The organism is uncultured Parvimonas sp., assembly GCF_963524015.1.
Taxonomy (GTDB): domain Bacteria; phylum Bacillota; class Clostridia; order Tissierellales; family Peptoniphilaceae; genus Parvimonas.
Window position 1 is genome coordinate 1 of sequence record NZ_CAURDT010000010.1, and the last position, 42,436, is coordinate 42,436.

43 protein-coding genes, 1 tRNA gene, 1 other RNA gene and 1 pseudogene are annotated in these 42,436 nt (G+C 26.5%); 38 read left to right on the forward strand and 8 right to left on the reverse strand.

The features are described from left to right. Nucleotides 1-203: 203 nt before the first annotated feature. The 10 genes from RWJ08_RS07100 to RWJ08_RS07145 all read left to right on the forward strand — a co-directional run bounded on the left by RWJ08_RS07100 (nt 204) and on the right by RWJ08_RS07145 (nt 8,125). Complete coding sequence (locus RWJ08_RS07100) at nt 204-845, forward strand: epoxyqueuosine reductase QueH (RefSeq protein WP_313961588.1); 642 nt, start codon at nt 204-206, stop codon at nt 843-845. A gap of 14 nt (nt 846-859) precedes the next feature. Continuing rightward, a tRNA-Arg gene (locus tag RWJ08_RS07105) sits at nt 860-934 on the forward strand. A 113-nt stretch (nt 935-1,047) separates the two neighbouring features. Continuing rightward, nucleotides 1,048-2,592 (forward strand): cardiolipin synthase, encoded by a 1,545-nt coding sequence (gene cls, locus RWJ08_RS07110; RefSeq protein WP_313961589.1) that lies wholly within the window; start codon nt 1,048-1,050, stop codon nt 2,590-2,592. A gap of 147 nt (nt 2,593-2,739) precedes the next feature. Continuing rightward, nucleotides 2,740-3,483, forward strand: coding sequence for a tRNA pseudouridine(38-40) synthase TruA (truA, locus tag RWJ08_RS07115; RefSeq protein WP_313961590.1), 744 nt, complete (start codon nt 2,740-2,742; stop codon nt 3,481-3,483). Continuing rightward, a complete protein-coding gene (locus RWJ08_RS07120; protein ID WP_313961591.1) occupies nt 3,470-3,979 on the forward strand; it encodes a nucleoside-triphosphatase in 510 nt (169 codons plus the stop codon). The genes truA and RWJ08_RS07120 overlap by 14 nt, the downstream gene beginning before the upstream one ends. Then, nucleotides 3,972-4,439 carry a tRNA adenosine(34) deaminase TadA gene (tadA, locus tag RWJ08_RS07125; protein ID WP_313961592.1) on the forward strand — a complete coding sequence of 156 codons (468 nt, stop codon included), beginning with the start codon at nt 3,972-3,974 and terminating at the stop codon, nt 4,437-4,439. Before RWJ08_RS07120 ends, tadA begins: the two co-directional genes overlap by 8 nt. Further along, on the forward strand, nt 4,436-4,855 hold the full coding sequence (locus RWJ08_RS07130; protein WP_313961593.1) for a hypothetical protein: 420 nt from the start codon (nt 4,436-4,438) through the stop codon (nt 4,853-4,855). Before tadA ends, RWJ08_RS07130 begins: the two co-directional genes overlap by 4 nt. After that, the gene (locus RWJ08_RS07135) at nt 4,848-5,576 is read left to right on the forward strand and encodes a DNA/RNA non-specific endonuclease (protein ID WP_313961594.1); all 729 of its coding nucleotides are present in this window, start codon (nt 4,848-4,850) and stop codon (nt 5,574-5,576) included. The genes RWJ08_RS07130 and RWJ08_RS07135 overlap by 8 nt, the downstream gene beginning before the upstream one ends. A gap of 130 nt (nt 5,577-5,706) precedes the next feature. Beyond that, nucleotides 5,707-6,438 carry an ABC transporter ATP-binding protein gene (locus tag RWJ08_RS07140; protein WP_313961595.1) on the forward strand — a complete coding sequence of 244 codons (732 nt, stop codon included), beginning with the start codon at nt 5,707-5,709 and terminating at the stop codon, nt 6,436-6,438. Further along, nucleotides 6,425-8,125, forward strand: a complete 1,701-nt coding sequence (locus RWJ08_RS07145) for a hypothetical protein (protein ID WP_313961596.1) — start codon at nt 6,425-6,427, stop codon at nt 8,123-8,125. Before RWJ08_RS07140 ends, RWJ08_RS07145 begins: the two co-directional genes overlap by 14 nt. A gap of 66 nt (nt 8,126-8,191) precedes the next feature. Here the strand turns inward: RWJ08_RS07145 and RWJ08_RS07150 are convergent, their stop codons facing one another. Together RWJ08_RS07150 and RWJ08_RS07155 are read right to left on the reverse strand one after the other, a co-directional pair. Then, the gene (locus tag RWJ08_RS07150) at nt 8,192-9,673 is read right to left on the reverse strand and encodes a nicotinate phosphoribosyltransferase (RefSeq protein ID WP_313961597.1); all 1,482 of its coding nucleotides are present in this window, start codon (nt 9,671-9,673) and stop codon (nt 8,192-8,194) included. 19 nt (nt 9,674-9,692) lie between these two features. Beyond that, nucleotides 9,693-10,472 carry a hypothetical protein gene (locus RWJ08_RS07155; RefSeq protein WP_313961598.1) on the reverse strand — a complete coding sequence of 260 codons (780 nt, stop codon included), beginning with the start codon at nt 10,470-10,472 and terminating at the stop codon, nt 9,693-9,695. Nucleotides 10,473-10,721: 249 nt separating this feature from the next. On the opposite strand from RWJ08_RS07155, the gene RWJ08_RS07160 reads away from it, so the two are divergent. From RWJ08_RS07160 to RWJ08_RS07240, 17 genes are all read left to right on the forward strand, one after another. Then, a complete protein-coding gene (locus RWJ08_RS07160; protein WP_313961599.1) occupies nt 10,722-11,834 on the forward strand; it encodes a metal ABC transporter substrate-binding protein in 1,113 nt (370 codons plus the stop codon). Continuing rightward, nucleotides 11,834-12,505 carry a metal ABC transporter ATP-binding protein gene (locus tag RWJ08_RS07165; protein WP_293440153.1) on the forward strand — a complete coding sequence of 224 codons (672 nt, stop codon included), beginning with the start codon at nt 11,834-11,836 and terminating at the stop codon, nt 12,503-12,505. The genes RWJ08_RS07160 and RWJ08_RS07165 overlap by 1 nt, the downstream gene beginning before the upstream one ends. Further along, nucleotides 12,498-13,316 (forward strand): metal ABC transporter permease, encoded by an 819-nt coding sequence (locus RWJ08_RS07170; RefSeq protein WP_293440155.1) that lies wholly within the window; start codon nt 12,498-12,500, stop codon nt 13,314-13,316. Before RWJ08_RS07165 ends, RWJ08_RS07170 begins: the two co-directional genes overlap by 8 nt. Further along, nucleotides 13,309-13,989 (forward strand): DUF1980 domain-containing protein, encoded by a 681-nt coding sequence (locus tag RWJ08_RS07175; RefSeq protein ID WP_293440157.1) that lies wholly within the window; start codon nt 13,309-13,311, stop codon nt 13,987-13,989. Before RWJ08_RS07170 ends, RWJ08_RS07175 begins: the two co-directional genes overlap by 8 nt. Nucleotides 13,990-14,169: 180 nt before the next feature. Then, nucleotides 14,170-14,670: a dihydrofolate reductase gene (locus RWJ08_RS07180; protein WP_293440159.1), complete on the forward strand. Its 501-nt coding sequence runs from the start codon at nt 14,170-14,172 to the stop codon at nt 14,668-14,670. A gap of 3 nt (nt 14,671-14,673) precedes the next feature. After that, nucleotides 14,674-15,450, forward strand: a complete 777-nt coding sequence (srtB, locus tag RWJ08_RS07185) for a class B sortase (RefSeq protein WP_313961600.1) — start codon at nt 14,674-14,676, stop codon at nt 15,448-15,450. 101 nt (nt 15,451-15,551) lie between these two features. Further along, a complete protein-coding gene (locus RWJ08_RS07190; protein WP_313961601.1) occupies nt 15,552-16,529 on the forward strand; it encodes a glycosyltransferase family 2 protein in 978 nt (325 codons plus the stop codon). A 5-nt stretch (nt 16,530-16,534) separates the two neighbouring features. After that, entirely contained in the window at nt 16,535-17,338 is an 804-nt protein-coding gene (locus RWJ08_RS07195; protein ID WP_399533644.1) for a phosphorylcholine transferase LicD, read from the forward strand. 9 nt (nt 17,339-17,347) lie between these two features. After that, nucleotides 17,348-18,160, forward strand: coding sequence for a LicD family protein (locus RWJ08_RS07200; protein WP_313961603.1), 813 nt, complete (start codon nt 17,348-17,350; stop codon nt 18,158-18,160). Between the two features lie 17 nt (nt 18,161-18,177). Then, nucleotides 18,178-19,677, forward strand: coding sequence for an oligosaccharide flippase family protein (locus RWJ08_RS07205; protein ID WP_293440169.1), 1,500 nt, complete (start codon nt 18,178-18,180; stop codon nt 19,675-19,677). Nucleotides 19,678-19,788: 111 nt separating this feature from the next. Further along, nucleotides 19,789-21,579 (forward strand): NTP transferase domain-containing protein, encoded by a 1,791-nt coding sequence (locus RWJ08_RS07210; RefSeq protein ID WP_313961604.1) that lies wholly within the window; start codon nt 19,789-19,791, stop codon nt 21,577-21,579. Beyond that, nucleotides 21,572-21,754 (forward strand): hypothetical protein, encoded by a 183-nt coding sequence (locus RWJ08_RS07215; protein WP_313961605.1) that lies wholly within the window; start codon nt 21,572-21,574, stop codon nt 21,752-21,754. The genes RWJ08_RS07210 and RWJ08_RS07215 overlap by 8 nt, the downstream gene beginning before the upstream one ends. Continuing rightward, nucleotides 21,754-23,184, forward strand: coding sequence for a cytosine permease (locus RWJ08_RS07220; protein WP_313961606.1), 1,431 nt, complete (start codon nt 21,754-21,756; stop codon nt 23,182-23,184). Before RWJ08_RS07215 ends, RWJ08_RS07220 begins: the two co-directional genes overlap by 1 nt. A 123-nt stretch (nt 23,185-23,307) precedes the next feature. After that, entirely contained in the window at nt 23,308-24,153 is an 846-nt protein-coding gene (locus tag RWJ08_RS07225) for an energy-coupling factor transporter ATPase (protein ID WP_313961607.1), read from the forward strand. Beyond that, nucleotides 24,153-25,007, forward strand: coding sequence for an energy-coupling factor transporter ATPase (locus RWJ08_RS07230; RefSeq protein WP_269753558.1), 855 nt, complete (start codon nt 24,153-24,155; stop codon nt 25,005-25,007). The genes RWJ08_RS07225 and RWJ08_RS07230 overlap by 1 nt, the downstream gene beginning before the upstream one ends. Further along, entirely contained in the window at nt 25,007-25,825 is an 819-nt protein-coding gene (locus tag RWJ08_RS07235) for an energy-coupling factor transporter transmembrane protein EcfT (RefSeq protein WP_269722505.1), read from the forward strand. Before RWJ08_RS07230 ends, RWJ08_RS07235 begins: the two co-directional genes overlap by 1 nt. Before the next feature lie 17 nt (nt 25,826-25,842). Further along, entirely contained in the window at nt 25,843-27,576 is a 1,734-nt protein-coding gene (locus tag RWJ08_RS07240; protein ID WP_313961608.1) for an NFACT RNA binding domain-containing protein, read from the forward strand. Nucleotides 27,577-27,608: 32 nt separating this feature from the next. Here the strand turns inward: RWJ08_RS07240 and RWJ08_RS07245 are convergent, their stop codons facing one another. The 4 genes and pseudogenes from RWJ08_RS07245 to RWJ08_RS07260 form a co-directional block, all read right to left on the reverse strand. Continuing rightward, on the reverse strand, nt 27,609-27,782 hold the full coding sequence (locus tag RWJ08_RS07245; protein WP_313961621.1) for a sulfurtransferase TusA family protein: 174 nt from the start codon (nt 27,780-27,782) through the stop codon (nt 27,609-27,611). A 52-nt stretch (nt 27,783-27,834) separates the two neighbouring features. Next, a pseudogene (locus tag RWJ08_RS07250) lies at nt 27,835-28,887 on the reverse strand (YeeE/YedE family protein). Between the two features lie 452 nt (nt 28,888-29,339). Continuing rightward, the gene (locus RWJ08_RS07255; protein ID WP_313961609.1) at nt 29,340-29,681 is read right to left on the reverse strand and encodes a hypothetical protein; all 342 of its coding nucleotides are present in this window, start codon (nt 29,679-29,681) and stop codon (nt 29,340-29,342) included. A gap of 25 nt (nt 29,682-29,706) precedes the next feature. Beyond that, nucleotides 29,707-30,348, reverse strand: coding sequence for a DUF4352 domain-containing protein (locus RWJ08_RS07260; protein WP_313961610.1), 642 nt, complete (start codon nt 30,346-30,348; stop codon nt 29,707-29,709). A gap of 172 nt (nt 30,349-30,520) precedes the next feature. On the opposite strand from RWJ08_RS07260, the gene RWJ08_RS07265 reads away from it, so the two are divergent. Next, nucleotides 30,521-31,729 carry a hypothetical protein gene (locus RWJ08_RS07265; protein ID WP_313961611.1) on the forward strand — a complete coding sequence of 403 codons (1,209 nt, stop codon included), beginning with the start codon at nt 30,521-30,523 and terminating at the stop codon, nt 31,727-31,729. Between the two features lie 475 nt (nt 31,730-32,204). Here RWJ08_RS07265 and ssrA read toward each other — a convergent pair. Continuing rightward, nucleotides 32,205-32,552, reverse strand: a transfer-messenger RNA (tmRNA) gene (ssrA, locus tag RWJ08_RS07270). Nucleotides 32,553-32,611: 59 nt separating this feature from the next. After that, a complete protein-coding gene (locus RWJ08_RS07275) occupies nt 32,612-32,998 on the reverse strand; it encodes a hypothetical protein (protein WP_313961612.1) in 387 nt (128 codons plus the stop codon). Between the two features lie 197 nt (nt 32,999-33,195). Between RWJ08_RS07275 and RWJ08_RS07280 the strand changes: the two genes are divergently transcribed. The 10 genes from RWJ08_RS07280 to RWJ08_RS07325 form a co-directional block, all read left to right on the forward strand. After that, a complete protein-coding gene (locus RWJ08_RS07280) occupies nt 33,196-34,080 on the forward strand; it encodes a YicC/YloC family endoribonuclease (protein WP_313961613.1) in 885 nt (294 codons plus the stop codon). A gap of 13 nt (nt 34,081-34,093) precedes the next feature. Further along, nucleotides 34,094-34,666 (forward strand): guanylate kinase, encoded by a 573-nt coding sequence (gene gmk, locus RWJ08_RS07285; protein ID WP_041954472.1) that lies wholly within the window; start codon nt 34,094-34,096, stop codon nt 34,664-34,666. 12 nt (nt 34,667-34,678) lie between these two features. Beyond that, nucleotides 34,679-34,876, forward strand: coding sequence for a DNA-directed RNA polymerase subunit omega (rpoZ, locus tag RWJ08_RS07290; RefSeq protein WP_004832943.1), 198 nt, complete (start codon nt 34,679-34,681; stop codon nt 34,874-34,876). Between the two features lies 1 nt (nt 34,877). Next, nucleotides 34,878-36,059, forward strand: coding sequence for a bifunctional phosphopantothenoylcysteine decarboxylase/phosphopantothenate--cysteine ligase CoaBC (coaBC, locus tag RWJ08_RS07295; protein WP_313961614.1), 1,182 nt, complete (start codon nt 34,878-34,880; stop codon nt 36,057-36,059). Next, nucleotides 36,053-38,449: a primosomal protein N' gene (gene priA / locus RWJ08_RS07300; protein ID WP_313961615.1), complete on the forward strand. Its 2,397-nt coding sequence runs from the start codon at nt 36,053-36,055 to the stop codon at nt 38,447-38,449. Before coaBC ends, priA begins: the two co-directional genes overlap by 7 nt. Before the next feature lie 9 nt (nt 38,450-38,458). After that, nucleotides 38,459-38,953: a peptide deformylase gene (gene def / locus RWJ08_RS07305; protein ID WP_313961616.1), complete on the forward strand. Its 495-nt coding sequence runs from the start codon at nt 38,459-38,461 to the stop codon at nt 38,951-38,953. Then, nucleotides 38,953-39,876: a methionyl-tRNA formyltransferase gene (fmt, locus tag RWJ08_RS07310; RefSeq protein WP_313961617.1), complete on the forward strand. Its 924-nt coding sequence runs from the start codon at nt 38,953-38,955 to the stop codon at nt 39,874-39,876. The genes def and fmt overlap by 1 nt, the downstream gene beginning before the upstream one ends. After that, nucleotides 39,876-41,180, forward strand: coding sequence for a 16S rRNA (cytosine(967)-C(5))-methyltransferase RsmB (rsmB, locus tag RWJ08_RS07315; RefSeq protein ID WP_313961618.1), 1,305 nt, complete (start codon nt 39,876-39,878; stop codon nt 41,178-41,180). Before fmt ends, rsmB begins: the two co-directional genes overlap by 1 nt. Before the next feature lie 263 nt (nt 41,181-41,443). Next, a complete protein-coding gene (locus tag RWJ08_RS07320; protein WP_313961619.1) occupies nt 41,444-41,833 on the forward strand; it encodes a VOC family protein in 390 nt (129 codons plus the stop codon). A gap of 128 nt (nt 41,834-41,961) precedes the next feature. Next, nucleotides 41,962-42,436, forward strand: a 475-nt coding sequence (locus tag RWJ08_RS07325; protein WP_313961620.1) for a class I SAM-dependent methyltransferase, incomplete at its 3' end; no start/stop codon positions are given.

Genomic DNA, 42,436 nt, shown 5'->3' on the forward strand with positions numbered 1-42,436 from the left:
GCTCGTCGGGCTCATAACCCGAAGGTCGTAGGTTCAAATCCTGCTCCCGCAACCATAAGAATAATCGAAAGATTATTCTTTTTTTGTGCAAAAGTTGGCTTAAATTGAATAAAAAATTTATATTATATTATTATATTATATAATTACTCAAGATTTGATTTTAAAGCATATTTGTGTTAAAATTATATGATAAGGAGGCAAATATGAAAGAGAATTATCAATTATTATTAGACAATATAATAAAAGAAAATGAAAAAAATAATATTGTTCCAACTCTTCTACTACATTCATGTTGTGGACCTTGTAGTAGTTATTGTCTTGAATATTTGTCTAATTATTTTAGAATTACAATTTTTTACTATAATCCAAATATTTACCCTAAAGAAGAATATTTTTTTAGAGTTGAAGAGCAAAGAAAATTGATTAAAAAAATTAATGGAAAATATCCTATAAATATGGTTGTTGGTAAGTATGATGTTGATAGATTTTATAAAATTGTAAAGGGAATGGAAAAAATGAAAGAGGGTTCTGTTCGTTGCCATAATTGTTATGAATTACGATTAAGAGAAGCTGCATTATTAGCAAAATCTGAAAATTTTGACTATTTTACAACAACGCTCACAATTAGTCCTCATAAAAATTCACAAATTTTAAATCAGATAGGACAGAAAATTTCTGAAGAAGTTGGAGTAAAGCATCTTCCGTCTGATTTTAAAAAGAGAAATGGATATAAAAGGAGTGTTGAACTTTCTTTGATGTTTGGAATGTATAGGCAAGATTATTGTGGTTGTATCTTTTCTAAGATGGAGAGAGAAGAATTTAAAAAATTAAAAGAAAGCTCATAGCCTTCTTTTCTTATGTTCTTGTAGTTAAACGGATATAACAGTCCCCTCCTAAGGGACCGTTGTGGGTTCGATTCCCGCCAAGAACGCCAAGAAAGTACATTATTAAATGTACTTTTTATTTATAGTGAATAAACAAACACCCATATGACATAAAGAGTTATGTGGAAATAGAAATTTCACTGTTTTTGCATAGGAGAAAATAATGAAAAGTTTTTTTAATTTTATTTTTAGTAGGATTTTTTTCATATTTTGTATGGTTTTAATTCAACTAGCTCTTTTAACATTGTTTATAATCTATTTTAATAGATATTTTATTTACTTGTATGGAACAAATTTGATTTTTGGTATAATTTTCACATTTATTATTATAAATGATAATATTAATCCAGCATTTAAAATAACTTGGATACTAATTGTAGTTGTACTTCCATTTTTAGGCGGATTAATTTATTTAACTTTTGGAGAAAAAAGACTTTTGAAGTCTGTTAAAAAAAGACTTTTTAATTTTTCCATAAAGTTTAAAGATTCAATGGATCTTTCAAAGGATTATGATATTGAAAATTTGAATGCGGCTGATATGAATGTTTATAGACAAGCTAAGTATATAAATAGTGTGACTGGGAGCCCAATTTTTTTTAATACTAAAACAAAGTATTTTTCTTCAGGAGAAGAGAGTTTTGATGAGTATTTAAATGATTTAAAATCAGCAGAAAAGTTTATTTTTATGGAATATTTTATTATTTCAGAAGGTTTTTTCTTGGATTCTGTTTTAAGAATACTAAAACAAAAAGTAAAAAATGGAGTAGAAGTTAAAATTATTGTAGATGATTTAGGTAGCATTTTTACAATTTCAAATAAAAAACTTGCTGATATTAGAAATTCTGGAATAAAAGTTGTAGAATTTAATCAAGTTAAAGGTATTATTTTACCAAAACATAATAATAGGACTCATAGAAAAATGACTATTATTGATGGAAAAATTGCTTATACTGGTGGAATTAATATAGCTGATGAGTATATAAATTTATACGAAAAATATGGTTATTGGAAAGATTCAGTTTTAAAGCTTGAAGGTCATGCTGTAGCCTCTTTCATAAATATGTTTATTTCTCTTTGGGACTATTCAACTGGAGAAAATACTGATATTTTGAGTTTGTATGATAAAAGTGACCTTGAAAAAAAATCCAGTATTAAGGACGATCTTGGCGTAGTAATTCCTTTTTCTGAAACACCAGTTATGGAATCTACAAGTGAAAATATGTATCTTAATATGATTAGACGAGCAAATAGATATATTTATATAACAACACCCTATTTAATAATAACTTGGGAAATGGAAAAAGCTTTAATAAGTGCTGCAAAAACAGGAGTTGATGTTAGAATTATAACACCACATATACCAGATAAAAAATATGTTCACTTACTTACCAGGTCTTTTTATAAAAATCTTGTAGAAAACGGAGTGAAAATATATGAATTTGAAAAGGGATTTATCCATGCGAAGAATTTCCTTTGTGATGATGGATTTGTTGTAATAGGGAGTATTAATTTAGATTACAGGAGTCTTTATCTTCACTTTGAATGTGCAGTTTGGACATTTGGAACTCCTATAGTAAAGGATGTTAAGGAAGATTTCGAAAATACTTTAAAAGAATCTATAGAGATTACTCCAGAGTGGATAAAATCAAGAAAATTAATAGCAAGAATATTGCAATCGCTGTTAAGGCTGTTTGCACCATTAATGTAAGGAGAACTTTTACTCATAGTAAAAGTTCTTTTTTAATAGTATTAATTAGAGCGATTTAATGTTGACAAGATTTACTTTCAAAATTGTACATATTATAAATATTATGATAGAATAATAGTCTAGAATATTATAAAAATGGAGATATTTATGAGAAATATTATGCTCACAATTAGCTACGATGGAAGCTTGTTTTTTGGATTTCAAAAGCAAGAAAATGTTGTAACTGTTCAGGGAGAGATAGAGAATGCCCTAAAGAAAATTACCGGAGAAAATATTAATATTATTTCAGCAGGAAGAACTGATAGAGGTGTCCATTCTTTAAGACATATAATTAATTTTCATACTGAAAGTAATGTAGGAAATTTAAATTTTAAAACCGCTTTAAATCATTTTTTGCCTATTGGAGTTAGAGTTTTAGATTCTAAGGAGGTTTCTGAAAATTTTCATTCAAGATTTGATGCAAAGATGAAAACATATAAATATATTTTAAATTTAGATGAAGTTATGGATCCTATTTACTATAATTATAAGGCAAATTTTCCGTACCCTTTAGATATCGAGAAAATGCAAAGAGCAAAAGAATATTTTATTGGGAAAAAGAGCTTTAAGTCATTTATGGGCCCAAGAACAGGTAATACTAATCCTATTAGGGAGATTAATTCTTTTGAAATATATAAAGAAAATAATGACTTAATTTTTTTGATTAAGGGTCAAAGTTTTATTAGAAATCAAGTTAGAATAATGGTAGGAACTCTGGTAGACATTGGTAGAGGATTAATTGAAGAAGATGAACTTGAAAAAATTTTAGATAGTGAAGATAGAACTAAGGCTGGAGTAACTTTAAGTCCAAATGGTCTTTATTTAATGGAGATTTTATATGACAAATTTTAAAGATTTAGATTTTTTAGTTGAGAGTTTACGAGAAGTTGATAATGGTAGAAATCATATTTTGATAACTGGTAATATTAAAGTTGGGAAAAGTACACTTTTAAATGCTTTTATAGAAAAATATTACAAAAATTCTAAAATTGATGGAATTATGACTGAGCTTGTTATTACTGATAAATTTCGAATTGAACTTTTTAGATATGGAACAGAAGAAAGATTTGTTATTGGAGAAAGAGAAAAAGAAATGAAATTCTTTGACGAGATCTTCTTGAAAAAAAGTTATGAATTTATTGAAAGTTTTAAAGATAATGATATTTTAGTCTTTGATGAGATTGGAAATAAGGAATTACATTTAAAAGAATACTGTAAAAAATTAATTTCTCTTTTTGAAAATAATAGAATTTTTGCAGTACTTAAGAAAGGCGGAAGTCCAGTAATTGAAAATTTGGATAAATTAGAAAATTTTGTAATTTTTGATTTGGATAAGTTTTATGAATAGAGATGAATATTTCATGAGTCTTGCTTTGAAAGAGGCAAAAAAAGCTTATGATAAGGGAGAAGTACCAGTTGGTTGTGTAATTGTTAAAGATGATAAGGTAATAGCTAGAGGACATAATCAAGTTTTGAGTAGAAAAAGTGGAGTTTATCATGCAGAAATTATTGCTATCAATAAAGCGGGACAAAAACTGGGCGATTTTAGACTTGAAGATACTGAACTTTTTGTAACTCTTGAACCTTGTTGCATGTGTGCAGGAGCTATTGTAAATAGTAGGATAAATAGAGTAATTATTGGAGTAATGGATGTGAAAAGGGGTTTTTGTGGTTCAATCGAAAATGTATTAGATAGGCAGGAACTTAATCATAGATCAATTATAAAGCTAGGAGTATTGGAACAAGAATGTTTAGAAATTTTGCAAGATTTTTTTAAAAATTTAAGGAGTGAAAAGAAAAATAAATGAAATTAGTAGTTTGTTTAGATGAAAATAATGGTATTAGGTTTTTTGGTAAAAGACAAAGTCAAGATGAGTTGCAAAGAAAAAATCTCTTTGAATTGATTGGAAATTCAAAAATTTTTTTAACAGGTTATAGCTACGATTTATATAAGGAAATAGAATTTAATTTTGAAATTATTGACGAAGATACAGATATTCTTGAAGACTCAGTATTTTTATATGAAGGAGAATTTTTAGATAAATTTTTACCTTTTGTTGATGAAATAATAGTCTATTTTTGGAATAGAGATTATCCTTTTGATGAAACATTTGATGAGTTTGAACAAGATTGTTGGAAGGAAAAAGAAGTTTTAGAATTTAAAGGAAAAAGCCATGAAAAAATTACTAGAAAAATATTTGTAAAGGAGAATAAAGATGAATAATAAGATTAGAATTGATAAGAAAAATATTAAGATTTTTGGAACTTTATTACTTATTATTATTGCATTATTTATTGCTTTTTTTACATATAGGTATGTTGAAAATAAAAATACCAGTAATACTAATATCGTTGGACTTGATATAAACAAACTTCCAGAATATAACGGGAAACCTTATGTAGTCATAAATAATAATGAACCAAATTTTGATAAAAGTGAACTAGTTGCTGAATCTTTTGAAAAATATTCAGAACTTGATTCCTTAAAAAGATGTGGAGTTGCTGATTCAATAATTGGTCAAGACTTAATGCCAACTTCAAAAAGAGAGAATATTTCCTCAGTAAAGCCAACAGGATGGAAATCTGTTAAATATAACGGAATAGATGGTGGAAATTTATATAATCGTTGCCATTTGATAGGGTTTCAACTTGCAGGAGAAAATGCAAATAAAAGAAACTTAATAACAGGAACAAGATATTTGAATACAAAAGGAATGTTACCTTTTGAAAATATGATAGCCGATTATGTAAAGGAAACAAATAATCATGTAAGATATAGAGTAACTCCTATTTTTATAGATAAAGAACTTGTAGCAAGAGGTGTCCAGCTAGAGGCCATTTCCATTGAAGATAATGGAAAGGCGATTAAATTTAATGTATATTGTTTTAATGTTCAACCCGATATTGAAATAGATTATAAAACAGGAAATTCTTGGAAAAAATAATTAATAAAAATAAAATAATGTTAAAAGATTAATGTTGATTTTTTATCTAAAAATGTGATAAAATTAGCTGGTAAAAGTTTTTAATCGATACAATTAAAACTTTTTAATATTTGATAAGGAGGTATTATAAATGATTCAGTTCAAAAATGTAACAAAAATTTTTTCTAAAGGAGTTAAAGCTGTTGATAATATCAGTTTTACTATTGATGAGGGAGAAATTTTTGGATTTCTAGGTCCTAATGGAGCGGGAAAGAGTACAAGTCTAAAAATGTTGGTTGGAATTTTAGAACAAACAGAAGGTAAAATTACAGTTAATGGAGTTGATACTCTTGAAAACTCTATAAAGGTAAAAGAAATGATTAGTTATGTTCCTGATAATCCAGATATTTATACAAAAATGACTGGAATAAAGTACTTGAATTTTATCGCTGATATTTATGGTATAGATGAAGAAGTCAGAAAAGAAAAAATTGAAGAGTATAATAAGAAATTAGAGTTAGGAGATGCAATTTACAGTACAATAGATAGTTATTCACATGGTATGCGTCAAAAATTAGTATTGATTGGAGCGTTGATTACTTCTCCTAAGGTTTTAATTCTTGATGAACCAATGGTTGGACTAGATGTTAAAACTTCTTTTAATTTAAAAAATATTTTAAGAGAGTTTGCTGATGCTGGAAATACTGTAATATTTTCAACACATGTTATGGAAGTTGCAGAAAAAATTTGTGATAAATTAGTTATTATTAACAAAGGAAAAATTGCATTTTGTGGAAGTTTATCAGAATTGAAATCTGCAGATCATTCTAATGAAGATTTGGAAAGAATATTCTTGGAGTTGACTGACAATGAAGCAATCTAAATTATGGACTTTAATAAAATATTTTGTTTCAATTGATTTTTTTGCAATTTTATCTATAGGACAAAATTTAAAAACAAAAGGAAAAAGAGCAGCCAGTTTTCAAGGTGCTGCAGGCATAATATTTCTTGCTATAATGTTTATCTGGGGAGCTCCTAAACTTGGGAAATTCTTAGCTAGTAATTTTCAAACAGCAATAGGTAGTGCAAGTATAACTACTTTTTCTGTAGGAATTTTTGTTATAACACTATTCTTATCATTGGCAACAGCTTTTGTATTCATTGAAAAGAATAATGAAACTGAAATATTATTATCTTTGCCAGTATCTGGTAGTGATATATTTTTATCAAGAATTTATTCCTTAGCAATAACATTTTTCATATCATTCTTTTTGATTTTTGTTATAGCATTTGGAGTAACTGGATATACACTTGGAAAAGGAATTGATTTTTACATCTTTACTTTTCTAGGATTGATTTTACTTAATTTAGAGGCAATTTTATTAACTGGGGTTATAATACTTATTTTTGGTAAATTACTTAGAACTAGTAAAATATTCAACAGATTTTTAAAATTGATTTATGGATTATTTACAATTGGATTATTTATTGTATATATGATTTTTACTCAAGCTGCATCAAATCCAGCACTAGGAGTTAATCTTGGAAAAATTCTTGTAGATTTTGATAAAAAACTTTCATCAATATTTTTCTTTGTAGTTTGGATTAAGAAAATAGTTATTTCTAATGATATTATGACTTCTGTTGTAAATTTAGGAATTGGATTAATTATTTGCATAATTCTTTCATTTTTATTAAAATTCTTTGCAGAGAGAAATTATCTTGAAATTTTGAGAAGTGTAAATGTCGTTTCACAAGAAAGCAAAGCAGTTATTGAAAAAAGAAAAAAACAAGGTGTTGCACATGCAAGACAATATAAACTTATTGTATTAATAAAGAAAGAATTTAATCAAATCATAACAACTCCAACATATTTTATGCAAGTAGTTATGATTGATTTAATGGTAGTTATTATGTCTTGTATAGCAGTATATTATGGACTTAAATTTAAATCTCAATTTAAATTTGCTGTAAATTTTGTAGTATCTAACCAACCAATAGGATATTTATTAGCAATAGCATTTGGAATTGGTGCTATTCTAGGACTTTTCTGTGGACTTTCATCACTTACTACAAGTTCTGTATCAAGAGAAGGAAAGGCTTTTTGGGTAATAGCTACTGCTCCAATAGGAATTAATACGCATATAATGTCAAGAATTATTGCTTGTCAAGTATTGCACTTTATTTCTGCAATAATAGTAATATTATTATCAATGATTTTATATATCTTTAATCCTATTTTATATCTTGCAGTTATCCTTGGAATGTCATTAACTTTATTTACAAGTGGAAGTTTAAATATGATTTTGGGATTAATTAATCCATATTTTGATTGGAAAACACCAAAAGAAGCTATGAATGGCGGTTCTGGTGGAATAAGTGTATTTGTTTCAATTTTGATTAATTATGGATTATATGCATTACTTATATTTGTAACTGTAAAGATGATTAAATGGGATTATAAAGTACCTGCAGTTATTTTAGCTAATATATGCATTATTTTATTAACTGCAATAATATCATATTTAATAGACAGAAAACTATTTAAGAGATTATTAAGAAGATTATAATTTCAATGATGTGTTACATCAATTAAGAATTTTAAATTTGTTTTTTACAATGAAAAACAGAGTGATTTATTCACTCTGTTTTTTTGTTTTTTTAGATATTCTTATTGTTTCCTTTAATAGATTATTTTTTAATTCCCATAAGTCTTTTGAAAGATCGACTTTATATATGTGAGGATTATCAAATCTTTTAAACTCATCCCAAAGACTTTCAATTTCACTTGCACAATATTCTCTAATTTCTTTTATATCTGGAAGTTTGTAGATTAACTCTCCATTTTTGAAAATTTGTTTTAGCATTGGTCTTAAGATATAATCTTCATAAGTTGTAGTTTTCCAAGTATAAATTGGATGAAAAATAGAAATTGGTTTACTTTCATCAATTTTTTCATCGAATAGAGTAATTAAATCAGCTTCAGCTTTTTTTGTCTTTTTATCATATATTCTATATAGATTTTTAACCCCTGGTGTTGTTATTTTATCAACATTTTCTGAAACTTTAATCTTTGGAATAATTTTTCCGTTTTCTTCAATGGCAACTAATTTATAAACTCCACCAAAAACCGGATGAGTTTTTGAAGTTATAAGTCTTTCACCAATACCGAATGAATCAATTTGAGCTCCTTGGTGTAATAAATCTCTAATAGTATATTCATCAAGCGAGTTTGAAACTACAATTTGAGCATCTTCATATCCTGCATTATCCAACATTTTTCTTGCTTGTTTAGAAAGATAAGCTAAATCTCCACTATCAAGTCTAATTCCTTTTGGCCTTATTCCCATAGGTTTTAGAATTTCATCAAAAGTCTTTATTGCATTTGGAATACCTGATTGTAAGGTATTGTAAGTGTCAACAAGTAATACACAATTATTTGGAAAAGATTTTGCAAAAGCTTTAAAAGCTTCCAATTCTGTATCAAACATTTGTACCCAAGAGTGAGCCATTGTTCCAAGTACAGGAATATTAAATAATTTTCCGGTCAAGACATTAGAAGTGCCATCTATACCTGCAATATATGAGGCTTTTGCTCCATATACGGATGCGTCAATTCCCTGTGCACGTCTCGCACCAAATTCCATAACTGCTCTACCTTTCGCAGCCCTTTTTATTCTATTTGATTTTGTTGCAATTAAACTTTCGTGATTTATTATTAGTAAAGCTATGGTTTCTATTAACTGCGCTTGAACAGCAGGACCTCTAACGGTCATTATAGGTTCATAAGGAAATATTACACTTCCTTCAGGAACGGACCATATATCACATTCAAATTTAAAATTTTTTAAAAAATTTAAAAATTTATCATCAAAAGTATTTAAAGATTTAAAATATTCTATATCTTCATCATTAAATCTCATTGAATTAAGAATTTGAGTTAAATGTTCCAATCCGGAAAAGATTGCATAACTTGCACCATCCGGATTTTCTCTATAAAAAATATCAAAATAAGTAATTTTGTTATCCAAATTTTCATTAAAATACCCTTGAGCCATAGTGTATTCATAAAAATCTGAAAGAATTGAAATATTGAATTCATTAAAATTTCTGTTCATAAAAAACCTCCATAGAAATCTATTTATTTAATAAATATTCAAGATCATGATCAAATATACGAATTCTATTATATATTTGTTTTTGCCATTCTGTATCAAAAGTACCATCATTATTTATAAAAAAGTTAGAATCCATATATCTCATTATTATATAGTTACTATTTTTTTGATCGAAGCCATTTCCCCAAGAAAAATCAATTCCATTTCCGGTATTTCTTGTAACAATTGCCTCAATTAGAGGTAAAGTAATTTCATTACAAGGAATTCTCATATCAGGAATATTCCAGAATGTTTTTTTCTCCTTTTTGTATATTAAAAGGTTTGAAATTGTACCATTTGATGCACATTGTACTCTACGAATTTCATTAATATTTATGCTATGCTTTGCTCCGGAGATAACACCATTAGAAATATGAATAGCTTTTTCTTTCAAACTACGAGCTAAATCTATATCCAAAGTATCAAGATTATTTGGAAAATCTTTTGTAAGTTTATATGCAGCATGAGCTAGAAGTATAGACTTAGTTTCTAAAATATTATGACAATCATTTATAATTGTAGTGTCAGATATAAAGTCTATTGGTGTTGACTTATCTTTTTTTTCAAATAACAAGTTATAGTTTGAATTAGAATTACAATAGCTAAGAGCTATTATATAAGAAATTTCATCAAATGAGATATCAAAACTTTTCTTTTCTTTCTTTGCATCTTCATAAGATACTCCATCTTTTTTTACTGTTAAAAGACTTCCATCTTTACGAGTAAATTTCAAATGTTGCTTTTCAAATATTGTTTTCATAAATCCCCCTTAAGCTTATTTATTATATCGATTCTTATTATAACACTTTTAGTATTTTTTTTCTATTATGATAAAAACAAATTTACCTTAAACTTAATTTCATTATTAAAAATTTAAATTTTTTCTAAATGTAAATAAAAATTATTCTTATTTATATGGATAATTTTTTATTTTTGTGATACAATATAAAAGAATTAGAATTATGCTTGAAATTTTAATTTTTAAAATTTCTTAAATAGGGGGTACAATATGAAAAATATTTCAAAAAAAGTTTTTGGATTAATATTAGCAGGTGCAGTTTTAATTACAGGTTGTACTGCAAAAACTGAGAAAAAAGAAAAAGAAGAAACAAAAAAACCTAAATTAAAAGTTGTAACTACAATTTTTCCAGAATATGATATGGCAAGAGCCATTGCAAAAGATAAAGTTGATTTAGAATTACTAGTAAAACCAGCGGTAGACGTTCATTCATTTAGTCCTACTCCACAAGATATAAAAACAGTTGAAAATTCAGATGTTTTTATTTATGGTGGAACTGAACATGACAAATGGGTTGATACTTTGACAAAAAGTATAGATATGCAAAATAAAAAAGTAGTAAAATTGGTTGATGGTATTAAACAACTTGAAGAAGAAACAGTTGAAGGAATGAAGCATGAACATGATCACGATCATGACCATGATGATAAAGATGAAGATCATGATGAAAAAGATCATGACCATGACCATGAAAAAGAAGAAAAGCACAATCATAAAAATGAAAAAGAACATAATCATAATGATAAAGACGAAAAAGATGAACATGAAGAACATCATGATCATGATTCAGAAAAAGAAATGGATCCACATTATTGGACTTCACCAAAAAATGCTATTCAAATGGTTAAAACAATAACTGATGCATTGGTTGAAAAAGATCCAGATAATGCAGAATTCTATAAAGAAAATGCTAATAATTACATTAAACAACTTGAAGGCGTAGATAAAGAATTACATGATGTTGTTGATAATGCAAAGATTAAAAAAGTTGTTGTAGCTGATAGATTTCCTTTCAGATATTTATTTTCTGATTTAGGATTAGAATATAGAGCTTTATTCTCAGGTTGTAGTGTAGAATCAACAGCAAGTGCTGGACAAATAAAGAAAATGGTTGATTATGTAAAAGAAAATAAAATCCCAGTAGTTTATCATATTGAAATGGGAAAAGGAGAAATGGCTGAAACTGTAGCAAAAGATTCAGGAGCAAAAGTTAAACTTTTACATTCAATTCATACTGTAACTAAAGAAGAGTTCGATAATGGTATAACTTATATAGATCTTATGAAACAAAATGTGGAGGCATTAAAAGAAGGACTTAATTAATGAAAGAAAAAATGTTAGTTTGTGAAAATTTAAATATTTTTTACAAAAATAATAAAATAATTGAAGATTTAAGTTTTTCCGTTGATGAGGGAGATTTCTTCCTCATCTTAGGAAAAAACGGAGTAGGAAAATCTACATTATTAAAAGGAATTTTAGGTTTAAAAAATATCTCTTCAGGAGAAATAAAGAAAAATTTTAGAATTTGTGGATATATGTCTCAAGAAGTTTTATTAAAAAAAGAATTCCCATCAACAATATGGGAATTTGTTTTATCTTCAAGAGCTGTTTATTCTAAGTTTTTCTATAATTCAAAAGATACTGAAGTTGTTAAAGAAAATTTAAAAAAATTAAATCTTTGGGATATTAAAGATAAGAGCATAAGTTCACTTTCAATAGGGCAAAGACAAAGAGTGTTGCTTTGTAGATGTCTTTGTGTATCTGAAAAGATAATATTTTTAGATGAACCTACAAATTCTTTAGATATTAATGTTAGAAAAATGTTGTATGATATTTTAGAAAAACTAAATAGAGAAGGACTTACTATTGTTATGATAAGTCATGATGAGGAAGCTTTTAAATATTCTAATAGAGCTTTAATTTTAGGAAAAGAAAATAAAGTCATAGAAAATGTTTGGGAAAAATATGAAAAGGGGGAAATAAATTTTGATTAGTTTAATTTCAGAAATGCTAAGTTATCCCTTTATGGTTAAAGCAATATTCGTTGGACTTTTGATTTCTATAAGCTCTGCATTACTTGGAATAACTCTAGTCTTGAAAAGATATGCAATGATAGGTGTTGGACTTTCTAATGTTTCATTTGCAGCACTTTCAATTGCTCTTTCTTTTGACATTTCTCCAATAGAATTTTCAATGCCTATAGTAATTATAGCGGGAATTATTCTTTTAAAGTATGGAGAAAAATATAATATTAGTAGTGATACAGCAATTGCTCTATTGAGTTGTGTATCAGTTTCTATAGGTGTAACATTTACTGCTGTAACTAAGGGATTAAATGTGGATGTCTGTAACTACTTATTTGGAAGTATATTAATTATGAAAAGAAGTGATATGTATATCAGCTTTGTTTTAGGGATAATAGTTTTAATTTCATATATTTTGTTGTATAATAAAATATATACTATAACTATTGATGAAGATTTTGCAAAGGCAAGCGGAGTAAATGTAAGTTTATATAATACTTTAGTTACAATTTTAATATCAGTAACTATAGTTATTGGTATGAAATTTATGGGAAGTATGCTTATTTCGTGCTTAATTATATTCCCTGCAATGACTTCTATGCGAATTTTTAAAAGCTATAAAGTAGTTGTAATCTCATCAGTTATAATTTCCGTAATAGCATTGTTTATTGGAATAACTTTATCATATATCTACTCAACTCCAACAGGAGCTAGTGTAGTTTTAGTCAATTTAGTTTTATTTATTTTATCTTGTATAGTAAGGAGGTTTATCAGTGAATAAAAAAGTATTAAGTTTAATATTATCTTGTCTTTTATTTTGTTCTTGTTCAAAGGCTGATGGTAATAGTAATTTTATAAAAAATAAAGAGAATAAAAATGATTTAAAAAGTGCTTTAAAAGATGATCCTGAAAATGCAGGAACAGATAAAGATAAAAAATCTACTGAAACTGATAAAAATCAAAATCCTGACGATTATAAAATTGATAGATATCAAAATCAAGATAATTCAAAAGATGAATACAAACAACCGGAGAAAAAGGATGAACTTACTAAAGAACAATTAAATGAAAAAAGAGATGCTGATTCAAAAGATGGAATAATAAATATTTCTGACGGAATTTTTTTAGCTCTTGTAAATGATATTTATGTAAATAAAGATGAATATGTTGGCAAGAAAGTTAGAATTTCTGGGCAAAATGTTAGATTTGAAGACAAAGATACTGGAGAAGTCATTTATGCAATTTTACGAGAAGGTCCAGGTTGTTGTTATAATGATAGCGTAATTGGATTTGAATATATTACTGATGGAAAATATCCTGAAAAGGATAAATGGTATGAAATGATTGGTGAAGTAATAATCGATAAATATAAAACTGGAAAAGTTGTAAAACTTAAACTTATTGAGATAAAAGAAATAGAACCAAAAGGAAAATTAATTCATTTTCAAAACTAATTGGAGATAATATCTCCAATTTTTTTGTAAAATAATTTATTTTTAAGGGTATAAATATCACATCTTAATAACAAAAATTAGATTAAAATATAGAATTGTGGTATAATAATTTCATCGCAACAACGGAAAATAGTTATTAAAAGGAGTTGTGATTTAATAAAAAATAAAAAGGATAAAAATATGGTATTAGATAATTTATATTTAATAGTTGCAATTACTGAAAAAACTAATGCAATAGGCAAGGATAATAATTTATTGTATTTTCTAAAAGAAGATATGAATTTTTTTAAAGAAAAAACTTGTGGCAATTCAATAATTTGTGGGAGAAAAACCTTTGAAGGTTTTAAAATTAAACCGCTTCCAAAAAGAAAAAATATTGTTTTGACAAATAGTAATTTTTCTTTTGAAGGAGTAAATACTTTTAAAAATATAAAAGATTTGATTGAATTTGTAAAAGAAAATCCAAAAGAAAAATTTTTTGTTTGTGGGGGAATGAGTATTTATAAACAATTAATTGATTTTTGTTCAAGAATGTATATTACAAAATATGAAGAAAAAGAAATAATAGAAGCGGATAGTCATTTTCCTAAAATTGACGAAACTATTTGGAAAGTTACTGAAAAAATTAAAGGAGAAAGTCAAAATCCAACATTAACTTTTTACACTTATGAAAGGATTTAATATATGAAAAAAGAAGATATAGATGTAAAAAAAGTAAAGAAAAAACAGAGCAAAGCTAAAAAATGGTTTTGGAATATACTTTTTGTAATATGTTTAGGTGTTTTTATATATTCTGCTGGAAATATAATCAAAGATTATTATGGTTCATATAAAGCTGGGAAAGATTTAAGAGATTTAAAAGAGTCTGTTTTTAACAGTGAAGAAAAAGAGACTAAAAAAGAGGTAAACTTAGAAGAATTAAAAAAACTAAATTCTGATTCAATAGGTTGGCTAGAAGTTCCTGATACTAATATAGATGAGCCAGTTGTTCAGGGAAAAGACAATGATTACTATCTATGGAGAGATTTTAATAAAAAAACTTATCCCGTTACTGGAACATTATTTTTAGATGTATATAATAAGCCTGATTTTTCAGATAGAATTAGTTATATATTTGGACATAATATTTGGGATAAGACAAAATTTTATGAGTTGAGAAAATTTGAAGATAAATCATTTTTAGAAAATCATAAGACATTTTATCTTTATACAGAAAAAGGAAAACTAGAATATGAGGTACTTGGAATTGATCTTGTAGATCCTGATACTTCACTGTATGAACAAAGTTCTGAGAGAAATGAAGATGTAGAAGCAATGAAAAAAGAATTGTCTAAACATATTCCAAAGTCAGAGGTTGATAAAATTGATGAAAACACAAAAATTCTAATGCTTGTAACTTGTAAGACACCCGATGACAATACAGCAAGAAGAATTTTGTTTGCAAAATTAAAAGATAAGTAAAATCATAAGGGGATTTATATCTCCTTTGTTTTTTGTGAAAAATTGTAAATTTTAAGGATTTATAGTATACTATTTGTATTATTATAATATAAGGGAGAATTATGGACAAGATAAGTATTATTGTACCTGTATATAATGTAGAAAAATATGTAAAAAAATGTTTGGAGTCAATTGCTAATCAAACATATAAAAATATAGAGATTATAATAGTAAATGATGGAGCAACTGATAATAGCGAAAAAATTTGTAAAGAATTTGTTGAAAATGAAAATAGAGCAAAACTCTATACAAAAGAAAATGGTGGTTTGTCAAGCGCTAGAAATCATGGAATGAAATTTGCGACAGGTAAATATGTATTATTTATAGATTCTGATGATTATATTTCAGAAAATATGGTTGAAGAGCTTTATAAAAATATAAAATCCGAAAATGCAGATGTATCTATTTGTGGAGTATATAATGTTTATTCTGATAATCAATCACCACAATGTAAGGAAGATTTGTATTTTAGTTGTGAAAAAGATAGATTTTTAAAAGAGTATTTCATTGGAGAAAAAATTCCAGGAACTATTTGTAATAAACTTATCTCTTATGAAATTGCTAGTAAAATCTCTTTTCCTGTTGGAAAAATTTATGAGGATGCTTTTTATCAGTTTGAGCTTGTAAAATATGCAAAGAAATATGTTGTAACTACAAAGGCATATTATTATTATTTTCATAGAGAAAATAGTATTACAACAAAACCATATACTGTAAAAAATATGAATTGTATAGAAATTTATTCCAATTTTTATGACTATATAAATAAGGAAGTTCCTTCTCTTTCTGAATTTGCTTTTTTCAGGCTTTCATATGCTCATTTTATGGTTTTTGATAAAATGTTATTGAGTGATAATTACAAAAGTATTAAAGAATATAGAGAAGTTTTAGGATTTTTAAAGAAGAATTTTTGGAAGATTTTTAAAAATAAGAATTTTAGAAAAGGTAGAAGAATTGCAGTAATAATGTTAAAATTAAATGTTAAATTATATAGATTTTTACTTTTAAAAGACTTGAAGAAAAAAGGAGTAAATGCTTAATGGAAATCAAATATCTTTCTATGGATGAAATAAAATCAATAGAACTTGAAATTTTACAATATATTCACGATTTTTGTGTTAAAAATGATATAAAATATTTTATAAATTATGGAACGTTGATTGGGGCAGTAAGACATAAGGGATTTATTCCTTGGGATGACGATATAGATATTTGTATGTTTAGAAAAGACTATGAAAAGTTTATAGATTTATTTTCAAAAGATGATGGAATTTATAAAATTTTATCTTTGGAACTAAATGACAAATATTATAATAACTTTATTAAAGTTGTAAATTCAAAGACTAAAATTGAAGATGAAAGAAATTATAAGACTTATGATTCAGGAATTTTTATTGATATTTTCCCTATGGATTTCTTCGATGATTTAAGCATAGTTGAAAAGACATATAAGTTAGAAAGTTTTAAGCTTCTATCTTTTTCGAAAAAAGAAAATATTCAATATGGTGATAGTAAATTAAAGGATTTTATTAGGAGATTTTTCTGGACAGTTTTAAAACCAGTTTCACCTAGATATTTTGCTAAGAAAATCAAGAAAATTGTTGAAGCGAATGTTAAAGATAACGGAAAATATTTAGGGCTTATAGGTTGCTCAAAATGGAAGTATGATGATGTTTTCGACTATAACCCTTTTGATGAATTAATCGAGTTAGAGTTTGAAAATAGTAGATTTTTTGCTCCAAAAAAATATGATGAAATTTTAAAAAAATACTATGGAGAATATATGGAATTTCCACCTGTTGAAAAGAGAGTATATCCTCATGAAATTAAGGCTTATTATATAGATTAGGAGATTAAGATGAAAGAGAGACTTACAGTTGATGAACTAAAAAAATATGAATTGGATATTTTAAAGTTCATTGACTATATTTGTAAAAAATATAATATAAAATATTTTGTAAACTATGGAACATTACTTGGAGCAGTTAGACATAAAGGATTTATTCCTTGGGATGACGATATTGATATATCTTTATATAGAAAAGACTATGAGCGATTACAAAAAGCTATTCTTGAAGAAAATAATGAAAGATATACAATTTTATCCAAGGACAACAGTGATTGGTATTTCCAAAATTTTCTTGTAGTTATAGATAAGCACACTCTGTTGGAAGATAGTGTAAAGAGAAATAGAAAAGACAGCAATGTTTTTGTTGATGTATTTCCGATTGATAGATTTAATGACTTAAATTTTGTGAAAAAAGCTCATTTGATGGTAACTTTGAAACATATTTGTTTCATAAAGAAAAAATATATAATTCATAAAGATAGTAAAATAAAAGATTTTTGTAGAGTTGTCTTTTGGCATTTGTTGGCATTTGTAAATCCGAGATTTTTTACAAAGAAAATTCAAAAACTTGTAGAAAGATATTCTGATGAAAATGGGATTTATGAAGCAGCGGTAGGAGTCGATAAAACAGGAATGAAAGAAGTTTTTGAAACGGGAACTTATGAGGAGTTGATAGAATTACCTTTTGAAGATATGATGGTACCAGCTCCTAAGAATTATGATAAGATTTTAACTCAATTTTATGGAGATTATATGCAAAAACCTTCTGATGCAGAAATTGAATATAAATCACATCTATTAGATGCTTATAGAATAAAATAGGGAGAATAATTTTAAATATGGCAAAAAATATAAAAGTTAATGCTTTAGCGAGTATTTTAGTTAGAGTTTTTAATATTCTGTTTCCTCTGATTACAGGTCCATACCTTGCCAGAATTTTGAGCAAGGAGGCTTATGGGGAATTTAATGCTGCAAATTCCATACTAAATTTGTTTATTCCATTTGCTGCATTTGGAATATACAGTTATGGGATTCGTTCGATAAGTAGAGTTAAAAATAATATGAAAGAAATAAGTAAAAATTTTACTGTTCTTTTTTCTATAAATGTAATAAGTTCTTTAAGCATTGGAATTTTGTATATAATATATATGCTTGTGAATGTAAATTCCAATATGTATATGTTGTATATTGCACTTAGTATTCAAATTTTTACGCAATTTGTAACTATAGAGTGGATGAATGAGGCTTTTGAAAACTACGGATTTATACTCTTTAAAACATTATTTATCCGTGTACTTATGCTGGTTTCAATTTTTGCATTTGTACGAAAAGCAGATGATATAGTTAATTATGCTTTTATCTTATCAATTACAAATCTTATAAACTATTTAATTAGTTTTTATTATATTAAGAAAAAAGTAAAATTTGTAAAAATTGAACTAAAAGATATTTTAATTCACATAAAACCATTAATTGGAATGTTACTTTTAGCTAATTCATATATGTTATATACTGCATTAGATAGAGCTGTGCTTTCATTATTAGATGCAAAAATTTCAGTTTCCTACTATACCTTTGCGTTGTCAATAGCTCAACTTATTACAAGTGTAGTTTATTCTATAATAGTAGTAAGTATTCCAAGGCTTTCATATTATCATGGGAATAGTGATGAAAAAAATTATACGGAATTATTAAATCAAGTTGCAAAGACCTTTTTATTCTTGGTAATTCCTATGGGTATTGGATTAAGTTGTGTATCTAATGAAGTAATGCTGATATATGCAGGAGAAAAATATTTAGAAGCTGGGTTTATTTTAAAACTGTTTTCGCTTAGAATAGTTATGTGGGCATTAGATCAACTACTTGCAAATCAAGTTTTATTTGTAAGGGGATATGAAAAGAATATAACTGCCTTCTATTTTATAGGTGGATTTATGAACTTGGTTTTAAATATAGTTTTATTTAGATTAAAAGTTGTTCAAGCTGAATATTTTGTTTATACAACTTTATTTTCAGAAATTGTAGTATTGATTATTCAAGTTTACTTTATAACAAAGAGAAATATTATTTCTATAAAGGGGATATTAAAATCTTATGTAAAATATGTGCTATGCTCCATTCCGTTTTTTGCAATAACTTATGGAATAAATCATATTTTAAAATATTCATTGACATTGAATGTACAATTTCTTATTAGAGTATTTGCAATAATTGTATCTTGTGTACTATATTATTTTATTATTATGTATGTTACAAAGGACAAAATTTTATTCATTACAATTGATGGAATAAAAAGCAAATTCACAGTTAGAAAATATAAATTTAATTCAAAAAAATAACAAAAAAACAATACTTCGAAAGTTCTAGAATATTATATTTTAGAGCTTTTTTCTTGTTCATTTTTATATAATATGATATAATAATTGAACAAGGTATTTAAGGAGGAACTTATGTTGTCAATACAACAATTTGATATTTTAAATTTATTTTTTAAAAATCAAGATAAAAAATTTACTCAAAGAGAGATTTCAGATATTACAAATTTTTCTTTAGGAAAAGTTAATGAGACTTTGAAAGAATTAAAAAATAATAAATTAATAGATGAAAATTTAAAGATTACTGATAAAGGTCTTGAAGAATTAGAACCTTATAAAGTTGATAATGCTATAATTATGGCTGCAGGAATGAGTTCAAGATTTGCACCGCTTTGTTATGAGAGTCCAAAAGGTCTTTTAAATGTAAAAGGGGAAAAACTAATTGAAAGAGAAATTTTACAACTAAAAGAGGCAGGAATAGAAGATATAACTTTAGTTGTAGGATATATGAAGGAAAAAATGTTTTACCTAGCTGAAAAATTTGGTGTAGATATTGTTGTTAATGAAGATTATTACAGATTTAACAATACTTCATCACTAATTTTGGTTACAGAAAGACTAAAAAATACTTATATCTGTTCTTCAGATAATTATTTTCCAAAAAATCCTTTTGAAAAATATGTTTATAGAGCATACTACTCTGCAGTTTACCAAGATGGAGAAAGTGATGAATACTTTGCAGAATGTGATAAAAAGGGAAGAATTACAGGAATAACAATTGGGGGAAAAGACGATTGGATAATGCTTGGTCATGTATTTTTCGATAGAGAATTTAGTGATAAATTTGTAAAACTTTTAAAAGCTGAATATCATGAGCCCATAGTTAGAGAAAATTTATGGGAAACTTTTTATATGCGTCATATAAAAGAATTGGATAATATGTATATTAGAAAATATGATGTAGAAGATATAAAAGAATTTGATTCTTTGGAGGAGTTAAGATTTTTTGACGAAAAATATGTTACTAATTCTGACTCTAAAATTTTCCAAAATATTTGCTCTGTTCTAAAATGTAATGAAGAAGAAATAAAGGATATTAAACCTATAAAAATGGGAATGACAAATACTTCTTTTAAATTCAGTTGTAAGGGAAAGTCCTATGTATATAGACATCCAGGCCCCGGAACTGAATTAATCATAAATAGAAAAAGTGAGTTTGACTCAATGAAAATTGCAAAAGAATTGGGTTTAGATGATACTTATATTTATATGGATAAGGATAGTGGTTGGAAAATTTCAAAATTTATCGAAGATGTAAAAATTCTCGATTATGCTGATAAAAAGAATGTAAAAAGAGCTATCTCTATGCTTAAAAAACTTCATACAAGTGGCAAAAAAACAGATTTTAAATTCAATATTTTTGAGGAAATTGAAAATTTTAAAATTAAAATAAAAAATTCACATCGTGATGATTTTGAAGATATGAATTTAATGAACGATAAAGTTTATAGATTAAAAACATTTTTAGAAAAAGATGATATAAAAGAGTGCATTTGCCATTGTGACAGTTATGATTTGAATTTTTTATTGGATAACAGAGATGAAATGTATTTGATAGACTGGGAATATTCTTCAATGTCAGATCCTGCAGGAGATATTGGTTGTTTTATAACTTGCTCAACATACTCTTTTGATGAAGCAGTTGATATAATAAAAGAATATTTTGATGGAAATCCTACGGATGAAGAATTAAGACATTATATTGCTTATGTTGCAGTAAGTTCGTTTTATTGGTTTTTATGGGCAATTAATCAAGAAATTCAAGGGAAGAGCATTGGGGAATATTTATATATTTGGTATAATCATACTAAAGAATATGCTGATTATGCTTTGAAATTATATGAACGAGGAGATAGTGATGAATAATCTGTCTATTGAAAAAATTATTTATGAAGAAACAGAAAAAAGATTGGATATAATGTCTAAAGAAGATTATGAATTTCCTAAAAAAATCACGAAAACAGATTGGATTCTTATTTGTGGAATTGTAATAATTTCTATATTTTTAGTTATATTATGTATGATAGGAGTAATTGAATAATGAGTGGGAAATTAAATTATATTCAACAGGAGACGGTAACAGGTGTTGTCCCTATGATGAATTACGAAAGGAAGTATTCTTTCTTAGATTTGTTTTTAACCACAAGTGGTTTTGCAATAGCAACTTGGTGTTATACACAAGGAGCCTATGTTGCACAATTTTTAGGATTTAAACAGATGATTATAAATATTTTTTGTTTCAATCTAATATTTGTAATGATAGAATGTTTGCCTGTGCTATTTGCCGTGCGTTATGGAATAGATTTGTGGATATGGTTGAGAAGTGTTTTGGGAGAAAAAGGAGTTGCAATTTTATCAACAGTTATAAGTTTTGCAAACTTCGGTTGGTATGCAGTTGCAGCAAATCTCTTTGCTTCATCTATGATTAATCTTGCATTAAGTTTTGGAGTTGAATTAAATCCTATAATTTTCAAACCGTTACTTGGAACAGTATGTGTTGTGCTTGGAACTTTAATTGCACTTGGAGGACCTGAGGTTATTAAGTGGACAAACAGATTTTTAGTTATGGCTTTGCTTGTGGTTGGAGTTATAATAGTTGCAATTTGTCTTTTTGCAGTTCCAATTTCTGATATTCTAAAAGTTAAACCTATCTTAGCTGAAGGAACTACAAAATTACAAAACTTTATGTTATCTGGAGAAGGAAATATTGCTTTTGCATTTTCTTGGTCAACACAGGCTCTAGTACTTCCTAGACTTGCAAAATCTGAAAAAAGTGGATATTGGGCAACAAGTTTATCCTATGGAGCTGTAGCACCATTTTTCGTAGCGACAGGAGGTGTTATGGCATTGGCAATGTTTGTAAGAACTGGTGTATATGAAAGTGATCCTACAAAAATGTTATCAACATTGGCAACTCCGGGATTTGCATTATTGAGTTTGCTTTTAGTTGCCTTTGCAAATATTGGAACACAGGGAACTGGTTCCTATGTTAATTGTATGATAATAAAGAGCGGTATGCCTAAATTAAGCTACAAAAAATTAGTAATTATAGCTATGATTTATGTTAGTGGATTGACTATTTGGGGTGGAGTCGAAGAATATTTTGGTTCATTTATTTCATTAGCGGCATATATTCAAGGTCCAATAATAGGGATGATTGTTGTAGATTATTTAATAGTTAGAAAAAGAATGCTATCTTTAAAATCTGCGTTTTTTATTAGAGGACATGATTCCTATAAATTTACAAATGGTTTTAACTTAGTAGGTCTTGGAATTGTAATAATAACTTTTGCATTAGCAATGTTATTTGTATATAATCCAATGACGGGAGCGATTAAAAGCAATCTGTTCTTAATTACAACAGGTAGTGGGTTTACTGCAATTTTTGGAGGACTTTTATATTGGATTGCAAGTTTAACTCCTTTAAAATCATATATGTTAAAAGATAGAAATGATTTGGAAATAGTTTAGAATATTTTAAAGACAACTTTCTGATAAGTTGTCTTTTTGCTTGATTTTTGGGTATTCAATAGTTGTTATTATTGAAAAAATGTATTGTTTATGTTATCATAAATTGTTAGTAGGTGGTAAATTTTGAATGAAAAAATAATTGATATAAAAGATTTAAGATATGAATATACCGGTGAGGATGATAAAAAGAGTATTGCTTTGGATGGAGTTAGTTTTTCTGTGAATAAGGGGGAATTAATTTCTATTTTGGGACATAACGGAAGTGGAAAATCTACTTTAGCAAAACTTTTAAATGCTCAGATTACTCCAACAGATGGAGAAATTGAAATTTTTGGGATTAATACAAAAGATGAAAATAGAATTTGGGATATTAGACAAAAATGTGCCATGGTTTTTCAAAATCCTGATAATCAACTTGTTGCAACAGTTGTAGAGGAAGATGTAGCTTTTGGACCTGAAAATTTAGGAGTGCCTTCAGCTGAAATAAGAGAAAGAGTTGATGAAGCTTTAGAAATTGTTGAGATGCAGGAGTATAAGAAGCATTCTCCACATATGCTTTCTGGTGGACAAAAACAGAGAGTTGCTATAGCAGGAATTTTAGCTATGAAACCGGATGTAATAATTTTCGATGAATCTACAGCAATGCTTGATCCTATTGGAAGAAAAGATATTATTGATACTATTTTAAAATTAAATAAAGAAGAGAATAAGACTATTTTATATATAACTCATTATATGGAAGAGGCTGTTCTTGCTGATAGAGTTATCGTTTTAAATGAAGGAAAGATTGAGTTTGATGACAGTCCTAAAAAAGTTTTTTCAAATGTCGAAACTTTACGAGAATTGGGACTTTCTGTTCCGCAGGTTACAGAACTTGCATATATTTTAAAGAATGACGGGGTAGAAATTCCTTCTGATATTTTAACAAATGATGAAATGATAGAATTTTTGGAGAGAAAATTGAAATAATGGATATAAATTTTAAAAATGTAAGTTTTGTCTATGGAGAAAAAACTCCTTTTGAAAAACTTGCTTTGGATAATATAGATTTAACTATAAAAAAGGGAGAATTTGTTGGTATTATAGGGCATACAGGAAGTGGAAAATCAACATTAATTCAACATTTTAATGGAATTCTAAAGCCCACAAGTGGTGATGTTTTTATTGGGGATATGAACACTAAAGATAAGGAACTTGCTAAGAGTGGCTTAAGATATAAAATTGGATTAGTTTTTCAATATCCTGAATATCAACTTTTTGAAGAGACAATTGAAAAAGATATTGCTTTTGGACCTAAGAACATGGGACTTAGTGAAGAAGAAGTTACAGAGAGAGTAAAAGAAGCAATGGAGATTGTAGGACTTGATTATGAAGCTAAAAAGGATAAATCTCCTTTTGAAATTTCTGGAGGTCAAAAAAGAAGGGTTGCGATAGCAGGAATTTTGGCTATGAAACCTGATATTTTGATTTTAGATGAACCTACGGCAGGACTTGACCCTAAGGGAAGAGATGAATTGTTTTTTCAAATTAAAAGGCTTTATGAAAAGAATAATATTACAATAGTTTTGATTTCTCACAGCATGGAGGATGTTGCAAAACTAGTAAATAGAATTATTATAATGAAAAATGGACATATCCACTTAGACAAAAGTACAAAAGAAGCTTTTAGCGATGTAGACGATTTAAAAAGAGTTGGACTTAATGTTCCACAAATTACGGAACTTATGGATATTCTAAGAAAAAAAGGACATCATTTTAGCAAAAATATTCTAACAGTTGATGAGGCTTTTAACGAAATTAAAAGAGAATTGAGGAAAAATTAATGGTAAAAAATATATCGATAGGTAGATTTTTTCCGGGAGATAGTATTATTCACAGACTAGATCCTAGACTTAAACTATATTTTATTTTTATGTTTATACTTTCCATATTTTTTATAAAGAGTTTTCTTGTTTTTATACCACTTGCAATTTTTTTGTTTTCAATTATAAAAATTGCAAAATTACCGATTTTAATGGTTTTAAAGGGATTAAAAGGAATTTTTTATATTGTTTTATTTACGGTGATTTTGAATTTAATTTTAACACCAGGAGAGGTCTTATTTAGAATATGGATTATAAATATAACTAAAGAAGGTATTAAACTAAGTGCATTTATGAGTGTTAGAATAACTCTTTTAGTTATAGGTACAAGTCTTTTAACTCTTACTACAAGTCCTATTGTGCTTACCGATGCTTTGGAATATGTTATGAAACCTTTTGAAAAAATCAAGTTTCCTGCTCATTCTGTAGCTATGATGATGACAATCGCCTTAAGATTTATACCAACAATTTTAGATGAAATGGATAAAATTACTAAGGCTCAAACTGCAAGAGGTGCAGATTTTGAAACTGGAAGTATTATATCAAGAGCAAAAAGTTTGATTCCTTTACTTGTTCCACTTTTTGTAAATGCTCTAAAACGTGCAGATGAATTAGCTGTTGCAATGGAAGCTAGATGTTATAGAGGTGGAGAAGGAAGAACTAGAATGAATGTTCTAAAATATTCAAGAACGGATTATATAGTTATGGCTTTTATAACAGTATTTTTTGGACTTGTAATAGCATCAAGATATTTCTTGAATATTTGGATTTTTAATTAAAAATAAAGGAAAGAAAAATGAGTTTTGATGGAATTTTTACAAAAGCGGTTGTTGATGAAATATATCCGCTTTTATTAAATGGAAAAATAAATAAGATAAATCAACCTGATAAAAATGAAATAAATTTACAGATTTACAACAAGGAGAATTATAAATTATTACTTTCTTGTGCAAATAATCTTTCAAGAATTCATTTGAGTGAAAAAAGCAAAAAAAATCCGATAACCGCATATAATTTTTGTATGTTGTTAAGGAAACATTTAGTTGGAGGTACTATTAAAAATATATATCAACATAAAATGGATAGGGTTGTTTGCTTTGAAATTGAAAATTTGAATGAATTAAAAGAACTTAGTAAAAAACTTTTAATCATTGAAATTATGGGGAAACATTCAAATATAATTCTTGTCGATAAAGAGAGCAATAAAATTATTGATGCAATTAAGCATATAGATTCCAGACAAAGTAGTATAAGAGAAGTTTTTCCAAATAAGGATTACTTTTTTGTCAAAGACGAAAAAGAAAATATTTTAGATAAAAATTATAAACTACCTTCTGAAATTTTAAAAAATTCAGAACCAATTTCAATGAAAAAGTTCTTTTATACAAATTATTTGGGCTTTTCTCCGATTATTTCCTATGAATTATTAAATAATTCAAATGTTGATTCGGCTGTTAATTCTACTAATCTAAATGATGAAGATATTAAAAGGATTGACGAAAATTTTGTTAAAATAGTTGAAAATATTAAAGATAAAAACTATTATCCAATTTTTATTAAAGATGAAATGAATAACAATAAAGATTTTTATTGTTTTGACTTAAATTTGTATGAAAAAAAAGAAAGTGTCGATAGCTTATCAAAATTAGTCGAAAGTTTTTATCATAACAACTCTCTAAGAGATAGGATAAATCAAAAGGCATCAGGATTTAAAAAGATTTTAACTACAAAGTTAAATAGACTTACAAATAAGTATTTAGCGATGAATGATGAACTTTTGAATAATCAAAGTAAAGAGGATTTAAAAATTTTTGCTGATTTACTTTCCATAAATATTTATAAGATAGAAAAAGGAATGAAAAAAATATCTGTAGAAAATATTTATGATAATATGAAAGAGATTGAAATTTCACTTGATGAAAGGAAATCTCCAAGAGAAAATATTGAAGCATATTACAAAAAATATAAAAAATTAAAAACTGCCGATGAAATAATAAAGGCTGAATTGCCGAAAATTGAAGAAGAAATAAAGTATATAAAACAAATTTTAGAAACTATTGAAATTATAACAGAATTAAACGAGCTTTCTGAAATTGAAGAGGAACTTATTTCTTTGGGTTATATTAGGAAAAGTAAGAAAAATAAACAAAAACTTGAAAAGTCAAAGCCCTATGTCTTTGAAACCGAGTCAGGAGCATTGATTTATGTTGGAAAGAATAATTTACAAAATGAAAATTTAACATTAAAATTTGCAAATAAAAATGATATATTTTTTCATGCACAAGATGTTCCGGGAAGCCATGTAATCTTAAGAGGTACAAACTTAACAGAAGATGACTATAAAATTGCAGGATTTTTAGCAGGATATTATAGTTATTTTAAAAATGAAGGATATGCAAATGTAGATTACACAGAAAAAAAACATATTAGAAAAGCAAAGGGAACAGGACTTGGAATGGTCTATTATGATAATTACAAAACACTATTTATAGACTTTAAAGATAAATTGTATGATAAATATAAAAAATAGAATGGTAAAAAACCATTCTATTTTTTGTTTTTCTATTTTTTTAAAACTATTAACCAACCTTCTTTGTCAAGTTTATCAAAAGATAAAATTTCATGATTATGTTCTTGACAATATAAAGGTAAAGTTCCAACAGCTTCCGGACATGTAAATTCCAATTCAATAATTTGCCCAACCTGAGCATCACCTAAAGCTTTTTTAAGCTCTATAAGTGGAAGAGGTCAATCAAGTCCATGTGTATTTACTTTTATTACGTCCATCTTAACTCCTTTGTTTTGTAACTAAAAATATTCTTGCACTTATCCATATTCCTATCATTAAAAATACAAATGCAAACCAACCTTTCATAGATAATTGAGCAGTGAAAACAAATCCATTTGAAATGATACAACCTTGTCCCCAAATAGCTCCAAGTGCCATTAATGCACTACCTATAATTGTATATATTATTGTTTTTTTATTCGGCATAATGATTGAAAATTCTTTACTAATAAAAGATGTAAAGAAAGAACCGAGTATAATTCCTAAAACAAACATACTTCCCCAGCCAAGACCTTGGCCATCGACACCTCATCCTATGCCTGCAGTTTCAATTGGACAAATTTTATCTGCCCAAGTTAAAATTGGAGTTGAAATCCCAAAACTACCAACACGTCCTGTTAGGCTACTAAAATAGAAAGCTAATCCCATTAAAAGTCCTATTAGAACAACAGTAAGTTCTTTTGACCACATTTTTTCACAAAATACATGGCGAAGACCTGTATATCTACTAGGTAACTTAAATTTTAATTTATGTGATTTATAATGTCTGAACATTAGGAAGTATAATACTAAAACTATAATTGCACATAATATAATTGGTGAAAAAGGTAATTTATCTAAAAATTCATCCGGCAAAGTCAAAGTTCCATTTTCAAGAGAAGTGGAAAGTGGCTTTAAAGGTCCTTTTACAGCAATATATGATGTTATTGTGAAAGTTACAAGAGAAATTAATCCTATAATTCTTCCATCACCGCTTTTTATAAGAGTACTTGTTAAACAACCATTACACATAATTGCACCAAAGCCGAATATAAAGCTACCAAGTGCGATTCCAATTACTGGAAAATCTACAAAATATGTCATAGGAACAAGATCAAAATAACGTAGTATATGATAAATCAAAGCATTTGTAAAAATAATAGCTAAGAGTAAAACCAGGTTATAATATCTTTTTTCAAGATATATATCACGAATAGTTCCTGTTGGACAAAATCTTGATCTCTTTAATAAAAAGCCAAAAAGAAAACCAAAAAGTAATCCTGTATAAATCATATTATCCTCCTTTTTAAATTATCGTCAAGTACAATTTTAACAAAAAAATGCTAAAAGGTCAATTAAATTTACTTATAGATTTAATAGTTTACCAAAACAAAGTTTGAGTACATTTTACGACATTTTTACTAAAAAATATATTAAAATATCATAAGAAGCTCTAATAATAAAATACTTAATACTTTATTCTTAATTGAATATATATTAATAAAGTTTTTAATTTTATTTCGTATTTTAACAAGGTAAATAGAGGATAAATCAAAAAATGAGCATAATGCCCATTTAATTTTTAAAATTATATTAAAATATTATTTCATTACATCTTTAAGTACTTTTCCAGCTTTTACTTCAACTATAGTTTTACTTTTATCTGTTGGCTGTAGAATTTTAACTGTTATATCGTCATTAATATTTTTAGAAATTGTCAAAGCTGTTCCGGTAACTTCTCTTTCTCATAAATCTCGAATATTATTATTAGCTCTGCCAGCATTTTTAGAATTAATCATTCCTGATACATCTGAAGCAGCTTGTTCAACTAATTCAATATTAACTGTATTATTCTTTTCATCTAATGTAGCCTTAGCAAAATGTTTATTAGAATTATTGAATTCTTTTAATTCTTTATTTTCTTTTTCCAGAGAATCATTTTTTTCTTGTAACTCATTGTTTTTCTTTTTTAAAGAGTCTTTTTGTTCTTGTAACTCTTTGATAGTTTTATTCTCTTCGTTATTATTTTTACCAGAACAACTAACTAACATAATACTTATTAATAGCATAATAACAATTTTTTTCATAATAAAATCTCCTTATTATTGCTTTTTAGTTAGGTATATCTATAGTAAACTTAATATCTTCTCCTAATTTATTAAAATTTTTATCAGTAGGAGCCGATATTCTGATTTCAACTGATTTTATATCTTCAGCTTTTAAGTTTTTTAGTAGATATACATTTGTTCCATTTTTCTTAACTGCTCCCAAAAATTCTCCATCTATATATGTAGAAGCAATCATATCTGGTTCAACTTGCTCTTTTGTATTTGAAATTAATTTAGCTTGTGATATATAAAAAGACACATCTTTATCAGAAGTGTTTTCAACCTCAATATCGAACACTATTATTGCGAACTCTTTTCCTTTTTCAACTTCGAACATTTGAGCTGTATCATCAGTAGTGGCAGTTAGCTTTGAAACTTGAACCTTTGTAAAGTTATACTTTATAGAACCAGATTCACCAGTTTTATTTAATTCCTTATTTGTAAATATAACTGTTTTCTTTAATCCATTTTGTTCTGTAGTTTCTCCTTCTTTTTTTTCTTCCTTTTTGTTTTCCTTTTTATCTTCCTTATTTTCTTCTTTTTTTGCTTCACTTATATTAGTTTCTGTAGTGTTCTTTTCTTCTTTTTTTGAGGAACAACTAACTAACATAATACTCAACAATAACATAGTAACAATTTTTTTCATAATAAAATCTCCTTTAATAAATAAAAGTTATCCTTTTCTATATTATAAACTTAAATATAAATAAAGGCAACTATTATTAATAACATTTAGTGTAAGTATAATAGATTACATAATTTTTTAAAAATGGTATAATATAATTATTAAATTATAATTATGATGGAGGATTTTAATAATGAAGGAAAAAATTCAATTAATAAATTATTATGGAAGGAATAATTATGAATTCAAATTTAATGAGATAACTAAAATTAATGCCTTTAGATCTTTTAATGAATTCGACTTAAATATAATAGATTTAAGACATGCGGGATTGTTTATTTTAGATGATTATAATTCGGATAAATTGATTTCGGATATTAGCTCAATGTATGAAAATATAAACACAGCTATTACTAATTTAAAAGAATCAAAATTAATGATTATTTTACCAAATAATTTTAAAATTTTTTCTAAAAGTGGTTACGAAAATAAAGAATTAAAATACCGATTAAAATTTTTTAATGATGTTATTTATAATATTATTAATTCATACTTAAATATAAAATATGAATGTTCTATTACTGAAATAGATAAACAGATAGAAATTCATTCTGACTTTTATATGGATATGAGTAAAGGCGCAGAAACTATAGTATTAAAATCAAAAGGAAATAATCCTGTTATGATTAAGAAGGATAATATTTATATTACAACTCTGGATGTAAGTTTTAATGAAAATTTGGAAATATTATTAAGAAAAATAGGATTGATAGAAAAAGAAAATCTTGATGAGCCTGATTGGATTAAGGATTTTAAATTTTTTGATGATGATAAACAAAAAGAAAAAATTCTAAATAGTGAGTCATTAATAAAAAAAGAAGAAGAGAAAATTAAAAATGCTAGAGAAATATTGCAGATTAATAGTAGATATAAATCTATTTTATATACTCAAGGAGAAAAACTAGTTGATGTAGTAAAGGATATTATATCAGAGATGCTAGATATTGATTTATCAGGCTTTATTGATAAAAAGAAAGAAGATATAAGATTTGAATATAATAATGATGTTTTTATTGGGGAAATAAAGGGAATTGCTGATAATGTAAAAAGTAAGAATTTATCACAATTAGATAACCATTTTACAGCATTTGTTGATGAAAATCCGAATATAGATGAAGAAAAAATATTCAAATTACTTATAATTAATTCTCAACGAGAACTACCTTTAGATAAAAGAGATTCAATAGACAATAAACAGATAGCACAAGCTGAGAAAAAATATAAGTCATTAATAATTGAAACAAAAACTTTATTAAAACTATTTGAAGATTACAAAAATCAAAAAATAAATAGAGAAGAAATTATAGAAAAATTAAAGACATATGGAATTTTAAAATTATAAAATTTTTAGATATGCTTTTTTTAGAATATGGTATAACAGAAAAGAAGATAGAGGTGAAGAATCTGTCGTTCACGGGTTGAAAGATTGCAGATTTATGAAATGTCAATCCTACCTATTTTAAAATTAAAAATGCTTAACAAAAAAGACACTTTAACGAGTGTCTTTTTTGATGTCAAGAACTAATTTTACTTAATTTATGAAAATAATTAATTTAGTTTTTTAAATTTTTTACTAAGTGCGTAGGAGTTTTGAATAAATTATAAAGGAGCTTAATTGCTCCCTATTTTTTTATATTTATTCATAAATTTTGAATATTTATTCAATAAAAAATATGACAATGGTTTTATATTTGTTTGCCAATTGTTTGCCTATTTTTAACAAAATATATAAAGTTATATAATGTTATATAATAACCAAATAAAAAAGTTCTTGAAAATAAGCCATTTTATAAACTTATATAACAAGAACTAAAGGTTGGTGGAGATGGTGGGTGTCGAACCCACGTCCGAAAAAGCATTCATATCACTTTCTCCGAATACAGTCAATTTTAAATTTCCCAATAACCTATAAACTAACAAAATCAGTTAGAGGTATCTTATAAATACAATTACAAATCTAAGAACTTTTGTAAAGGTTGCCCACGAATTTAATGATAGAGTTTAGACTTTTGTGGGAAAAGAATAGACTCCAAATAGCTGACTAGGCAGCTAATGCAAAATTATTATTTTCTGCGTTTATATTTAATTTACCACTTTTTATGTTGATTGGATACAACAATTCGCTTATGATACTGCAACTTCCCCGTCGAAGCCAGTTCATCCCCATATTACTAGGTATAGTATACCCATATTTTTATATCATGTCAAATTAAAAAAAGAAATATCAATTAGATTTTTTATAAATTCTTGAAATTGATATAAAAATTGTAGCTATTGAAACAATAGCAAGGAAAAATAAAATCATAGTTATTCCATCGTCAAATAATCTTTTATAAAATCTATAAAAGTTATAAATTCTTAGTATGAAAAATAAAATTATTCCTATATTTATTGTTAAAAGATATTTTGTCTTTTTTGTTATTAATAATAAAACAAATATAAATATAAAAATTAGAGAAATACTTAATGGAATATTTTTAAATATTGTTAAACCATGCATATATGGTTCATCAGAAGGATAAGATCCAGCTGATAATTCTAAAAGCAAAAGGTATAATAAAAATATTAAAAAACTAAATATTGAGTAAATTTTTTCTTTTAGTAATTTCATAATATCCTCCTTTTTATATAAATATTAGCAATTTACAACTTTATTATAAGATTATAAAGTTTTTTTGTAAAGTATTTTTTAAAAAAATAGTCTAAAAGAAAAATTATTAAATTTTAGTAATAAAGTATTGAAAAATATTTTTACTCGATTTATAATTTATTAATATAAAAATAATATAAATTTTTAAGGAGAAAAAGATGTTAAAATCAATGACCGGTTATGGTAGAAGTGAGTTCGTTGATGAAAATTATGATTTATCTTTTGAGATGAAAGCTGTAAATCATAAATTTTTAGATATTCAAGTTAAATTACCATATTTTTTAAATTTTTGTGAAGAAGATATAAAAAAAGTTGTGAGAAAAAAATTGTCAAGAGGACGGGTTGATATTTTTATAAGAGGGAAACAAAAGTTTTCTGAAAGTAACTCCGCTTTGGATGTTAATTATGATTTAGCTTCTGCTTATTTTGAGGCTTATAAAAACATTTCAAAAAATCTGGGAATAGAAAGTTCTGTAAGTATCGGGCATATTGTTAGAAATGAAAATGTAGTTGATGTTAAGACTTCTGAGATTGATGAAGAATACTTAAAAAAGAATGTTTTGGAAGCTATTGAAAAGGCAGTTGATGAACTTGTTTCAATGAGAATTGTTGAGGGAGAAAATCTGAATAAGGATTTGTTGGACAATCTTTTAGCTTTTGAAAATAATTTAGAAAATATCAAAGAAAGAAAAGAAGATGTTTTAAATAATCAAATTGAGAGATTAAAATTAAAACTGAATGAATTTTCTGATGAATTATCTGAAAGTGAAATAAACAGATTAAATCTTGAAGTAATTTTTTATACTGATAAACTTGATATAAGCGAAGAAATTACAAGACTTCATTCACATATTCAAAATTTTAAGAAGTTTTTAAATCTAGAAAATCAAGTCGGTAAAAAAATTGAATTTTTATTACAAGAGATGAACAGAGAAATCAATACAATAGCAAGTAAATCAAATAATTATGCGATTTCAACTTATGTTATTGAAATGAAGGTTATTATAGAGAAACTTAGAGAACAAATTCAAAATGTTGAGTAGTTTTGGAGGTAATATGAAAAAGGGATTTTTGATGGTTGTTTCAGGTCCGTCAGGAGTTGGGAAAGGTACTATTTGTGATATTTTATTAAGAGATAATAAAGATATTAAGTATTCAATTTCTGCAACGAGTAGAAATAAAAGACCTAATGAAGAACACGGGAAAAATTATTTTTTCGTTTCAAATGATGAGTTTGAAAAGATGATAGCAGATGAAAAACTTTTAGAGTATGCAAGAGTTCATGGAAATTATTATGGAACTCCTAAGGATTTTGTTTTAAATTCTATTGATAATGGAGATGTCGTAATTTTAGAGATTGATGTTCAAGGAGCACTACAAGTTAAGAAAAATTATCCTGATGCAGTTTTAGTTTTTGTTTTGCCACCAGATTTTGAAGAATTAAAGAGAAGACTTGTAGAACGTGGAACGGAAGATGAAGAAACTATAAATTTAAGAATGAATAATGCAAAAAAAGAAGTTGAATTTTTAAATGAATATAATTATTCCATAGTGAATGATTTTATAGATGAAAGTGTAGATAAAATGAAGGCTATTATTGAAGCCGAAAGATTAAAGATTAAGAAATAGGAGGAATGAAAGATGATAAATCCATCATTTAAAGAATTAGAAAAAATTGATAAGAGTAGATATGCTCTAGTTGTAATGACAAGTAAAAGAGCTAGAAGAATTGTAAACGGATCTAAAAATTTAATGGAAACAGATGCACAAAAACCAATTACTCAAGCACTTCAAGAAATAGTAGCTCAAAAGGTAACTAAAAAAGAAAAGGAAGATTAAGATGAAAAAAAATATTTTAGTTGGAGTAACTTCTGGAATTGCAATTTACAAGTCTTTAGACTTAGTAAGTATGTTAGTTAAGGCAGGATATGAAGTTAATGTTGTTATGACTGAAAACGCAACTAAACTTATAAATCCTTTGATTTTTGAAATAATAAGTCAAAATAAGGTTCATAGTGATGTTTTTGAAAGAGATATGGATAGTGAGGTTAAGCATATAAAACTTGCAAAAAATGCAGATTGTTTTGTTATTGCTCCACTTACTGCAAATACTATGGCTAAAATTGTTCACGGAATTGCAGATAATTTGATTACAAATATTGTACTAGCACATACTAAAAAGATGATTTTAGTTCCAACTATGAATGTTAATATGTATGAAAATCCTGTAACTCAAAAAAATATTGAAGCTTTAAAAGAAAGACATATAGTTGTAAGTCCTGACTATGGTCGCCTTGCTTGTGGAGATTATGGAAAAGGAAAATTTCCTACTACTGAAAGAATTTTTGAAGAAATTGAGAGCTATTTTGTAAAAAAAGATTTACTAGGAAAAAAGGTATTAATAGGAAATGGTGCTACAGTTGAAGACATTGATCCGGTTAGATATATTTCAAATTACAGTAGTGGAAAAATGGGAAATGAATTGGCACTATGTGCTAAAAGACGTGGAGCTGATGTAAAAGTAGTTTGTGGAAAAGTTAATAGTGATTACAGAAAATTGGGAATTGAATATATTGATGTAAAAACTAATGAAGATATGTATAACTCAATAAAAGAAAATTTTGACGAAGCTGATATTTTAATTATGCCTGCTGCACCTGTTGATTTTAAGGTTAAAAACAAAAAAGATTTTAAAATCAAAAAGACTGAAAATTTTGAAAATATTGAAATTGAAAATAATATTGATATTTTAAAAAGTATTTCAGAGCACAAAAAATCACAATTTGTTGTAGGCTTTGCAGCTGAAACAAATTCAGTTAAAGATTATGCAATTTCAAAGATGAGTAATAAAAATTTGGATATGATAGTTGCAAATGATGTTTCACTAAAAGATAGTGGCTTTGGCTCTGATTTTAATAAGGTTACTATCATTACGAAAGAAAGTGAGATTGAAACAGAAATTTTAACTAAGAGAGAAATTGCAGATAAAATTTTAGATGCTATTTTGGAGAAAATATGTTAGCAGAAGTTGTTGTTAAGTCTTTTTTACTATCAAGGGCTGAAAATATTTTTACTTATAAAATCCCTAAAAATATAGAAGAAGAAATTTCAGTAGGTAAGAGGGTAATTGTTCCTTTTGGTAAAGGAAATAAGGGAACGGTTGGACTTGTTATAAATATTTTAGATGAAAAAGATGTTGAAACAGATATAAAGTTCAAAGAAATTAATATGGTTATAGATGAAAAGGAAATTGTAAGTAAAACACAGATTAAACTTGCAAAGTTTATGAGTGAAAAATACATTACAAATCTTTCTTATTGTCTAAATTGTGTTTTGCCTCCCGGAGATTGGAGTAAAATTGAAGAATTTTTTGTTTTAAATAAAGAAAAATACAATGAATTTTCAACTGTTGAAACTGAATTTTTTTCAAAGAGAAAAAATATTTTAGAAATTCGAGAATTTTATAATGATGATAAAAAGGTAAATTATCTAATTGAAAACGAAATTTTAGTAAAAAAGTATAAATATAACAACTCAGAAAATAAATTTTTAGAAAAATTTGTTAAACTAAATGAAGATTTTGATTTTTCAAAAATTCGTAAAAATGCAGTAAAACAATTAGAACTTTTAAATTTTTTAAAGGGAAAAGACTTTGTAAGTGTTAAAGAATTAAGAGAAAATAACTTTACAAAAACTGTAATAGATTCTTTAATTTCAATGGAAGCACTTTTTTTAACTGAAAATAAAATTTATAAAAATTCTGTTGAAGGAATAAAGAATTATGAAAAATTAAAGCTAAATAAAGAACAACAGGAAGTTTTAGATAGTATTTTAAATTCTAAAAATGATAAATTTTTAATTCACGGAATAACAGGAAGTGGAAAGACTGAAATATATTTGCAACTTGTTGAAAAGATGTTAGAACAGGGAAAAAGCAGTATAATTTTAGTGCCTGAAATAAGTCTTACACCACAGACCATAGAGAGATTTTCAGGACGTTTTGGAAATGATATTGCAATTATTCATTCCAGACTTACAATGATTGAAAAATTAAATCAATGGAAACAAATTCAAGACAAGGATATAAAAATTGTGGTTGGAGCTAGATCTGCAATTTTTTCTCCTATAAAAAACTTGGGACTTGTAATAATTGATGAAGAGCATGAATCTAGTTATATTAGTGACCAAAATCCAAAATATTATACTCATGAAGTGGCAGAATATTTAGTCGGATTGTCAGGAGCAAAACTTGTTTTAGGTTCTGCAACTCCGTCTGTAAATATCTATGCAAGAACAGATAGTAAAGATATTAAACTTTTAGAATTAAAAAACAGAGCTACAAAAAATTCTTTACCTGAAGTTGAAATTGTAGATATGAGAGAAGAATTATTGCTTGGAAATAAGAGTATTTTAAGCAACAGTCTATATGAAGAAATTCAAAAAACTTTGGATAGAAAAGAACAGGTAATTTTATTTTTAAATAAACGTGGAAGAAGTTCTTTTGTTTTTTGTAGAAGTTGTGGTTATGTTCAAAAATGCGATTATTGTGATATTTCTATGACTTATCATAAAGATAATAGAAAAGATATTTGCATTTGTCATATGTGCGGAAGAACTAAACCAAAACCAAAAATATGTCCAAATTGTTTTAAACAATCCATAAAAGAATTCGGTTTTGGAACTGAAGCATTGGAAGAATATATTAAAAATGCTTTTAAAGATGCTAAAGTTTGTAGAATAGATGCAGATACTTCAAAAGAAAAAGGAGTTTATGAAGAAGTTTATCGAAAGATGAAGAATAAGGAAATTGATATTTTAATCGGTACTCAGATGATTTCAAAAGGACTCGACTTTCCAAATGTAACTTTGGTAGGAGTTGTACTTGCTGATATAAGTTTGAATATTCCATCTTTCAGATCTGCTGAAAAAACTTTTCAGCTTTTGACACAGGTTGCAGGTCGTTCCGGTCGTGGAGAAAAAGAGGGAAAAGTAATAATTCAAACATATAAACCAAGTCATTACAGCATTGTTAATTCTTCAGACCATAATTATGAAGAGTTTTTTAAAGAGGAAATTAATTTTAGAAGAAGTTTTCTCTATCCCCCAAAGGCTCATATCGTGAATTTTCAATTTAGGAGTAAAAGTGTTGAAAATTGTATGGAAGAATTAAAAAAAATAAGAGATTTAATTTTTGATAAATTTAAAAAAGAAATAAATTTAAAAAATATAATTATTCTAGGACCTAATCCAGATGCGATAAAATGGGTAAATATGGTATATAGATATAATTTGACTATAAAAGTTCTAGAAGACTATGAGGTCTTTAGACAATTTTTAACAGAATTAATTTTTAATAAAAAGTATTCATTTAATACTGAAAAAAATGGAAAATTAATTTTGACGATAGATTAAGGAGGAAAAATGGCATTAAGAAATGTTAGAATTGACGACGATCCTGTTCTTAGAAAAAAGGCAAGGAAAGTTGAAGTTATTGATGATAAAATAAAAAATCTGCTTGAAGACATGGCAGAAACAATGTATAATTCAGACGGAGTTGGACTTGCATGTCCACAAATAGGAATTTTAAAAAGACTTGTAACAATAGATGTCGGAGATGAACATGGATTACTTAAAATGGTAAATCCTGAAATTTTAGAAAGTTCCGGAGAACAAGTTGGACCTGAAGGCTGTCTTTCAATTCCTGATGTGAGAGGTTTTGTAAAAAGACCTGAAAAAGTAAAATTCAAATTTACAGATATTGATGGAAATGAACAAATTATTGATGCAACAGGATTATTAGCCGTTTGTATTTGTCACGAAATAGATCACTTAAATGGAATTTTATTTACAGATTTAGCTTTAGAAGGAGAAGAAGCTGAAATGTATGAAAAATTGTATTATGGTGAGGCAGAATAATGAAAAAAATAATTTTTATGGGAACTCCGGATTTCGCAGTCCCACCTTTAGAAACTTTGAATGAAAATTTTGAAGTTTCTTTAGTTGTTTCTCAAAAAGACAAACTTAGAAATAGAAAAAAATTATTACCAACTCCCGTAAAGCAAAGAGCATTGGAGCTTGGACTTGAAGTTGAAACTCCTGATAGTGTAAAGAGTGATGAATTTTTTGAAGTCGTAAAAGAAATAAATCCTGATTTTATTGTCGTGGTAGCATTTGGACAGATGATTGATAAAAGATTAATCGACTTTATGCAAGGAAAAATTTTAAATATTCACGCTTCAATTTTACCTGAATTAAGAGGCTCTGCACCGATAAATTGGGCTATTGTAAACGGTCTAAAAAAAACGGGTGTAAGTATTATGTCAATAGATGTGGGTCTTGATACGGGAGATGTTTTAGATATTGAAGAAACAGAAATTTTAGAATCAGACAATGCTGAAACTCTTTATGAAAGACTTTCAGAAATGGGTTCGAGTTTGATTGTTAAAACTATCAATGACTTTGAAAATAAATATGAAAATAGAGTTAAACAGGGAGATATTTTTTCCTATGCTCCAATGATTAAAAAGGAAATGGGAAAACTTAATTTTAATGATACTTCAAGAAATATTTTCAACAAAGTAAGAGGTTTTTATAATTGGCCAAGTACATTTTGTGAATATATGGGAGAAAACATAAAAATTCATAGAGCTGAAATTTCAAAAGAAAACCCGAATGAAATTGTAGGAACAATTTTTAAAGTTTCAGATGATGGAATTTTTGTTAAAACTTTAGACGGAAGTATAAAACTTTTAGAAATTCAATTTTCAGGGAAAAAGAGAGTTTTAGTTAAAGACTATCTTCGTGGTAATTCTATAAAAGTTGGAGAAATTTTAAAATAATGAGAAAACTTGCAGTTGAAATTCTTTGTGAAATCAAAGATGAAAATTCAAATTCAACAAATTTATTAAATAAAAACACAAAAAATATTTCTGATTTAGATAGTAAATTTTTAAGAGAAATTGTATATGGCACTTTGGAGAATAGAATTTATCTTGATTATATAATTAAGAAACTATGTAAACTAAGAATTAAAAAGTTCAATCCATATATATTAAATATTCTAAGAATTTCTATTTATCAAATTATTTTTATGGATAAAATTCCTGAATTTGCAATAATAAATGAGGCTGTTAATCTTACAAAAGTTTTTAAACTTAAAAAATTTTCTTCTTTTGTTAATGGATCTTTAAGAAATTTTTTAAGAAATAAAGAAGACTTTATGAAGATTGAAGTTGAGAGTGAAGAGGAAGCTATCTCTATAAAATACTCTACAAATACGGATATTGTAAAAATATTACTTGCAGATTATGGCAGGGAAGAAACTATAAAAATTCTTGAAAATTCAATGTCAAAACCTCATTTTGCAATAAGAATTTCATCTTTTGAAAAGACGGAAGAAAAAGTTGTTAAAGACTTGAAAAAAGACGGATATAATCTTAAAAAATCTGAAATTTCAAAACTTACTTATTTTGTAGAAAATCCTACTAATATATTGGAAACTGAAAGTTTTAAAAGTGGAGATTTTACAGTTCAAGATGTTGGAAGTATCTTAACTGGAGAAGTTTTAGCTCCAAAAGAAAATTCAAAAGTTTTAGATATTTGTTCCGCACCGGGTGGAAAAACTTGTCATCTAGCTTTTCAGATGAAAAATAGTGGAGAAATCTTTGCGAACGATATTGTAAAGAGTAAATTAAAAAAGATAGAAGAAAATTGTAAAAGACTTAATATAAAAAATGTAAAATTACTAAATTTTGACGCTTCAATTTACAAAGAGGAATATAAAGAACAATTTGACTATATACTCTGTGATGTAATTTGTTCAGGAATTGGAGTTATGGATAGAAAACCTGAAATAAAACTATTCAGAACTCAAGAAAACATTGATGAAATAATTGAATTACAGAGAAAAATTTTTGATAATGCAGTAAAATATCTAAAAGATAAGGGAGAGATAGTTTACAGCACTTGCTCTGTTTTGAAATGTGAAAACGAAGAAAATATCAAATATTTTTTAGAAAAACATAAAAATTTAAAAATAAAAGAAGTTGAATTTTTTGGTAAATCAGAAAAGTTTATAAAATTATTACCTGAAAAATATAAACATAATGGATTTTTTATAATAAAATTTATTAAAGAGAATTAAGGGATTGAAGAGTAGTCTTCAATCTTTTTTTATAAGAAAATCGACTTGAGCAAAAATTAGTAAAGCGGAAGGAAATGATTCAAGATGATGAACTATTTAAGGATAAAATAAGTCAAAAGAGAAATAGCCTTAAAAATATAGTGGATTAAAAAATATAGTTAGAAAAATAAATATTTAGCTTGATTGAATGACAAATATTGGGGGAAAGTGGTATAATAAAATGAATGAAAAATTGGCAAATTAGAATTTTATGAGGAGTTTATATGGAGTTTAATAGTTTGATTCCTGAATTATCAGTTTTTGATATTGTTCAGACTAAAAATTTTTATGAAGAATTAGGATTTAAAATAGAGTACGAACGACCGGAAGTGAAATTTGTTTTTATGTCTTTTCAAGATAGTCAGTTTATGTTTGAACAAATTCATGATGATGGCTGGAATACAGAGGAACTAATCTATCCCTTAGGAAGAGGAATAAATTTTTCAATATCGGTTGATGATATTGAGAAACTATATGAATTAGTGAAAAGCAAACAATTAGAGATTTACAGAGAACTGATTAGAAGTGTATATAGGGTTAACGGAATTGAAGAAATACAAATGGAGTTCCTGATTCAAGATCCTAATGGATATTTATTGAGGTTTACAAACTGATGACTCTTGATTTGAAGGGTAGGTAAACTCAGACTTGTCGCGCTAAAACAATTAAATAAAATGACAAAAAGAAAGTGCGGATATTCAACTTAAATCGAAATAATATAAAATTACGAGGAGATTATAAGATGAACAATTATATAAAATTAAATGAAGATAGATGGAATAATGTAAAAAATGACTATACTGAGCCATTGACACATGAAGAATTAGAAGAAGTTAGAAATAATCCAATTTCTGTTGCATTAACTGTTGGGAAAAAAGTTCCAAAAGAATGGTTTGAAAAAGCAAACGGAAAAAAGATATTAGGTTTAGCTTGTGGTGGTGGACAGCAGGGACCAGTTTTTGCTATAAAAGGTTATGATGTAACCATAATGGATTTTTCTAAATCACAATTACAAAGAGATGATATGGTTGCTAAAAGAGAAGGCTTAAAAATCAATACAGTTCAAGGCGATATGACAAAACCATTTCCATTTGAAAATGAAACTTTTGATATTATTTTTAATCCAGTTTCAAATGTATATGTAGAAGATTTAGAAAACATATATAAAGAAGCCTCTCGAGTATTGAAAAAGGGTGGATTGTTAATGGTCGGATTTA

Excerpts from the sequence above, each read along its gene's own strand:
- RWJ08_RS07160 (WP_313961599.1), top strand. The coding sequence starts at position 10,722 with ATGAAAAATATTTCAAAAAAAGTTTTTGGATTAATATTAGCAGGTGCA.
- rsmB (WP_313961618.1), top strand. The coding sequence starts at position 39,876 with ATGAGAAAACTTGCAGTTGAAATTCTTTGTGAAATCAAAGATGAAAAT.
- RWJ08_RS07320 (WP_313961619.1), top strand. The coding sequence starts at position 41,444 with ATGGAGTTTAATAGTTTGATTCCTGAATTATCAGTTTTTGATATTGTT.
- RWJ08_RS07140 (WP_313961595.1), top strand. The coding sequence starts at position 5,707 with ATGATTCAGTTCAAAAATGTAACAAAAATTTTTTCTAAAGGAGTTAAA.
- RWJ08_RS07120 (WP_313961591.1), top strand. The coding sequence starts at position 3,470 with ATGACAAATTTTAAAGATTTAGATTTTTTAGTTGAGAGTTTACGAGAA.
- priA (WP_313961615.1), top strand. The coding sequence starts at position 36,053 with ATGTTAGCAGAAGTTGTTGTTAAGTCTTTTTTACTATCAAGGGCTGAA.
- RWJ08_RS07190 (WP_313961601.1), top strand. The coding sequence starts at position 15,552 with ATGGACAAGATAAGTATTATTGTACCTGTATATAATGTAGAAAAATAT.
- cls (WP_313961589.1), top strand. The coding sequence starts at position 1,048 with ATGAAAAGTTTTTTTAATTTTATTTTTAGTAGGATTTTTTTCATATTT.
- RWJ08_RS07145 (WP_313961596.1), top strand. The coding sequence starts at position 6,425 with ATGAAGCAATCTAAATTATGGACTTTAATAAAATATTTTGTTTCAATT.
- RWJ08_RS07150 (WP_313961597.1), bottom strand. The coding sequence starts at position 9,673 with ATGAACAGAAATTTTAATGAATTCAATATTTCAATTCTTTCAGATTTT.
- def (WP_313961616.1), top strand. The coding sequence starts at position 38,459 with ATGGCATTAAGAAATGTTAGAATTGACGACGATCCTGTTCTTAGAAAA.
- RWJ08_RS07210 (WP_313961604.1), top strand. The coding sequence starts at position 19,789 with ATGTTGTCAATACAACAATTTGATATTTTAAATTTATTTTTTAAAAAT.
- tadA (WP_313961592.1), top strand. The coding sequence starts at position 3,972 with ATGAATAGAGATGAATATTTCATGAGTCTTGCTTTGAAAGAGGCAAAA.
- RWJ08_RS07275 (WP_313961612.1), bottom strand. The coding sequence starts at position 32,998 with ATGAAATTACTAAAAGAAAAAATTTACTCAATATTTAGTTTTTTAATA.
- RWJ08_RS07215 (WP_313961605.1), top strand. The coding sequence starts at position 21,572 with ATGAATAATCTGTCTATTGAAAAAATTATTTATGAAGAAACAGAAAAA.
- RWJ08_RS07130 (WP_313961593.1), top strand. The coding sequence starts at position 4,436 with ATGAAATTAGTAGTTTGTTTAGATGAAAATAATGGTATTAGGTTTTTT.
- RWJ08_RS07180 (WP_293440159.1), top strand. The coding sequence starts at position 14,170 with ATGGTATTAGATAATTTATATTTAATAGTTGCAATTACTGAAAAAACT.
- RWJ08_RS07280 (WP_313961613.1), top strand. The coding sequence starts at position 33,196 with ATGTTAAAATCAATGACCGGTTATGGTAGAAGTGAGTTCGTTGATGAA.
- coaBC (WP_313961614.1), top strand. The coding sequence starts at position 34,878 with ATGAAAAAAAATATTTTAGTTGGAGTAACTTCTGGAATTGCAATTTAC.
- rpoZ (WP_004832943.1), top strand. The coding sequence starts at position 34,679 with ATGATAAATCCATCATTTAAAGAATTAGAAAAAATTGATAAGAGTAGA.
- RWJ08_RS07255 (WP_313961609.1), bottom strand. The coding sequence starts at position 29,681 with ATGAAAAAAATTGTTATTATGCTATTAATAAGTATTATGTTAGTTAGT.
- gmk (WP_041954472.1), top strand. The coding sequence starts at position 34,094 with ATGAAAAAGGGATTTTTGATGGTTGTTTCAGGTCCGTCAGGAGTTGGG.
- RWJ08_RS07200 (WP_313961603.1), top strand. The coding sequence starts at position 17,348 with ATGAAAGAGAGACTTACAGTTGATGAACTAAAAAAATATGAATTGGAT.
- truA (WP_313961590.1), top strand. The coding sequence starts at position 2,740 with ATGAGAAATATTATGCTCACAATTAGCTACGATGGAAGCTTGTTTTTT.
- RWJ08_RS07155 (WP_313961598.1), bottom strand. The coding sequence starts at position 10,472 with ATGAAAACAATATTTGAAAAGCAACATTTGAAATTTACTCGTAAAGAT.
- RWJ08_RS07220 (WP_313961606.1), top strand. The coding sequence starts at position 21,754 with ATGAGTGGGAAATTAAATTATATTCAACAGGAGACGGTAACAGGTGTT.
- RWJ08_RS07135 (WP_313961594.1), top strand. The coding sequence starts at position 4,848 with ATGAATAATAAGATTAGAATTGATAAGAAAAATATTAAGATTTTTGGA.
- RWJ08_RS07265 (WP_313961611.1), top strand. The coding sequence starts at position 30,521 with ATGAAGGAAAAAATTCAATTAATAAATTATTATGGAAGGAATAATTAT.
- RWJ08_RS07260 (WP_313961610.1), bottom strand. The coding sequence starts at position 30,348 with ATGAAAAAAATTGTTACTATGTTATTGTTGAGTATTATGTTAGTTAGT.
- srtB (WP_313961600.1), top strand. The coding sequence starts at position 14,674 with ATGAAAAAAGAAGATATAGATGTAAAAAAAGTAAAGAAAAAACAGAGC.
- RWJ08_RS07235 (WP_269722505.1), top strand. The coding sequence starts at position 25,007 with ATGGTAAAAAATATATCGATAGGTAGATTTTTTCCGGGAGATAGTATT.
- RWJ08_RS07165 (WP_293440153.1), top strand. The coding sequence starts at position 11,834 with ATGAAAGAAAAAATGTTAGTTTGTGAAAATTTAAATATTTTTTACAAA.
- RWJ08_RS07240 (WP_313961608.1), top strand. The coding sequence starts at position 25,843 with ATGAGTTTTGATGGAATTTTTACAAAAGCGGTTGTTGATGAAATATAT.
- RWJ08_RS07230 (WP_269753558.1), top strand. The coding sequence starts at position 24,153 with ATGGATATAAATTTTAAAAATGTAAGTTTTGTCTATGGAGAAAAAACT.
- fmt (WP_313961617.1), top strand. The coding sequence starts at position 38,953 with ATGAAAAAAATAATTTTTATGGGAACTCCGGATTTCGCAGTCCCACCT.
- RWJ08_RS07100 (WP_313961588.1), top strand. The coding sequence starts at position 204 with ATGAAAGAGAATTATCAATTATTATTAGACAATATAATAAAAGAAAAT.
- RWJ08_RS07205 (WP_293440169.1), top strand. The coding sequence starts at position 18,178 with ATGGCAAAAAATATAAAAGTTAATGCTTTAGCGAGTATTTTAGTTAGA.